General features: G+C 69.4%; 52 protein-coding genes, 1 tRNA gene and 1 pseudogene (2 of these 54 running past the window's edge). 35 read left to right on the plus strand and 19 right to left on the minus strand.

Annotation, left to right across the window (positions count from 1 at the left end; translation table 11 throughout):
* From cysS to A4W93_RS14375, 7 genes are all read left to right on the plus strand, one after another.
* A protein-coding gene (cysS, locus tag A4W93_RS14345) for a cysteine--tRNA ligase (protein ID WP_085751245.1) crosses the window boundary here: on the plus strand, positions 1 to 19 show its 3' portion. Its footprint begins 1,358 nt before the window's first position; only the last 19 of its 1,377 coding nucleotides appear in the window; the start codon falls outside the window, past its left edge; its stop codon occupies positions 17 to 19.
* Between the two features lies 1 nt (position 20).
* Positions 21 to 662 (plus strand): DNA-3-methyladenine glycosylase family protein, encoded by a 642-nt coding sequence (locus tag A4W93_RS14350; protein WP_085751246.1) that lies wholly within the window; start codon positions 21 to 23, stop codon positions 660 to 662.
* A gap of 85 nt (positions 663 to 747) precedes the next feature.
* Entirely contained in the window at positions 748 to 1,719 is a 972-nt protein-coding gene (locus tag A4W93_RS14355) for an acetyl-CoA carboxylase carboxyltransferase subunit alpha (protein WP_085751247.1), read from the plus strand.
* Between the two features lie 8 nt (positions 1,720 to 1,727).
* Positions 1,728 to 3,026, plus strand: a complete 1,299-nt coding sequence (gene tilS / locus A4W93_RS14360; RefSeq protein WP_085751248.1) for a tRNA lysidine(34) synthetase TilS — start codon at positions 1,728 to 1,730, stop codon at positions 3,024 to 3,026.
* A gap of 67 nt (positions 3,027 to 3,093) precedes the next feature.
* The gene (locus A4W93_RS14365; protein WP_085751249.1) at positions 3,094 to 4,362 is read left to right on the plus strand and encodes an aspartate kinase; all 1,269 of its coding nucleotides are present in this window, start codon (positions 3,094 to 3,096) and stop codon (positions 4,360 to 4,362) included.
* A gap of 36 nt (positions 4,363 to 4,398) precedes the next feature.
* Positions 4,399 to 4,491: transfer RNA gene (locus A4W93_RS14370), tRNA-Ser, on the plus strand.
* A gap of 65 nt (positions 4,492 to 4,556) precedes the next feature.
* On the plus strand, positions 4,557 to 4,934 hold the full coding sequence (locus tag A4W93_RS14375; protein ID WP_085751250.1) for a hypothetical protein: 378 nt from the start codon (positions 4,557 to 4,559) through the stop codon (positions 4,932 to 4,934).
* 15 nt (positions 4,935 to 4,949) lie between these two features.
* On the opposite strand, the gene A4W93_RS14380 is transcribed toward A4W93_RS14375, so the two are convergent.
* Positions 4,950 to 5,159, minus strand: a complete 210-nt coding sequence (locus tag A4W93_RS14380; RefSeq protein ID WP_085751251.1) for a hypothetical protein — start codon at positions 5,157 to 5,159, stop codon at positions 4,950 to 4,952.
* 167 nt (positions 5,160 to 5,326) lie between these two features.
* Positions 5,327 to 5,707, minus strand: a complete 381-nt coding sequence (locus A4W93_RS14385) for an HU family DNA-binding protein (protein ID WP_169726541.1) — start codon at positions 5,705 to 5,707, stop codon at positions 5,327 to 5,329.
* 186 nt (positions 5,708 to 5,893) lie between these two features.
* On the opposite strand from A4W93_RS14385, the gene A4W93_RS14390 reads away from it, so the two are divergent.
* Positions 5,894 to 9,556, plus strand: coding sequence for a DUF748 domain-containing protein (locus tag A4W93_RS14390; protein ID WP_085751253.1), 3,663 nt, complete (start codon positions 5,894 to 5,896; stop codon positions 9,554 to 9,556).
* 40 nt (positions 9,557 to 9,596) lie between these two features.
* Here the strand turns inward: A4W93_RS14390 and A4W93_RS14395 are convergent, their stop codons facing one another.
* Positions 9,597 to 10,511, minus strand: coding sequence for a ParA family protein (locus A4W93_RS14395; RefSeq protein WP_085751254.1), 915 nt, complete (start codon positions 10,509 to 10,511; stop codon positions 9,597 to 9,599).
* A gap of 118 nt (positions 10,512 to 10,629) precedes the next feature.
* On the opposite strand from A4W93_RS14395, the gene A4W93_RS14400 reads away from it, so the two are divergent.
* Positions 10,630 to 11,271 carry an LON peptidase substrate-binding domain-containing protein gene (locus A4W93_RS14400; RefSeq protein WP_085751255.1) on the plus strand — a complete coding sequence of 214 codons (642 nt, stop codon included), beginning with the start codon at positions 10,630 to 10,632 and terminating at the stop codon, positions 11,269 to 11,271.
* Positions 11,272 to 11,278: 7 nt separating this feature from the next.
* Here A4W93_RS14400 and A4W93_RS14405 read toward each other — a convergent pair whose 3' ends face one another.
* Positions 11,279 to 12,652 carry an SAM-dependent methyltransferase gene (locus A4W93_RS14405; RefSeq protein ID WP_085751256.1) on the minus strand — a complete coding sequence of 458 codons (1,374 nt, stop codon included), beginning with the start codon at positions 12,650 to 12,652 and terminating at the stop codon, positions 11,279 to 11,281.
* Positions 12,653 to 12,770: 118 nt separating this feature from the next.
* Positions 12,771 to 13,796, minus strand: a complete 1,026-nt coding sequence (locus tag A4W93_RS14410) for a LacI family DNA-binding transcriptional regulator (protein WP_085751257.1) — start codon at positions 13,794 to 13,796, stop codon at positions 12,771 to 12,773.
* A gap of 316 nt (positions 13,797 to 14,112) precedes the next feature.
* Between A4W93_RS14410 and A4W93_RS14415 the strand changes: the two genes are divergently transcribed.
* The 6 genes from A4W93_RS14415 to A4W93_RS14440 all read left to right on the plus strand — a co-directional run bounded on the left by A4W93_RS14415 (position 14,113) and on the right by A4W93_RS14440 (position 21,074).
* On the plus strand, positions 14,113 to 15,360 hold the full coding sequence (locus A4W93_RS14415) for an extracellular solute-binding protein (protein WP_237357539.1): 1,248 nt from the start codon (positions 14,113 to 14,115) through the stop codon (positions 15,358 to 15,360).
* A 60-nt stretch (positions 15,361 to 15,420) separates the two neighbouring features.
* On the plus strand, positions 15,421 to 16,407 hold the full coding sequence (locus A4W93_RS14420) for a carbohydrate ABC transporter permease (RefSeq protein WP_237357540.1): 987 nt from the start codon (positions 15,421 to 15,423) through the stop codon (positions 16,405 to 16,407).
* A 4-nt stretch (positions 16,408 to 16,411) separates the two neighbouring features.
* Positions 16,412 to 17,257, plus strand: a complete 846-nt coding sequence (locus A4W93_RS14425) for a carbohydrate ABC transporter permease (RefSeq protein ID WP_085751260.1) — start codon at positions 16,412 to 16,414, stop codon at positions 17,255 to 17,257.
* A gap of 43 nt (positions 17,258 to 17,300) precedes the next feature.
* Entirely contained in the window at positions 17,301 to 18,605 is a 1,305-nt protein-coding gene (locus A4W93_RS14430; RefSeq protein WP_085751261.1) for a GH1 family beta-glucosidase, read from the plus strand.
* Between the two features lie 4 nt (positions 18,606 to 18,609).
* Positions 18,610 to 19,701, plus strand: a complete 1,092-nt coding sequence (locus A4W93_RS14435; RefSeq protein WP_085751262.1) for an ABC transporter ATP-binding protein — start codon at positions 18,610 to 18,612, stop codon at positions 19,699 to 19,701.
* Between the two features lie 170 nt (positions 19,702 to 19,871).
* A complete protein-coding gene (locus tag A4W93_RS14440; protein WP_085751263.1) occupies positions 19,872 to 21,074 on the plus strand; it encodes a carbohydrate porin in 1,203 nt (400 codons plus the stop codon).
* Between the two features lie 207 nt (positions 21,075 to 21,281).
* Here the strand turns inward: A4W93_RS14440 and A4W93_RS14445 are convergent, their stop codons facing one another.
* Positions 21,282 to 23,564, minus strand: a complete 2,283-nt coding sequence (locus A4W93_RS14445; protein WP_099959904.1) for a heavy metal translocating P-type ATPase — start codon at positions 23,562 to 23,564, stop codon at positions 21,282 to 21,284.
* Positions 23,565 to 23,626: 62 nt separating this feature from the next.
* Here A4W93_RS14445 and cadR point away from each other — a divergent pair, with 62 nt between their 5' ends.
* Positions 23,627 to 24,073, plus strand: coding sequence for a Cd(II)/Pb(II)-responsive transcriptional regulator (gene cadR / locus A4W93_RS14450; protein ID WP_085751264.1), 447 nt, complete (start codon positions 23,627 to 23,629; stop codon positions 24,071 to 24,073).
* A 30-nt stretch (positions 24,074 to 24,103) separates the two neighbouring features.
* Here cadR and A4W93_RS14455 read toward each other — a convergent pair whose 3' ends face one another.
* Entirely contained in the window at positions 24,104 to 24,385 is a 282-nt protein-coding gene (locus tag A4W93_RS14455) for a hypothetical protein (RefSeq protein ID WP_085751265.1), read from the minus strand.
* 558 nt (positions 24,386 to 24,943) lie between these two features.
* On the opposite strand from A4W93_RS14455, the gene A4W93_RS14460 reads away from it, so the two are divergent.
* The gene (locus A4W93_RS14460) at positions 24,944 to 25,297 is read left to right on the plus strand and encodes a hypothetical protein (protein WP_157131658.1); all 354 of its coding nucleotides are present in this window, start codon (positions 24,944 to 24,946) and stop codon (positions 25,295 to 25,297) included.
* 212 nt (positions 25,298 to 25,509) lie between these two features.
* Here the strand turns inward: A4W93_RS14460 and A4W93_RS14465 are convergent, their stop codons facing one another.
* The 3 genes and pseudogenes from A4W93_RS14465 to A4W93_RS14475 all read right to left on the minus strand — a co-directional run.
* The gene (locus tag A4W93_RS14465; protein ID WP_085751267.1) at positions 25,510 to 26,037 is read right to left on the minus strand and encodes a GNAT family N-acetyltransferase; all 528 of its coding nucleotides are present in this window, start codon (positions 26,035 to 26,037) and stop codon (positions 25,510 to 25,512) included.
* A gap of 62 nt (positions 26,038 to 26,099) precedes the next feature.
* On the minus strand, positions 26,100 to 27,281 hold the full coding sequence (locus A4W93_RS14470; RefSeq protein ID WP_157782160.1) for a type IV pilus twitching motility protein PilT: 1,182 nt from the start codon (positions 27,279 to 27,281) through the stop codon (positions 26,100 to 26,102).
* A 161-nt stretch (positions 27,282 to 27,442) separates the two neighbouring features.
* Positions 27,443 to 27,874: pseudogene (locus A4W93_RS14475) on the minus strand (lytic transglycosylase domain-containing protein); the annotation flags it as partial.
* 189 nt (positions 27,875 to 28,063) lie between these two features.
* Between A4W93_RS14475 and A4W93_RS14480 the strand changes: the two are divergent.
* From A4W93_RS14480 to fahA, 10 genes are read left to right on the plus strand one after another with little or no spacing between them, the layout of a single operon-like run.
* Entirely contained in the window at positions 28,064 to 29,296 is a 1,233-nt protein-coding gene (locus A4W93_RS14480; protein WP_085751270.1) for a flavin-dependent oxidoreductase, read from the plus strand.
* A gap of 42 nt (positions 29,297 to 29,338) precedes the next feature.
* Entirely contained in the window at positions 29,339 to 30,445 is a 1,107-nt protein-coding gene (gene hppD, locus A4W93_RS14485; RefSeq protein WP_085751271.1) for a 4-hydroxyphenylpyruvate dioxygenase, read from the plus strand.
* 47 nt (positions 30,446 to 30,492) lie between these two features.
* Positions 30,493 to 31,632, plus strand: a complete 1,140-nt coding sequence (locus tag A4W93_RS14490) for an ABC transporter substrate-binding protein (protein ID WP_085751272.1) — start codon at positions 30,493 to 30,495, stop codon at positions 31,630 to 31,632.
* Entirely contained in the window at positions 31,614 to 32,105 is a 492-nt protein-coding gene (locus A4W93_RS14495) for a DUF3237 domain-containing protein (protein WP_237357542.1), read from the plus strand. Before A4W93_RS14490 ends, A4W93_RS14495 begins: the two co-directional genes overlap by 19 nt.
* Positions 32,105 to 33,139, plus strand: a complete 1,035-nt coding sequence (locus A4W93_RS14500) for a branched-chain amino acid ABC transporter permease (protein ID WP_085751273.1) — start codon at positions 32,105 to 32,107, stop codon at positions 33,137 to 33,139. The genes A4W93_RS14495 and A4W93_RS14500 overlap by 1 nt, the downstream gene beginning before the upstream one ends.
* Positions 33,136 to 34,923: a branched-chain amino acid ABC transporter ATP-binding protein/permease gene (locus A4W93_RS14505; protein ID WP_085751274.1), complete on the plus strand. Its 1,788-nt coding sequence runs from the start codon at positions 33,136 to 33,138 to the stop codon at positions 34,921 to 34,923. Before A4W93_RS14500 ends, A4W93_RS14505 begins: the two co-directional genes overlap by 4 nt.
* Positions 34,920 to 35,675, plus strand: a complete 756-nt coding sequence (locus A4W93_RS14510) for an ABC transporter ATP-binding protein (RefSeq protein ID WP_085751275.1) — start codon at positions 34,920 to 34,922, stop codon at positions 35,673 to 35,675. Before A4W93_RS14505 ends, A4W93_RS14510 begins: the two co-directional genes overlap by 4 nt.
* Positions 35,672 to 36,160 (plus strand): MarR family winged helix-turn-helix transcriptional regulator, encoded by a 489-nt coding sequence (locus A4W93_RS14515; RefSeq protein ID WP_085751276.1) that lies wholly within the window; start codon positions 35,672 to 35,674, stop codon positions 36,158 to 36,160. The genes A4W93_RS14510 and A4W93_RS14515 overlap by 4 nt, the downstream gene beginning before the upstream one ends.
* Positions 36,161 to 36,185: 25 nt before the next feature.
* Positions 36,186 to 37,481, plus strand: coding sequence for a homogentisate 1,2-dioxygenase (gene hmgA / locus A4W93_RS14520; RefSeq protein ID WP_085751277.1), 1,296 nt, complete (start codon positions 36,186 to 36,188; stop codon positions 37,479 to 37,481).
* Positions 37,478 to 38,776 (plus strand): fumarylacetoacetase, encoded by a 1,299-nt coding sequence (fahA, locus tag A4W93_RS14525; protein ID WP_085751278.1) that lies wholly within the window; start codon positions 37,478 to 37,480, stop codon positions 38,774 to 38,776. Before hmgA ends, fahA begins: the two co-directional genes overlap by 4 nt.
* 36 nt (positions 38,777 to 38,812) lie before the next feature.
* Here the strand turns inward: fahA and A4W93_RS14530 are convergent, their stop codons facing one another.
* Entirely contained in the window at positions 38,813 to 41,014 is a 2,202-nt protein-coding gene (locus A4W93_RS14530; protein ID WP_085751279.1) for a TonB-dependent receptor, read from the minus strand.
* 89 nt (positions 41,015 to 41,103) lie between these two features.
* Positions 41,104 to 43,455 (minus strand): penicillin-binding protein 1A, encoded by a 2,352-nt coding sequence (locus A4W93_RS14535; RefSeq protein ID WP_085751280.1) that lies wholly within the window; start codon positions 43,453 to 43,455, stop codon positions 41,104 to 41,106.
* A gap of 136 nt (positions 43,456 to 43,591) precedes the next feature.
* Between A4W93_RS14535 and A4W93_RS14540 the strand changes: the two genes are divergently transcribed.
* The gene (locus A4W93_RS14540; RefSeq protein WP_085751281.1) at positions 43,592 to 43,945 is read left to right on the plus strand and encodes a hypothetical protein; all 354 of its coding nucleotides are present in this window, start codon (positions 43,592 to 43,594) and stop codon (positions 43,943 to 43,945) included.
* Positions 43,946 to 44,048: 103 nt separating this feature from the next.
* On the plus strand, positions 44,049 to 44,741 hold the full coding sequence (locus A4W93_RS14545) for a hypothetical protein (protein ID WP_099959905.1): 693 nt from the start codon (positions 44,049 to 44,051) through the stop codon (positions 44,739 to 44,741).
* Positions 44,742 to 44,753: 12 nt separating this feature from the next.
* On the opposite strand, the gene A4W93_RS14550 is transcribed toward A4W93_RS14545, so the two are convergent.
* The 4 genes from A4W93_RS14550 to A4W93_RS29670 all read right to left on the minus strand — a co-directional run bounded on the left by A4W93_RS14550 (position 44,754) and on the right by A4W93_RS29670 (position 47,408).
* Positions 44,754 to 45,746 (minus strand): SDR family oxidoreductase, encoded by a 993-nt coding sequence (locus tag A4W93_RS14550; RefSeq protein WP_085751283.1) that lies wholly within the window; start codon positions 45,744 to 45,746, stop codon positions 44,754 to 44,756.
* Positions 45,747 to 45,776: 30 nt separating this feature from the next.
* Complete coding sequence (locus tag A4W93_RS29665) at positions 45,777 to 46,001, minus strand: hypothetical protein (protein WP_099959906.1); 225 nt, start codon at positions 45,999 to 46,001, stop codon at positions 45,777 to 45,779.
* A gap of 14 nt (positions 46,002 to 46,015) precedes the next feature.
* Positions 46,016 to 46,462 (minus strand): response regulator, encoded by a 447-nt coding sequence (locus A4W93_RS14560; RefSeq protein ID WP_085751285.1) that lies wholly within the window; start codon positions 46,460 to 46,462, stop codon positions 46,016 to 46,018.
* 700 nt (positions 46,463 to 47,162) lie between these two features.
* Entirely contained in the window at positions 47,163 to 47,408 is a 246-nt protein-coding gene (locus tag A4W93_RS29670) for a glycosyltransferase family protein (protein WP_157131659.1), read from the minus strand.
* Positions 47,409 to 47,455: 47 nt separating this feature from the next.
* Between A4W93_RS29670 and A4W93_RS14570 the strand changes: the two genes are divergently transcribed.
* The gene (locus A4W93_RS14570; RefSeq protein WP_085751287.1) at positions 47,456 to 48,868 is read left to right on the plus strand and encodes a sigma-54-dependent transcriptional regulator; all 1,413 of its coding nucleotides are present in this window, start codon (positions 47,456 to 47,458) and stop codon (positions 48,866 to 48,868) included.
* 17 nt (positions 48,869 to 48,885) lie between these two features.
* On the opposite strand, the gene A4W93_RS14575 is transcribed toward A4W93_RS14570, so the two are convergent.
* Together A4W93_RS14575 and rpoN are read right to left on the minus strand one after the other, a co-directional pair.
* Entirely contained in the window at positions 48,886 to 50,733 is a 1,848-nt protein-coding gene (locus A4W93_RS14575) for a PAS domain-containing hybrid sensor histidine kinase/response regulator (protein ID WP_157131660.1), read from the minus strand.
* 99 nt (positions 50,734 to 50,832) lie between these two features.
* Positions 50,833 to 52,242, minus strand: coding sequence for an RNA polymerase factor sigma-54 (gene rpoN / locus A4W93_RS14580; protein ID WP_456319751.1), 1,410 nt, complete (start codon positions 52,240 to 52,242; stop codon positions 50,833 to 50,835).
* A 269-nt stretch (positions 52,243 to 52,511) separates the two neighbouring features.
* On the opposite strand from rpoN, the gene A4W93_RS14585 reads away from it, so the two are divergent.
* The 5 genes from A4W93_RS14585 to A4W93_RS14600 all read left to right on the plus strand — a co-directional run bounded on the left by A4W93_RS14585 (position 52,512) and on the right by A4W93_RS14600 (position 54,999).
* Positions 52,512 to 52,973, plus strand: a complete 462-nt coding sequence (locus tag A4W93_RS14585; RefSeq protein WP_085751289.1) for a PA2169 family four-helix-bundle protein — start codon at positions 52,512 to 52,514, stop codon at positions 52,971 to 52,973.
* 17 nt (positions 52,974 to 52,990) lie between these two features.
* On the plus strand, positions 52,991 to 53,362 hold the full coding sequence (locus A4W93_RS14590) for a response regulator (RefSeq protein ID WP_085751290.1): 372 nt from the start codon (positions 52,991 to 52,993) through the stop codon (positions 53,360 to 53,362).
* A 64-nt stretch (positions 53,363 to 53,426) separates the two neighbouring features.
* Positions 53,427 to 53,630, plus strand: coding sequence for a hypothetical protein (locus A4W93_RS14595; protein ID WP_085751291.1), 204 nt, complete (start codon positions 53,427 to 53,429; stop codon positions 53,628 to 53,630).
* A 107-nt stretch (positions 53,631 to 53,737) separates the two neighbouring features.
* Positions 53,738 to 53,941: a hypothetical protein gene (locus A4W93_RS29675; RefSeq protein ID WP_157131661.1), complete on the plus strand. Its 204-nt coding sequence runs from the start codon at positions 53,738 to 53,740 to the stop codon at positions 53,939 to 53,941.
* Entirely contained in the window at positions 53,872 to 54,999 is a 1,128-nt protein-coding gene (locus tag A4W93_RS14600; RefSeq protein ID WP_237357543.1) for a DNA topoisomerase IB, read from the plus strand. The genes A4W93_RS29675 and A4W93_RS14600 overlap by 70 nt, the downstream gene beginning before the upstream one ends.
* Positions 55,000 to 55,002: 3 nt before the next feature.
* Here the strand turns inward: A4W93_RS14600 and A4W93_RS14605 are convergent, their stop codons facing one another.
* On the minus strand, positions 55,003 to 55,981 hold the 3' portion of the coding sequence (locus A4W93_RS14605; protein WP_085751292.1) for a hybrid sensor histidine kinase/response regulator. The gene runs 134 nt beyond the window's last position; only the last 979 of its 1,113 coding nucleotides appear in the window; the start codon falls outside the window, past its right edge — the gene reads right to left on this strand; it ends in the stop codon at positions 55,003 to 55,005.

Below are 55,981 nucleotides of genomic sequence, written 5' to 3' on the forward strand. Positions count from 1 at the left end.
CACCTGGATGAAGGCCTGACGTGGTGCGAATCGTCACTCCTGATTTCTGGGACGAGGCCTGCCGCCACCTGTCCAAGCGCGACCGTGTCATGCGCAAGCTGATTCCGATGTTCGGCGACGCCCGGCTGCAGAGCCGCGGGGACGCCTTCACCACGCTCGCGCGCTCCATCGTGGGTCAGCAGATCTCGATGAAGGCCGCGCAGACCGTGTGGGAGCGCCTGGTCGAAGCGGTGGACGGCGAGGCCGAACGGGTCAAGCCGGCGGCCGTGCTGGCCGTCGAGGCACAGCAGCTGCGCGAAGCCGGCATGTCTGCCCGCAAAGTCGACTACGTGCTCGACCTGGCACGCCACTTCGAGAGCGGCATGGTGCACGTGAAGCAGTGGCAGCAGATGGACGACGAGGCCATCATCGAGGAACTCGTCGCCATCCGCGGGATCGGACGGTGGACCGCCGAGATGTTCCTCATCTTCCACCTGCTGCGCCCGAACGTGCTGCCCCTGGACGACCTGGGGCTGATGAAAGGCATCAGCCAGAACTACTTCAGCGGCGAACCCGTCTCCCGGGCCGAGGCCCGCGAGGTGGGTGACGCCTGGGCGCCATTCCGCTCGGTGGCCACATGGTACATTTGGCGGAGCCTTGAACCTCTGCCTGTGTCGACCTGAGTGAACCGAAGCGCCCCTGTGCGCGATCACGTTGCCGCCCCCGCACCACGCGCCGCGGCCCACCAGTTTTGCAGGACCCCACCCGATGAGCAAACGTCACTTCCTTGAATTCGAGCAGCCGATCGCCGAACTCGAAACGAAGATCGAAGAGCTGCGCTACGTGCAAAGCGAATCCGCGGTCGACATCTCCGACGAGATCTCGCGGCTGAGCCAGAAGAGCCAGCAGCTCACGAAGGACATCTACTCGAGCCTCACGCCGTGGCAGGTCGCGCAGATCGCGCGCCACGCCCAGCGTCCGTACACGCTCGACTACATCAACGAGATCTTCACCGAGTTCCAGGAACTCAAGGGTGACCGCGCCTTCGCGGACGACCAGTCCATCGTCGGCGGCCTCGCACGCTTCAACGGCCAGGCCTGCATGGTCATCGGCCACCAGAAGGGCCGCGACACGAAGGAGCGCGCCGCGCGCAACTTCGGCATGTCGCGCCCCGAGGGCTACCGCAAGGCCCTGCGCCTGATGAAGCTCGCCGAGAAGTTCGGCCTGCCCGTGTTCACGCTCGTCGACACCCCCGGGGCGTACCCCGGCATCGGCGCCGAAGAGCGCGGCCAGTCGGAGGCCATCGGCCGCAACATCTTCGAGATGGCGCAGCTGGAAGTGCCGGTCATCGTCACCATCATCGGTGAAGGCGGCTCGGGCGGCGCGCTGGCCATCAGCGTGGGCGACCAGGTGCTGATGCTGCAGTACTCGGTGTACTCGGTGATCTCGCCGGAAGGCTGCGCGTCCATCCTCTGGAAGACGTCCGAGCGCGCGCCCGACGCGGCCGAGGCCATGGGCATCACCGCCCACCGCCTGAAGGCCCTGGGCCTCGTCGACAAGATCGTCAACGAGCCGGTCGGTGGCGCCCACCGCGATCCGAAGCAGATGGCCGCGTACCTCAAGCGCGCCCTGAACGACGCGCTGCGCCAGGTCAGCGACCTCAAGCCGAAGGAACTGCTGGAGCGCCGCTACGAGCGCCTGCAGGCCTACGGCCGATTCAGCGACACCAAAGAGCGCTGATCCTCGCCGTGAGGGGCATCGTCGCGGTCGCCTGCAGCGGGGGCCGTGACTCCCTCGCACTGTTGCACGCCACGGCCACCGCGGCGCGCGGCCAGGGGCTCGACGTCGTCGCGCTCCACATCCACCACGGGCTGCTGCCCGAAGCCGATGCCTGGTTCGACCACGTCGAATCCATGTGCAGGCGATGGGCCGCCGAAGGCCTTCCCGTTCGTTTCATCGGCCACCGCCTCACCGCGCGGCCTCGCCGCGGCGAGAGTGTCGAGGCCTGGGCGCGCGATGCGCGCTACGCCGCACTCGCCACGATGGCGCGGGAGGCCGGTGCCGGCCTCGTGCTGCTGGGCCATCACCGGAGGGACCAGGCCGAGACCTTCCTGCTGCAGGCCCTGCGGGGCGGCGGTGTCGCAGGCCTCTCCGCGATGCCGTCGCGCATCGAACGAGACGGCCTCGTGTGGCAGCGTCCCTGGCTCGACGTGCCGCGTGCCCACATCGAGCAGTACGTCCGGCAGTGCGGACTCGACTCCGTCGACGATCCCAGCAACACCGACCCGCGTTTCGCGCGCAACCGCCTGCGCGAGGCCGTGTGGCCTGTGCTGGTGGAGGCCTTCCCCGATGCGGAGGTGGCACTCGCGGCGTCCGCGCGCTGGGCGCAGCAGGCCGCGCAGGTGCTCGATGAAGTCGCCGCGGCCGACCTCGCCACGTGCGCCGTGGGCGAACGGCTCGACATCGCGGCTTGGTCCCGGCTCGGCGAAGCGCGTCGCATCAACGCGCTGCGGGCGTGGTTGCGGGAACGTCGGGGAGAACCCGCCACAGCGGCACTCGTCGAGCGGTTGCGCACCGAGTTGATCGGCACGGGGCCCGCGTGCTGGGCATGGGCCGGTGGAGAACTTCGCCGCTACCGCGGGCGCCTGTCCTTCGGGCAGGCCGTCGCCGCAGTGGCACCGTCGCGCGAGCCCACGCTCGCGATCCGCCGGGCCGGACGCTACCGGCTGCCGGGGTGGGGTGGGGCGGTCCATGCGACCCGCGTCGACGAAGGCGGCGTGCCGCTCGCGTGGCTCGCGCACCTCGACCTGCGCGAGCGCCAGGGTGGCGAGCAGTTCCAGGCGGGCTTCTCGCGGCCTGCGCGCAGCCTCAAGAAGCAGTACCAGGCCGCGGGCGTTCCCGAGTGGGACCGCGGTGGTCCGCTGCTGTTCAGCGGGGGGCAACTGGTGTTCGTGCCGGGCCTCGGCATCGACGCCAGGGTGGTCGGATTGCCCGGTCAAGCGCAAATGATGCTGGCCTGGGAGGCCGCGAACGTGACCGAAGGGTGACAGGCCGCGCTAAAATCCCCGGTTGCGCTCCGAGGCGCATCCCCTCATTTCTGCGACATCCCTTTTCATGGCACTCATCGTTCACAAATACGGCGGCACCTCCATGGGCTCCACGGAGCGCATTCGAAACGTCGCCAAGCGGGTCGCCAAATGGGCCCGTGCCGGGCACCAGATGGTCGTCGTTCCCTCGGCCATGAGCGGTGAGACCAACCGCCTGCTGGGCCTGGCGAAGGAACTGTCCCCGACCCAGACCACCGACGCGCTGCTGCGCGAACTCGACATGATCGCCTCCACGGGCGAACAGGTCTCGGTGGGCCTGCTCGCCATCGCGCTGCAGGCCGAAGGTGTCGAGGCCGTGAGCTATGCCGGCTGGCAGGTGCCCGTGCGCACCGACAGCTCGTACACGAAAGCCCGCATCCAGAGCATCGACGACGCACGCGTGCGCGCCGACCTGGCCGCCGGCCGCGTCGTGATCGTCTGCGGCTTCCAGGGCGTGGACGACAAGGGCAACATCACCACGCTCGGCCGTGGCGGCTCCGACACCTCGGCCGTGGCCGTGGCGGCCGCGATGAAGGCCGACGAGTGCCTGATCTTCACCGACGTCGACGGCGTCTACACCACCGACCCGCGCATCGTGCCCGAGGCACGCCGCATGGCCACCGTCAGCTTCGAGGAAATGCTCGAGATGGCGAGCCTGGGCTCGAAGGTGCTGCAGATCCGTTCCGTCGAATTCGCCGGCAAGTACCGCGTGCCCACGCGCGTGCTCTCCAGCTTCACCCCGTGGGACATCGACATCGCCGAAGAGGCGCGCTCCGGCACCCTGATCACTTTTGAGGAAGACGAAAAAATGGAACAAGCAGTTGTGGCTGGCATCGCCTTCAACCGCGATGAAGCGAAGATCTCCGTGATGGGAGTGCCCGACAAGCCTGGCATCGCGTTCCAGATCCTCGGCCCCGTCGCCGAAGCCAACATCGACATCGACGTCATCATCCAGAACGTCTCGCACGACGGCAAGACCGACTTCTCGTTCACGGTCCACCGCAACGACTACCAGCGCACGCTCGACCTGCTGAACGCGAAGGTCGTGCCCGCCACCGCCGCCACGCAGGTCGTGGGCGACCCGAAGATCTGCAAGGTCAGCATCGTCGGCATCGGCATGCGCTCGCACGTGGGCGTGGCCTCGAAGATGTTCCGTTGCCTGGCCGACGAAGGCATCAACATCCAGATGATCACCACCAGCGAAATCAAGACGAGCGTGGTCATCGACGAGAAGTACATGGAGCTCGCCGTGCGCGCTCTGCACAAGGCCTTCGATTTGGATCAGCCCGCTGGCTGAAAACCCGAATTCTCGGGTTAGAATGCGCGCTGTGCTGGAGTCGTGACCGAGTGGCCGAAGGTGCTCCCCTGCTAAGGGAGTATGTGGGCAAAACCTGCATCGAGGGTTCGAATCCCTCCGACTCCGCCAACCAACGCAATGCAAGGAAGCCCCGCTCGCCGGGGCTTTTTTGTGCCCGCACGAAAGGTGAAGACATGCGCAGGATCATCGCGACCGCCTGGATCGCCCTCGCCGCAACAGGCTGCGGCAACACGCCCACCGCGATCCCCGAAGAGTTCGTGCTGTGGAAGACAGTGCGCGTGCCCGCCGCGTCGGCGACCGCGTTCGCCAACTGCCTCGAGCAGGAGTTCTACAAGTCCCACTCGGTCACCGCGACCACCGTGCGGCAGCAGCGGCAGCCGGGTGGCAGTCGCGTGGAAACGTGGGGCAGCTCACGCGGGCTCCAGGTGCGTGCGGACGTGTTCGACGATGGGCGCGCCGAGCTCCGCGAACTGAAGGACTCCCAGCTCGTCGACACGAGCGGGGAACGGCGGGCTTTCCTGCGTTGCTTCGACCTGCACTCGCCGTACTAGGGGCCGGGCACGGTTTCAGCGCGCCTCCGGTGGCTCCAGTTCGCCGAACGCCTTCGTCGCCGCATCCTCGGGCGACAGCGCGCGCCAGTTGGGGCGTGCCGCGAGGTCGGTGACGAACTCCTTCAGGTCCTCGTCACCCAGGCCCTCGTCGAGGGCCATCATCTTCTTCACGGTGCCGTCGATCCATTGCTGATCGGTCAACCGGGTCGTGTCCTTCGTGGGCATGCGCGTCTCCTTCGGGCAGACCGCCTGCCCGCTGCATCTTCGCCAGCAGGCGGCGTTCCCGCAATGATGTGCACGTGTCCCGCGCGGGCATAAAAAAACCCCGGTCACCCGGGGTTCTCTTCGGTCGCAGCACCCGCGGGACGCGGGCGTGCGGCGCGTGAAGGCGATCAGGCCTTCTTGGCCTTCTTCGCGGGAGCGGCCTTCTTCGGGGCCGGAGCCTTGGCAGCCTTGCGAGCGGCAGCCTTCGGGTCCACGGCGGCCTTGAAGCCGGCGCCCGGGGTGAACTTCGGCAGCTTGGCGGCAGCGATCTTGATCTTCGCGCCGGTGCTGGGGTTCACGCCGTTGCGGGCGGCACGGGCGTGCTGCTTGAACGAGCCGAAGCCCGGCAGCGTGACGGCGTTGCCCTTCTTGACGTTGGTGACGACCGCGTCGAGCAGCGTTTCCAGGATGCGACCGGCTTCGGCCTTGGTCAGTTCGTGCTTGGAGGCCAGGTGCTCGATCAGTTCGGTTTTGTTCATTCTTTCGTTTCTATCGGTTGCGCCCGCCATTCGCGGGCTGCCGCATTGTGACGGAAACTTCGGGCCAATCGGCACGAGACGCCCGTTTGGGTGCATGGACACTGTGTGGGAATCCCGGAAGGGTGGTCGCGACGCAACGACGGAATTGTGCAAACATGCCGTCTTCGAGATTCGGCCGAGGGCCGTGGGGAGCGTGCTCTGGTGTGGATCAAGCGGTTGGTGTGGGCCCTCGCGGCCCTCGTGGTGCTCACCGGTGCGGTCTGGCTGGGCGCGCCCCCATTGATGAAGTCGCAGGGCGAGGCGCGGCTCACTGAGATGCTCGGCCGCACCGTCACGCTCGGGCGCGTGAGCATCCATCCGTGGCGCCTTCAACTCGTGGTCGAGGACATCGCCATCGCGGGGGCGGCCGGTGATGCGGCGCCGCTGCTGACCATCGACCGCCTGCTCGCGAACGTCTCGGCCAGTTCGGCGTTCCGCCGCGCGCCGGTGCTCGAAGCGATCGAACTCACGCGTCCGCGTGTCCGCGTGGCGCACACCGCGGCGGGCCGCTACGACATCGACGACCTCATCACCCGCTTCACGCCGAAGCCTTCGAGCGAGCCGGCCGGCGAGCCCGCGCGTTTCGCGCTCTACAACGTGCAGGTCACCGATGGCGAGGCGCGGTTCGACGACCGCCCGGCGGGCCGCGTGCACGAGCTCAAGCAGCTGCAGCTGTCGCTGCCGTTCCTGTCGAACCTGCCGGCCCAGGTGGAGGTGAAGGTCGAGCCGCGCCTCGCGTTCCTGCTGAACGGAGCGTCGTTCGACACCGGCGCGCAGGCCACGCCGTTCGCGCAGACCCGCAGCGGCACGTTCAAGCTGGGCCTCGACCGCTTCGACCTCGCGCCGTACCTCGTGTACGTGCCGAAGGCGCTGCCGGTGAAGGTGGTGCGCGGCGTGCTGGGCGGCGACCTCGAGGCGGCGTTCTCGATCGCCCCGGACGGCCAGCCCAGCGTGACCCTCCGCGGTTCGGTCGAGGCCGACGACGTCGCGGTGGCCACCGCGGCCGATGCCGAACTGCTCGGCTGGAAGTCGCTGAAGGTCGGGCTCGCCGACGTGCAGCCGCTGGCGCGCAAGCTCCACTTCGCCTCGGTCGATCTCGACGGCCTGTCGGTGCAGGCCCGGCGCCTCGCCGACGGGCGCATCGACGGCATGCCGGCGCCGTCCCCATCGGAAGCGGCTTCCGCGCCTGCCCCAGCGGCGTCCGCCGCCTCCGCCGTGCTCGGCAAGGCCGAACCGCTGCCCTGGGAGGTGAAGGTGGACGCCTTCCACCTCACGCACGGCCAGGTCGCGTGGCGCGATGCCACGGTGGTGCCGGCCGCGGCACTCGACCTCGTCGACGTCACGGCGAAGGCGGGCCCGGTGAGCCACCCGGCCACGGCGCCGACGCCGCTGTCGGCTTCGCTGCGCATCCGCTCGGCCGGCGACAAGCCGCAGGACTGGGGCGCGGTGTCGGTCGAAGGCGAGGGCGGGACTGCCAGCGCCGCCGCGAACGTCACGGCCGATGCGATCGCGCTCGAGGCGCTGCAGCCGTACCTGAACGCGGTCGCCACGCCGCGCGTGGCGGGACGGCTCTCGGCCCAGGCCCGGCTCGAGTGGGCCGGGGGGGCGGACTCGCCGCGTCTTCAGGTCCGCGTCGCCTCCGCCTCGCTCGACGGCCTGAAGGTGACGGAGGCCGGCACGCGCCTCGTGCGCGCGCCGAACGTCGAGGCCATCGCGCTCAAGCAGGCCACCGTCGCCGACGTGGCGGTGGACGTGCCGGGACGCATGGTCACCGTCGGAGAGGTCCGCCTGCAGCAGCCCTCCCTGACCATCCAGCGCAGCGACACGGGCATCTGGAGCGCCCAGCGCTGGATCGCGGGCCCCGGGGTGGCCGAGGAGGCGGCCGCGCCCGCGGCCTCGGGGGCTGTCGCCAGTCCTCCATGGAAGGTGGCGCTCAAGACCTTTGCACTGGAGGGCGGGCGCGTGCGCGTGTCCGACGCGCAACTGGCCACCGGCGGCAAACCGCTGCTGACGGAGGTGAGTGCGATCGACCTCGGCGTGCAGGACCTCGCGCTCGAGGGCGACAAGCCGGTTCCGCCCGCCACGGTGAAGCTGTCGGCGAAGACCGGCACGGGCCAGGTGCGCTTCAACGGCAAGGTGGGCCTCGCGCCGCGCCTGGCCGAGGGCACGCTCGCGCTGACGCGGTTGCCGATCCATGCCTTCGCGCCGTATGCGGGGGTCACGCCCAACGTGGCCGTGGCGCGGGCCGAGGCCGGCTTCAAGGGGACGGTGGCGGTGCGACTGCCGGGCGAGGGCGTGGACGCCCGCGTCAAGGGCGACCTGCTGCTGGCCGATGTGCTGCTGCAGACGCGGGGCGAGGGCGCCGATGCCCCGGGCGACGACCTGCTGCAGTGGCAGGGCCTCGCGCTGGACGGCCTGGCGTTCGAGATGAAGCCGAAGGGCAAGCCCCGGCTCGAGATCGACGCGGCCACGCTCAATGCGCTGCAGGCGCGCCTCGTCGTCACCGAACAGGGACGGCTGAACCTGCAGGATGCCGCCGGCACACGCGTGGGGCCGCAAGGCCCAGCCGATGCGGCGTCGGCGCCTGCGGCTTCGGCGAGCGCCCCCGCTCCGGCCGTCCCGGCGAGCGCCGCGGCACGTTCCGGCGGCAACGACCTGCCCCTCGACGTCACCATCACGTCCACGCGCCTGACCAACGGCCGCATCGCCTTCAGCGACAACTTCGTGCGACCGAAGTACAGCGCCGAACTCACGCAGCTCGACGGTCGCCTGGGCGCCATCAGCACGTCGGGGCTGAAGACCGCTGAACTCGAACTCAAGGGCCGCGCGGCGGGCACGGCCGACCTCGAGATCTCCGGGCGCGTACAGCCGCTCGCGCACCCCATCTCGCTCGACATCAAGGCCCGCGCCAGCGACCTGGAGCTCGCGCCGCTGTCGCCGTACGCCGCCAAGTACGTGGGCTACGCCATCGAACGCGGGAAGCTGACGATGCAGGTGGCGTACCGCATCGACCCCGACGGCCGGCTCGAGGCCTCGAACCAGGTCATCATCAACCAGCTCACGTTCGGCGAGAAGGTGGATTCACCCCAGGCCACCACGCTGCCAGTGCAGCTCGCGGTGTCGCTGCTGACCGACCGCCACGGCGTGATCGACATCAACCTGCCCATCTCCGGGTCCCTCGACGATCCGGAGTTCAGCGTGGCCGGGATGATCTGGAAGGTGCTCGGCAACCTGATCGCCAAGGCGATCACCGCGCCGTTTTCGCTGCTGTCGGGCAGTGGCAAGACCGACATCAGCGTGCTGCCTGCGGTGCCGGGCAGCCCGAAGCTGACGGAGGCCGGTGTCGCGTCCATCGACCAGGTCGCCACCGCGCTGACCGACCGGCCCTCGCTGCGGCTCACGATCACCGGTACGTCCGACGCTGCGACCGAACGCGAGGCCTACCAGCGGCAGGTGCTCGACGCGCGGCTCGTGGCCGAGCGCCGCAAGGAGGCCCTGGCCACCGGCGGCACCGCCGAGGCCGCGGCCAGCCTGTCCGCGGCGGACCGTTCGCGCCTGCTCAAGCTGCTCTACAAGCAGACCGACCTGCCCGACAAGCCACGCAATGCGCTGGGCTTCGCGAAGGACCTGCCCGACGCGGAGATGGCGGCCCGGCTGGCGGCTCGCGTTCCCGTCGACGACGACGTCATGCGCGAACTCGCGCTGCAGCGGGCGGTGTCGGTGCGGGACGCCATCGCGGCGAAGGGCGTGGCCGTGCAGCGCCTGTTCTTGTCGGCACCGAAGGGCAAGGACGGGGACGGCTGGGTGCCGTCGGTGAAGCTGACGCTGGCGCTCGAGTGAGCGCGGCCCGGGCCACGCCCTGGCGCGTGTCAGGCGCTTGTCAGGGGGAGCCGGCGGTGTCCAGCCGCCCGCCCAGGCCCAGCAAGCGGCCCAGCCGGCCCTTGAAACCCTGCCGTGACGACGACAGCTCGCCGAGGTTCTGCGGCAGCGTCAGCGCGGCACGGGCGGCCTGGGCCAGGGCCTGCGGGCTGGTGTCGCGCAGGGGGGTGAAGGCCGGCGTGGACAGGCGAGGCGGCGAGGGCACCACCACCGTGGGACGCTCGGCCGGGGCGGCCGGTTCCGGCTCGGGCTCGGGCACCGTGGCCGCGGGCTTGCGGAACACCGGCTCCAGCCAGTCGAGGATGGGGGCCCACTGGGCCAGGTCGGCTTCCACCTTGGACGGCGGCATGTCGAAAAGGGTGAGCCCCTGTTCGACCGATTTCACGTAGGCCTGGGTTTCGCGCAGCGCGCCCAGGTAGGTCATGTCGTGTTCGGCGGCCCAGGCCGACATCAGCTCGGCAGCGCGGGTGCGGGCATCGAGGCGCATGCCGATGGCGGCCACCTTGCAGCGGCCGCTGGCGACGCGCGGTAGGGCCATCAGTTCGGCATGGCATTCGGCCGCGCTCTCGCGGTCGAACACGGAACTGCAGACCGGCATCAGGATGGCGTCGGCGTAGCCCACCACGCGGGCGAGGTCGAAGCCTCGCAGGCCACCGGGGGTGTCGAGGATCACGTGGGTGATGCCGGCGGGCGCCCGCATCACGTTGCGGGGGTCGAGCGCCCAGCCGAGGATGGGGGCGCTGCGGGGCAGCTCGCGTTCGGCGCGCAGGCGCAGCCAAGTCTGCGTGGACTGCTGGCGGTCGACGTCGCCGAGCATCGCGAGGATGCCGTGGTGGGCGCAATAGGCGGCCAGGTGGGTGGCCAGCGTGCTCTTGCCGCTGCCTCCCTTGCGATTGACGACGGCGATGACAGGCATGACGCGGCACTGCGGCTGACGTGGGGTGTCGCCATTACATCACTGCAAAGTGTCTCCCGGTGCAACGATCAGTAAGGTGAACCCCGGGCTTTCGTTGCGACCGGGCGACAATGGGCCGATGGATCCCGACGCCCGACTCCCGCTGTTCCCGCTGCGCACCGTGCTGTTCCCCGGGGGGCACCTGCCGTTGCAGATCTTCGAGGTGCGTTACCTCGACATGGTGCAGCGGGCCTGGCGCGAGGGGTCGCCCTTCGGGGTCGTGTGCCTCACCGAGGGCGAGGAGGTGCGGCGGGCGCCGGACGGGGCCACCTCGCACGAGGCTTTCCACACCGTGGGCACGATGGCCCGCATCGAACGGCTCGACCGACCGCGCCCGGGGCTGCTGAGCATCCACTGCCGCGGCCACCAGCGCTTCCGGCTGGAACGTTTCGAGTGCCTGCCGCACGGCCTCTGGGTGGGCGATGCCGAAACCCTGCCGGACGACCCGCTGGTGCCCATCCCGTCCGACCTCGAACACACGGCGCTCACGCTGGAACGGGTGGTGGCCGACCTCAAGGCGCAGGAGGTGCCCGAGGCCGACATGCCGGTGCAGGGCCCGTGGCGGTTCGACGACTGCGGCTGGGTGGCCAACCGCTGGTGCGACCTGCTGCCGCTGTCGAACGGACTGCGCCAGCAACTGCTGGTGGTCGACAGCCCGCTCGTGCGCCTGGAACTGGTGGCGGACGCGCTCGAGCGGTTCCGCGTGCCACCGGACGGGTGAGGGCGGGTCAGCCCGGGGGGTACATGTGCCGGCGGGTCATCGGCACGGGCGTGCCGCCCGCGATGCGCCGCGCGGCGAGCAGCTGGTACACGCCGATGTCGCCCGACTCGAACTCCAGCGCGCACGCCGCCATGTAGAGCCGCCACACCCGGTAGGTGGCCTCGCTGACGTGGGCCAGGGCCTGGGCGTGGTGCGTCTCCAGGCGCGCCACCCAGTGCCGCAGCGTCAGCGCGTAGTGCGGCCGCCAGGCCTCCACGTCGAGGATCTCGAAGTCGGCCCGTTCCATGTGCCGCTGGATGTTGCCCACCGTGTCCAGCTGACCGTCGGGGAAGACGTAGCGGTTGATGAACTCGGTGGACAGCGTCTTGTCCCAGCCCTCGGTGTAGTGGGTGATGCCGTGGTTGAGCAGCAGGCCGCCGGGCTTGAGCTGGCGGAACAGCGTCTCGAAGTACACCGGCAGGTTCTTCAGGCCCACGTGCTCGAACATGCCGATGCTCGAGACCTTGTCGTAGGCACATTCGCCGGGCAGGTCGCGGTAGTCGCGCAGCTCGACGGTGACGCGGTCCGAGAGCCTCGCGGCCTCGATGCGCGCCCGGGCCTCCTGCAGCTGCCGCTCGCTGAGCGTGATGCCGTGCGCCGAGACCCCGTGGTGGCGGGCCGCGTGCATCACGAGGGCGCCCCAGCCACAGCCCACGTCGAGCAGGCGTTCGCCCGGGGCGAGTTGCAGCTTGCGGCAGATGTGCTCGAGCTTGGCCTCCTGCGCCTGCTCCAGGGTCATGCCGGCCCGCTCGAAGTAGGCGCACGAGTACACCATGCGCTCGTCGAGCCACAGCCGGTAGAAGTCGTTCGAGACGTCGTAGTGGAAGCCGATGGCCTCCCGGTTCTCTTCCTTGGAGTGCGCCTGGACCTGGGGAGCGAGCAGCGAGGCCTTCGCCTGGTCGAAGGCGGCGGCCGAGCGCATGCGCAACGTGGTGAGCAGCACGCGCCAGCGGTCCTGCCAGGGCAGGCGCAGCACCTGGACGTGGTCCTTCAGGCTCAGGGCCTGGAAGAAGTCGCCCTCGATGTCGAGTTCGCCGCGGAAGTAGGCGTCGGCGAGGCGCAGCGGGTCGCCGCCGCCGAGCAGGCTGCGCACGACGTTGGGCGTTCGGCAGAAGAGGGTGAACGGCGGGCCCTCGGGCGGGACCTGGCCGGTGCCGAGCGCCAGGGTGCGGCCGTCCCACAGCCGGACGGACACGTGGCCCGAAAATGCGCGGAAGAGCCGTTCCAGCGCCGCGATGAGCGGCGCGGTGTCGTGCTCGGAAAGTCCCGCGGCGGGCAGGCCTTCGACCGAGGACAACTCCTCGGAGGTCGTGGCAAACGCGGAGGCTGGCGATTCCTTCATGGCGTTCGAACTCCAACTGCATGGGTCCGCGGGCTCCTGAAGGCTCCCGTCTTCGACTCCCTGTGCTTCGGAATTTGACACGACCCGCGCCGGCTTGGAACCGGTGCCGGGTTTTTCCCTACAGCCGTCGGGTGGTTTCCCGTACCGTGAGCGAGAGCGGTGGGAGCTCCACCTCGGGCGTGGGCGTGCCCAGCATGTTCAGCAGCGCCTGGGCGGCGAACAGGCCCACCTCGTAGATGGGCTGTCGCACGGTGGTGAGGGGCGGGGTGAGGTAGGCGGCCACCGGCAGGTCGTCGAATCCGACCAGCGAGACGTCGTCGGGCACGCGGATGCCGCGCCGGTACATCGCCACGCGGGCGCCGAAGGCCGACTGGTCGTTGGCCGCGAACACCGCGGTGAAGGCCTGGCCGCCGTCGAGCAGGCGGTTCATCGCCATCAGGCCACCGCTTTCCAGGAAGTCGCCCTGCACGACGAGGTCCGGGTCCGCGACGATGCCGGCTTCCTGGTGGGCTCGGAGGTAGCCCTGGTGGCGGGCGATCGCGTCGACGTGGTCGAGCGGGCCGGCGATGTGGGCGATGCGCCGGTGCCCGAGCCCCAGCAGGTGGCGCGTGGCGATGTAGCCGCCCGCGGCGTGGTCGATGGTGTGGGAGCGGATGCTCGGTCCCTCGAGGTGGCGCCCGGTCACCACGATGGGCTGGTGTTTCGCGAACGCGATGATGTCCTCGTCGGGCAGGTGGCCGGTCAGGATCACGAGGCCGTCGATGCGGCGCGCCTGCAGCAGGCGGATGCGCTCGGCCTCCTCGTGGGCGTTCCAGTGGCCGCTCACGATGATCGGCGCGTAGCCGCTGTCGGCGAGGCCCTGCTCGATGCCGCGCATGGCCCGCGTGTAGAACGGGCTCTCGATGTCCTGCGCCAGGATGCCGACGGTCATCGTCGTGCCGGTCTTCAGGCTGCGGGCAAAGAGGTTCGGCTTGAAGTCGAGCTTCTTGATGGCGCGTTCGACGGCCGCACGCTTGGCGGCGTCGACGCGGGCGGTGCCGTTGAGGATGCGGGAGACGGTGCTCGGCGACACCCCGGCTTCCTTGGCCACGTCGAGGAGGGTGACCGTGGCGGGCGGCGCGTCGGAATGGATGGGACGGTTCACGGGTTCTCGGAAGGTCGGTGTGTCGCTTCAACAAATAGCACGTGTCGTGCTGCGTTCCCGGATGATAACGTTTTCAGAGTGTCAAGTCCTTTGAGAAGAGGAAAACGCTGATGTTGTTTTGACGTGTTCTAGGGAGTTTCCCTGGGATGGGGTAGTTCCTGAGTCGAATCTGTTGACGTCGGGCCGCAGTCGCAGTGAAATCTCGCCGTTGAAAACGTTTTCACGACAAGTCGTCAGCGCAGGCGACCCGAACGCTGTCACCGCAGCACATCAACCCAACGCCGCAAGGCACGGAAACGACGCCATGAAAAGTCTCGTGAAACCCCTGTTGATCACCGCCGCCGTCGTCGCGGCATTCGGCGCCCAGGCCCAGGACGCCAAGCCCACGATCACCCTCAACGTGTCGTCGTTCCCGGACCTCGACCGGGGCGTCAAGGCCGCGATCCCGCTCTACAAGAAGCTGCACCCCGAGGTCGAGATCAAGCTGACCAGCCTCGCCTACGCCGACCACCACACTGCGATGACCACGGCCCTCGCCACCGGCGCGAACCTGCCGGACGTGATGGCCGTGGACAACGGCTTCATCGGCAAGTTCGCCGAATCGGGTGGCCTGGAAGACCTCAGCAAGCCCCCCTTCAACGCGCTGGCCCAGCGCGACAAGCTCGCCAAGTTCTCGGTGAACCAGGCCACGAGCGGCACGGGTGCACTGGCCGCGCTGCCGGTCGACATCGGCCCGGGCGCGCTGTTCTACCGCAAGGACCTGCTCGACAAGGCCGGCGTGACCGAAGCCGAGATGACCAAGAGCTGGGACTCGTACATCGCCTCCGGCAAGAAGGTGAAGGCCGCCACGGGCGCCTACATGCTCGGCAATGCACTCGACATCAAGGACATCTACATCCGCTCCGGCCTGAAGGACGGCGACGGCGTGTACTTCGACCGCAAGGGCAACTCGCTCGTCACGTCGCCGCGTTTCGTGAAGGCCTTCGAACTCGCCAAGGCCGCGCGCACCGCCGGCATCGACGGCAAGATCAACGCCTGGTCGAACGAATGGAGCGAAGGCTTCAAGCGCGACAAGATCGCCACGCAGATGATGGGCGGCTGGCTCGCCGGCCACCTGAACAACTGGCTGGCTCCGGAGCAGAAGGGCAAGTGGCGTTCCGCCCAGCTGCCCAACGGCGCCTACGGCTTCTGGGGCGGCTCGTTCTACGCGATCCCGAAGCAGACCAAGAACAAGCAGGCCGCGTGGGACTTCATCCAGTTCATGACCTTCAACAAGGAAATGCAGCTGACCGCGCTGAAGAGCCAGGACTCGTTCCCGGTGCTGCTCGAAGCCCAGACCGACCCGTTCATCTCGCAGCCCATGGCCTACCTCGGCGACCAGAAGGCGCGTGAGAACTGGAAGGCCGCGGCCGACCGCATCCCCGCCATCACCATCGACAAGTTCGACCCGGTGGCCGAGAGCGTCGTGAACGCCGAGCTGGACAAGGTGCTCGAGCAGAACAAGGACATCAAGACCGCGCTCGCCGACGCCCAGGCCCAGCTGAAGCGCCGCGTGCGCCGCTGATCCGGACGCCCGAGTCGTCCTCCTTCCAGTCCTCGATCGATCGTTCACATCATGCAGGCCATGGCCGAATCGAAGCCGTCGACCCCGCTCACCGGCGCCAAGTCGACCCCCGTCCCCCGCAAGCGCAAACCACTGCACTTCCGGGACGTCGCACCGTACGTGTTCATCAGCCCGTTCTTCGTGCTGTTCTTCGTGTTCGGCCTGTTCCCCCTGTTGTTCTCGGTGTACCTCTCGCTGCACCGCTGGGACCCCGCCGCGGGTCTCTCCGCGATGAACTTCGTGGGGCTCGAGAACTACATCTTCGTGATCACGAACGACGACTGGTTCCACACGTCGCTCTACAACACGGTGTGGCTGGCCCTGGTCTCGGGCCTGCCGCAGCACCTGGTGGCGCTGCCGCTCGCCTTCTTCCTGCACACCGCCTTCGGGCGGTGGCGGAACTCGGTGGTCGGGGCGTACTTCCTGCCGTTCATCACGTCCACGGTCGCCATCTCCCTCGTGTTCTCGTCGCTGTTCTCGCGTGACTTCGGCGTGGTCAACGCCACGCTGACCGCGCTGCACGACATCCCCGGCCTCGGCTGGCTGTTCCCCGCGGACAAGATCGACTGGGGCCAGCCCCAGTACACCAAGTGGATGATCTCGTTCGTGGTGTGGTGGCGCTTCGTGGGATGGAACACCGTGCTGTATCTCTCGGCCATGCAGACCATCCCGAAGGACCTCTTCGAGGCCGCCACGATGGACGGCGCGCGCCCCTGGCAACAGTTCCGCCACGTGTGCCTGCCGCTGCTGCGCCCCATGGTGTTCTTCGCCGTGACGCTCACGATCATCGGCAACCTGCAACTGTTCGAGGAACCCTTCATCCTCACCGGCGGCACCGGCGGCATCGACCAGGCCGGCAAGACCGCGGCCATGCACATGTACGCCACCGCCTTCGTCGACGGCGACTTCGGCACCGCCTCGGCCATCGCCTGGCTGCTGTTCATGCTGATCGCGGCGGTGACGTGGGCCAACAACCGCTTCCTCGGCCAGAACGACAAGAAGGCCTGAGTCCATGAGCACCACCTTCAAGCATTCCTCCCTCGCCGCGAACGGCGTGGCCTACGGCATCGTGCTCGGCGGCGCGTTGATCATGCTCGCGCCGTTCTACTTCATGTTCGTGTTCGCGACCCATTCGGACCGCGAGATCCTGTCGCTGCCGCCGCCGCTCTGGTTCGGCGACAACTTCATGGCCAACGTGCGCCTGCTCGTCGAGAAGCTGCCGTTCTTCTGGCACAACCTCGGCTGGAGCCTGTACGTCGCGGTGGCCGTCACGGCCGCGAACCTGTTCCTCTGCTCGCTGGCGGGCTACGCCTTCGCGATGTTCGAGTTCCGGTTCAAGGACAAGCTGTTCCTCTTCGTCATGGCGACGATGCTGCTGCCGGCCTTCGTCGGGATGATTCCCACCGTGATCACGATGAGCTGGCTCGGCTGGCTCAACCAGCCGAAGGCGCTGATCGTGCCGGCGGCCTGCACGGCGCTGGGCGTCTTCATGATGCGGCAGTACATCACGTCGGCCATCCCGCGCGACCTGATCGACGCGGCGCGCATCGATGGCTGCGGCGAATTCGGCATCTTCTTCCGCATCGTGCTGCCGCTGATCACGCCCGCGCTCGGCACGCTGGGGCTCGTCACCTTCATCGGTTCGTGGAACAACTTCATGGGCCCGCTGATCGTGATGCGCGACATGGAGATGTTCACCGTGCCGCTCGCGCTGCGGGCACTGCAGGGCACCGGGCAGACGCCATGGGGCGCCATCTGCGCCGGCTCGTCGATCGCCGTGCTGCCGCTGCTCGTGATGTTCGTGATGGCCTCTCGCCGGCTCATCGAAGGCCTCACCGCGGGTGCCGTCAAGGCCTGACCCGTCCCCACATTTCTCTTCCCAAATTTTCAGGAGCCACCGCGTGAGCGATTTGAAATTCCCCCCCGACTTCTCGTGGGGTGTTGCCACCAGCGCCTACCAGATCGAAGGCGCCGCCAACGAAGACGGGCGCGGCCCGTCCATCTGGGACACGTTCTCCCACACCCCGGGCAAGACCATCAACGGCGACACGGGCGACGTCGCCTGCGACCACTACCACCGCTACGAGCAGGACGTCGACGTCATCGCCGGCCTCGGCGTCGATGCCTACCGCTTCTCGATCGCCTGGCCGCGCGTACAGCCGGACGGCAAGGGCGCATGGAACGAGAAGGGCCTCGCGTTCTACGACAAGCTCGTCGACCGACTGCTCACCAAGGGCATCAAGCCCCACGCGACGCTGTACCACTGGGACCTGCCGCAGGCGCTGCAGGAGCAGGGCGGCTGGGGTTCGCGCGACACCACCGACCGCTTCGCCGAATACGCGGACGTGATGGGCCGCCGCCTCGGCGACCGCGTGGCCACCATCTGCACGCACAACGAGCCGTGGTGCACTGCGTACCTCGGCAACCACACGGGCCAGTTCGCTCCGGGGTTCCAGGACCCGAAGCTCGCGATCCAGGTCGCGCACCACCTGCTGCTGTCGCACGGCAAGGCGCTTCAGGCCATGCGCGCGAGCGGCGTGAAGGCACCGCTCGGCATCGTGCTGAACCAGTCGTCGGTGACGCCCGCCACCAACAGCCAGGCCGACCTCGAATGCGCGCAGCGGCACTACGCATCGTTCGTGCGCTGGTACATGGACCCCATCTTCCTGAAGTCGTACCCCAAGGCCCCCGGGATCAGCATTTATCCGGAAGTCCATGAAAACGATTTCAACGTGATCGCCCAGCCGCTGGACTTCCTGGGCATCAACTACTACACGCGCATCTGGGCCAGCGCCGCGGTGCCGCCGGTGCCCGCGCCGAACGTGCTCGGTGTCAACGACATGGGATGGGAGAACCACCCGCAGGGCCTGACCGAGCTGCTCACGCAGATCAACCGGGACTACGACCTGCCGCCGATCTTCATCACCGAGAACGGCTACGCCGGCGCCGACAGCCTCGACCAGGGCCAGGTGCACGACGTCGAACGCATCACCTACGTGCGCACGCACCTGGAGGCGCTGCAGAAGGCGATGGAAGCGGGCGTCGACGTCCGCGGCTATTTCTACTGGAGCCTCTTCGACAACTACGAGTGGAACTCGGGCTACGCGAAGCGCTTCGGCCTCGTCCACGTGGACTACGACAACCAGCAGCGCACCCTGAAGGACAGCGCCGTCTGGTACCGCGATCTCATCCGGAAAGGACGCTGAAGCCATGGCATCGCTCACCCTGCGCGGCATCACCAAGCGCTACGAAGGTTCCATCGATGTCATCCGCGGCATCGACCTCGACATCGCCGATGGCGAGTTCGCGGTGTTCGTCGGCCCGTCCGGCTGCGGCAAGTCGACCATGCTGCGCATGATCGCCGGCCTCGAGGACCTGACCGACGGCGAGATCCACATCGGCGACCGCCTGATCAACGACGTCCCGCCCGCCCAGCGTGGTGTGGCGATGGTGTTCCAGAGCTACGCGCTGTACCCGCACATGACCGTCGGCGAGAACATGGGCTTCGCGCTCAAGCTCGCCGGCCAGAGCAAGGCGGAGATCTCCGCTGCCGTGGGCCGGGCCGCGGAGATCCTGCAGATCACGCACCTGCTCGACCGCAAGCCGAAGGCCCTGTCGGGCGGGCAGCGGCAGCGGGTCGCCATCGGCCGCGCCATCGTGCGCAAGCCGGGCGTGTTCCTGTTCGACGAGCCGCTGTCGAACCTCGACGCGTCGCTGCGCATGCAGATGCGCATCGAGTTGTCGAAGCTGCACAAGGAACTGGGCAGCACGATGATCTACGTGACCCACGACCAGGTCGAGGCCATGACCCTCGGCGACCGCATCGCCGTGTTCAACGCGGGCCGCATCGAACAGGTGGGCACGCCGCTCGACCTGTACGCGCGCCCGGCGAACAAGTTCGTGGCCGGCTTCCTGGGCTCGCCGCGCATGAACTTCATCCAGGTGACCGGCCACGAGCGTGCCGCTGGCGGCACGCGCCTGCGCGTCGACCCGGCGGGCGCCATCGACGTGCCGGGCGGGTTCGCGATGGCCCCGAGCGGCCCGCTGATGCTGGGCATCCGCCCCGAACACCTGGGCGTGACCCGGGTGGAGGAGGGACTCGCCGCGCGCATCGACCTGCTCGAACACCTGGGCGACTCGATGCTCGTGCACGCGACGCTGCGGGGCACCGACAACACGGTGTCGATCCGCGTGCCCGCGAGCCACACGGGCCTGCGTGCCGGCATCGACATCGGCCTCGCGCCCCAGTCGTCGCAAGTGCTGCTCTTCAGCGAGGCCGGCGAAGCCCTGGCCCTGCACTGATCGAAAGGACGTCCCGGAACGTTGATTCAACCCATTCGTCCGGTGCGCGTTTCCGGGGCGCGCAGCGGACACCTTTCTCGCACGGCGGAAGTTTCCCATTCGCCGCCGGGCAGGACGTCATCGCCACGCAGGCGAACAAAACCTCACTACACACACGACGAGGAGTTACCGTGAAAAAGAAGCGTCTGATCATTGCCCTGGGGCTGGCCGGCATCGGCACCGCCGCGATGGCCGCCCCGCCGGTCGAGTTCTCCGGCTACATGCGCGCCGGCGTGGGCGTGAACGCCCGTGGCGGCACGCAAGTCTGCTTCGGCCTGCCCGGGGCCGACACGAAATGGCGTCTGGGCAACGAATGCGACTACGTGATCGAGCCGAGCTTCAACTCGAAGATCGCCGAGTACGAAGGTTCGGACTGGCACGTGCACTTCATGCCCAGCGCGTACCGCGCCTGGGGCGACAACGAGTTCAACGTGCCCGCCGGCAAGCGCGGTGACGAACTCGTGACCCGCTTCGGCCAGGTCTACACCTACGGCAACAACATCTCGGTGCTGGGCAACGGCAAGCTGTGGGCCGGCCGCCGGTTCTACAACCGCCTGCAACTGGGCATCAACGACCAGTTCGTCGAGAACAACGACGGTGACGGCGCGGGCCTGGAAGACATCAACCTGGGCTTCGGCAAGCTGAGCCTGGCGCTGATGATGAACCCGAGCAACGCCTCGAACGACAACCGCCTGACGATCCCGCTGCGTCTGACGAACATCAAGACGAACCCGAACGGGGAACTCGCGGTGTACGTGACCGGCCAGGACAACGTCCAGACCGAGAACCAGCTGACGGGCGTGGACCCGGCCGAAGTCGCCAAGCGCGGCACGATCGGCGTGTACCACTCGCAGAACGGCGTGCTGGGCGGCAACCTGTGGCTGGGCGCGAAGTTCGAGAAGCAGGCCGACCAGAAGATCTGGCGCATCATCGGCCAGGAGCAGACGCAGTACGGCAAGACCGCGATCGACTTCATCACCGAGTACCGCAACAAGAGCGCGGACAACAACCTGGGTGACAAGTGGTTCTCGATCGGTGCGCGCACGGACACGTACATCTCGGGTCCGTTCCGCTTCCTGGCCGAGCTGGGCCACGACCAGATCAAGCCGGACGTGGGCGACACCCGCCGCCTGACGAAGCTGACGCTGGCCGGTGCGGTGTCGGCAGGCAACACGGCGGGCTCGCGCCCGACGATCCGCCTGTTCGTCACGCAAGGCTGGTGGAACGAAGCGGCCCGCCTGGCGATGGTGGCCGACAAGTCGCGCACCGCCGAGGTGTACGGCGACAAGAAGTCGGGCACGTCGATCGGCATCCAGGGCGAAGCCTGGTGGTGATCTGATGAGCGGGGCCGCAGGGCCTCGCTCATACACTGTTGAGGTGAATCGCCGGACGTGAAGCTGTTGCGGTTGGGGGAAACCAACGTGACTCTCCTCGTCTTCCGGCGCCGGCAGATCCCGGCGTCGAGATCGTCCGGCGATGTTGATGGCGAGGCCTGCGGGCCTCGCCATCCTTTTGAGTCATGTCGGCCTCGACGTGATGCCTCAGGTGTCCGAACGGCTCCGGACCAGCCGGAGTCCGTTCGCCACCACGATGAGCGTGGCGCCCATGTCGGCGAACACCGCCATCCACATCGTGGCGCTGCCGAAGAGGGCCAGCACCATGAAGACCCCCTTGATGCCCACGGCGAGCACGATGTTCTGCCACAGCACGCCATGCGTGCGCCGCGAGAGGCGGATCGTTTCCGGAAGGCGGCGCAGGTCGTCGTTCATCACCACCACGTCGGCCGCCTCCATGGCGGTGTCCGTGCCGGCCGCGCCCATCGCGAAGCCGATGTCGGACCGGGCGAGGGCGGGCGCGTCGTTGATGCCGTCGCCGGCCATTGCCGTGAGGCCGTGACGGCGCTGGAGTTCCTCGATCGCCACGAGCTTGTCCTGCGGGAGCAGGTCGCCCCGCACTTCGGCGATGCCGGCCTCGGCCGCGATCGTGCGGGCGGTGGCGGTGTTGTCGCCCGACAGCATCACGGGCACGACGCCCAGGGCCAGCAGGTCGGCAACGGCGTCGCGTGAACCCGGCTTGAGCGTGTCGGCCACGGCGAACAGGGCGATGACCCCCCGGTCGTCGGCAAGCAGGCTGACGGTGCGCCCGAGGGCCTCCTGCGCAGCGAGGCGCGCTTCGAGCTCGGGGGAGCCCAGGGCACGCTCCTTCACGAGGCGGTGGTTCGCGAGCGTGTAGCGCGTGGCGCCCACGACACCTTCCACACCGCGACCGGGCAGGGCGGTGAAGCCGTCCACGGCGAGGCGTTCGCCCGGCAAGCCGCCGGCGATGGCGAGCGAGACCGGGTGATCAGAACGGCCGGCCAGGCTCGCGGCGATGGCCGGGGCATCGAGGCCCTCCTCGGGACGCAGCACCTCCTGGTGCACGAGGGTCGGCTTGCCCGACGTGATCGTGCCCGTCTTGTCGAGCGCGACCACCTTCAGCGACCGGGCCGACTCGAGGTAGGCGCCACCCTTGATCAGGATGCCGCGGCGCGCGCCGGAGGCCAGAGCACTGACGATCGTGACCGGGGTCGAGATGACGAGGGCGCAGGGGCAGGCGACCACGAGCAGCACGAGGGCCTTGTAGACCGCGTCCAGCCAGCCGATGCCCATCAGCGTGGGGGCCAGCACCGCCACCGCGACGGCAATCGCGAACACGGTCGGTGTGTAGACGGCGGCGAACCGGTCGACGAAACGCTGTGTGGGCGCCCGCGTGGACTGGGCCTCCTCGACCGCGTGGATGATGCGCGCGAGGGTGGTGTTGGAGGCGGCGGCGGTGACCCGGAACGCCAGTTCGCCGGCCTGGTTGATGGTGCCCGCGAAGACGACGTCACCCGCGGCCTTGTCGACCGGCAGGCTTTCGCCCGTGACGGGAGACTGGTCGATGGTGCTCGAGCCGGTGGTGACCACGCCGTCGAGCGGCACCCGTTCGCCCGGGCTGATGCGCACGACGGCTTCCAGCGGCACGGCGGTCGACGCCATGCGGGTCCAGGTGCCGTCGGGCTGCTGCACCTCGGCCTCCTCGGGAGCCAGCGCGAGAAGGCCCTCGATGGCGTTGCGTGCACGGTCCGCGGCGCGGGCCTCGATCAACTCGGCGATGGCGTAGAGCGCCATCACCATCGCGGCCTCGGGCCATTGGCCGATCACGAACGCACCGGTCACGGCCACCGTCATCAACGCGTTGATGTTCAGGCGGCCGCGCCGCAGCGCCGCGAACCCCTTCGTGTACGTCTCGACGCCGGCCAGCCAGATCGCCACGGCTGCGACCGCGAGGCCGGCCCACTTCAGCGCGGGCGCGTCACCGAAGAAGAGGTGCAGCGACTCGGCACCGAGCGCGAACAGCAGGGCCAGGGCGAGGCGCTTCACGCCGGTGGAGGCGCCATGATCGTGGTCGCCGTGGGAATGGTCGTGACCGTGGTCATGGTCGTGCGCATGGTCGCCCTCGGTGTGCGCGTGCGGCGCCGGTGCGCTGCCGAGCGGCTGAGGTGCGAAGCCCGCGGCCCGGATGGCTGCCAGCGCTGCAGGAATCACCTCGGGCGCGGCCCGGATGGCCAGCGTGCGGGCCCCGAGCTGGAACCGCAGCCCTTGGATGCCGGCGACCGGTTCCAGGGCGCGGCGGATCTCGCCTTCCTCCACGGGGCAGTCCATCGTGGGGATGCGGAAGGTGGTGCTGTCGGGGACGACGGGTGCCTGGGGCACCTCCGCCGCGGGGGCCGGGGCCGAACACCCTCCGCCGCAGCAGGCGGACGGGGGCGGCGGGGTGATGTTCAGGCGGGTGCGGGAATCCATGACGCGATTACAAACCCTGTAGCGGGTGTAGAGTCAAGCCGCATCTTTTCGAGAGGGTTTCCATGAAGATCGGCGAACTGGCGCGCCTGACGGGCACCGCGGTCGAGACCATCCGCTTCTACGAGCGGGAGGGCTTGTTGCCCGAGGCCGCCCGCACGAGCGGGAACTACCGCGTCTACGGCGACGATCAGGCCGAGCGCCTGGCGTTCATCCGCCGGTGCCGTTCGCTCGACATGACCCTCGGCGAGATCCGGGCGCTGCTGGCGTTCAAGTCGGCGCCGCAGGAGAACTGCCAGGGTGTGAACGAACTGATCGACGAGCACATCGGGCACGTGGCGCGGCGCATCGACGAACTGAAGTCGCTCGAGGCACAGCTGCGCCAGCTGCGTCACCAGTGCAACGCGGAGGACGCCGCGGCTGGCTGCGGCATCCTGAAGGAGCTGTCGGAGGGGCTGGGCGGGGCGGCGGACGCGCCGGCCGTGTCGCGGCACGTGCACGGCACCCACTGATACCCCGCCCGGGGGCTCAGGCGCGGCCGGTCATTCGAAGTCGGAGCGGCGCCGGCCGAACGGCTTGGTCGCCCGCGGCACCGCGTTCGAACTGCGGCCCTCGCGCTGGGCCCGCATGGCGGCATCGATCTGGTCGTCGAAATCGTGGTCGAAGTGGGCGTTGCGCAGGGCGTCGTGCAACGCGGCGTCGTTGCGGTTGGAGCGGATCCAGCGGTAGCGGTCCGCATCGGTCGGCGGCTGGGCCTCCCCGAAGGCGGAGATGGGGCCACGGGTGGCGGTGTCGTGATCATCGTCATGGCCGGGACGATTCATGGGCTTCCCCTGCGTGCGGTGCGGGTCGGGCCTCCCTTGGCCGCCCTGGCTCCAAGTATCCGGCAGATTCCGGCGCTTCGGACATCTCTGCACACGAATCCCGCTTCAAGACGATGAAATCCGGGTGGCGAAAGGGCTGCTCGGCCGAGGGCGTTCGCGCGGTGCCGCGCTTATCCTGACCAGGCTTTCCGTCGACGTGATGTCGACTCGCCTGCTCCCCGTCACGGAGCCTTCGTCCCACCTGCCCGAAGCAGGTGGTCTGCCCCGCCGGGATACCGTTCCCGCGCGGGAGGGGTGGCGTCGGGGTGTCCAGCCCAGGAGCCCGCCCATGTCCCCTTGATGTCCTGACCCCCGCCCGGTTCTCCGAACCGGCGTTCGATCGCCCCATGCCGCCGCGGAGCCTTCGGGCCCCCACGTGACATGGCCGGCCGCCATCCGCGCCTCCGGCTCGGTGGCGCGGTGCCGGCACCTTCTTTTTCCCTTCGGGGGGTGGACACACCTCCCGTGCGGGGAAGCCGTGTCCGCCTTTTTTGTTCACCGCACAGAACGGAAGAGACGATGCACACGAAACCTTCGCGCCACATGCTCCCGTCGCGCCCTCCGCGGATCGCCCGCGGCGTGTCCCGGTCCGCCATGGCCCGGCAGTTCCACCGCTACCTCGCGTCGGCCAGCGCGCGCCGCGACGCACCGCAAGACCCTCGCCAGGGCATGGGGTGCGGCCGCCACCTCGCCCGGCTGATCGCCCGCGACATCCGCGTCGTGCAGACGTTCGAAGACCACGCGTGGGTCATTGGGCGGCTGTGGGACTCGGGGGAAGTGGAGACCCTGTTCCGCGTCGCCGCGTCCGGGCTGTTGCACGGGCTGGCGCGGGAACTCTATCGCCTGGCCATCGAACTCTGGCTGGGCCAGTGACGGGCCGGCGATGAGCCGTGAAGCAGGCGCCCGGTTCTGCCGGGTTGCCCGCTCCGCGGAACGCTGACAGAAGCGTTCGGCGTCGAACGGCGAGGCGAGGGGGGTGACCCTCTCGCCTCGTCTTTCGGTCCGCGATCCGAGAGCGCCGAGGGGCGAAGGGCGAAGGGCGAAGGGCGAAGGGCGAAGGGTGGTCCGCTGAGGGCGCGCCGGGTTCAGAGGAACAGCGCCAGGCTGAGGTCGTCGACCCAGGCGCCGTCGCGCAGCCGAACGCGATGTTCCAGCCGGCCTTCCTCGGTGAACCCCATGGCGTGGTAGAGAGCGATGGCCGGGGTGTTGCTCGCGCGCACGAGCAGCTCGATCTTGTGGGCCGAGGAGGCCGTGCGGGCCCACTGCAGCAGGTCGGCCAGCAGGGCCCGGCCGTGGCCGCGCTGCCGGTAGCCCGGGTGCACACACAGGTCCAGCCGCAGCACGTGCGACAGCGCCCGCGGCGCCATGGGCCACAGCGAGCCGTGGGCCACGAGATCGCCGTGTGCCTCGGCCACCTGGTAGCGGGCGTGTCCCAGCGTGGCCTGCTGGATGCGTTCGCGGAACGCGTGCACGTCGAGTTCGTCGGCGTGTGACACGAGCAGCCCTTCCTCGGACGCCACGGTGAGCTGCTCGGCCCGGCACAGCCGTTCGGCCTCCTCGGGCCGGGCGGGGCGGATCGTGCGGGATGGGTTGCCGGAAGGCGATGCGGACATGGGCTTGTGGCGGAGGGCAGGTGGCGGGCCGCGGGAGGCGCAGGCGGCGATGCCAGCGCCCCTCAGCGCTGCGCCAGCTTGCGCTTGAGCCCCGGCATGTCCGAAGTTTCCCGCATGGCCTCGGCCGCGTCCACCTCGCCCTGCTTCACCAGATCGGCCAGCCGCGTGTTCATGCTGATGAACTCGCTGGCGCCCAGTTTCTCCTCCCGGATGGCGGCCTCGAGGCCGATCCAGTCGCCCGACTCGATGAACTGGGTGACCTTGCCCACGTTGAACAGCACGTCGGCCGCCAGCAGGTAGCGGTCGCCCTTGACCGACGGCACGAGGGCCTGGCGCACCACGCCGATCAGGCTGCCGGCCAGCACGGACCGCAGCACCACGGCGTTGTTGCCGGTGTAGCTGAGGATCTTGCGCAGGGTGCCGGTGGTGGTGCGGCCGTGCATGGTGGCGAGCATCAGCGAACCCGATTCGCCGCCCTGGATCACCACCTCGGCCGTCTCCGAGTCGCGGATCTCGGAGGTGAGCATCACGTCGGGGCTCATGCGCAGCGAGTCGCGCATGCCGTCGGCGAACGAGGTCACGTCGTAGCCCACCTCGCGCTGCGTCACCATGCACTTCTGCGGCACGAGCTTCAGTTCCACGGGGTCCTCGATGGTCACGATGTGGCCGGAGTGGGTGCGGTTGTGGTGGTCGAGGATGGACATGGCCGTGGCCGTCTTGCCCGCCCCGGTGGGACCGGTGATGGCCATGAAGCCGGACGTGGCCTCGGTGAGCGTGGACCGCAGCTGCACCGGCAGCGCGAGCTGGTTCAGCGGCGTGATGGCGGCCGGGGTGATGCGCATGGCCAGACCCAGCTGGCCGCCCGCGTGCAGGAACAGCGTGTACCGCAGCGAATGCGCGCCCAGGCCGTCGAGCCGGAAGTTCGCGGTGCGGCGCGACTCGAGGATGGGGCGCAGCTTCGTGTCCCAGTAGTGCTGCACGTTCTCGTGGCGCACCTCGCCCTCGACGTAGCCGGCGAGGTAGCACACGATGTGCTCGCGGGTGACCACGAAGTCGGGGATGGACGGGAACAGTTCGTGCAGCGGCCGGGTGCCCTTGGCCGACTTGGCCATCATCGGGCGCCCCTCGTGGATCATGATGTCGGTGATGGAGTGCGCGAACAGCAGCGCATGCCGCACCGACGAGGCGATGCCCTGGCGCACGTCGGTGGACAGTTGCACGTCGCTGGAGGTGAAGTGGTTCATGGCGGACTGGCGAGGGTGTCGCCGGAGGTGGATCTGGCAAGGAGGGCGCCGTCGTCGAAGACGGGGGCGTCGAGTGGGGCGGCCGCAGGCAACGAGGCAAGGGCCGGGGCGGCGGACCGCCGCGGCGCCAGCGTCGCGGCCGCGGGGTAGGGCAGCGGCCCGGCCGGCACCACCCGCCATCGCATCAGCACCGACACGATGGCATTGGCGTACCAGGCCGCACGGGCCGGCGTGTTCGAGTGGTACGCGCCCACGGCCCGCCACGTGTTGCCATGGCGGTCGACCTGTTGGCGGTAGTGCCACGCGGCCACCTCGGACGACACGCAGCCGTCTTTCAGCGCGCGGGCGTCGATGCCGTGGCGCACGAGCCGGGGCAGGTGGATGCTGTTGATCTGGAACGCCCCGATGTCGCGCGTGCCGTTGCGGTTGAGCGCCTCGGCCTCGGGCCGCAGCCGGCTTTCGTGCCAGCCGATGGCGCGCAGCACGTGGGGGTGCACGCCGTGGCGGTCGGCCGCGTCGTCGATGCAGTCGGCCCATGCGGGCGACACCACCGGCAGGGCAAGCAGCAAGACGAGACAGGACGGAAGTTTCAACGCGTGTTCCTCGGGCCGCACATCGGGCCCGCAGATTGTTGCGTCGATCCGGGTCCGCTCCGCAGCGTGAGCGGGCTGGAAACTAGGGGGTTCCGCAGGGTGTCGGGGCGTGCTGGTTTTCCACCATGGCGACACATTGTTATCCCACATAACATTTGCGCATCGTCAAACTTTCCGGATGGGTCGCGGATGAAAGTCGGGATCGTCGGCGCGGGGATCGGCGGCTTGTCGCTGGCCCTGATGCTTCACCAGCGGGGCATCGAATGCGAGGTGATGGAGGCAGCGGCCGAACTGCGGCCGCTCGGGGTCGGCATCAACCTGCTGCCCCACGCCATGCGCGAGATGGCCGACCTCGGTCTGCAGCCGGGCATCGCCGAACTGGGCGTCGAGACGTCCCGACTCGCCTACTACAACCGCCACGGACAACCCATCTGGCAGGAGCCTCGGGGCATCGCCGCCGGCTACGCCTGGCCGCAGTACTCGGTGCACCGCGGGGAGTTCCAGATGCTGCTGGCCGCCACCGCGAAGGAACGCCTGGGCACCGGTGCGCTTCACCTGGGCCTCAAGGCCGAGGGTTGGGAAGACGATGGCGACGGCAGCATCGTGCTGCTGCGCGCCCGTGACGGGGCGCTCGAACGCCGCCGCTTCGACGTGCTGGTGGCCGCTGACGGCATCCACTCCGCCATCCGCCGCCAGATGCACCCGCAGCGCGATCCGCTGCAGTTCTCCGGCCGCATGCTGTGGCGCGCGGTCAGCGAGGCGGAGCCCTACCTCGACGGCCGCTCCATGTTCATGGCGGGCCACCAGGACCAGAAGTTCGTCGCGTACCCCATCTCCGAACCGCTGCGCCGTCGCGGCCGCTCGCTGATCAACTGGATCGCCGAACTGCGCGTGTCGCCCGAGAGCATGCACAACGACTGGAACCGCGAGGTGCCGAAGTCGCTGTTCGACACGCAGTTCGCCGACTGGCGCTGGGGCTGGATCGACATTCCGGCGCTCATCGACACCGCCGAGGCCGTCTACGAATTCCCGATGGTCGACAAGGACCCGCTGCCGCGCTGGGTGTCCGGCCGCACCGTGCTGCTGGGCGATGCCGCCCACCCGATGTACCCCATCGGCTCCAACGGCAGCGCCCAGGCCATCCTCGACGCCCGCTGCCTCGCCGACCGGCTGCAGGCCGCCACCACGCCACCGCAGGGCCTGCTCGAATACGAGGCCGACCGCCTCCCGAAGACCGCCGCCATCGTGCTGCGCAACCGGCTCAACGGGCCGGAGCAGGTCATGCAGATCGCCCACGAGCGTGCGCCGCAGGGCTTCACCGACATCCACCAGGTGATTCCCGCCGAGGAACTCGCCGACATCGCGCTGCGCTACAAGCGCCTCGCGGGTTTCGATCCGCAATCGCTCGCCGCGCCCCGCTAGCATTCCCCTTCTCCCTCGTTCTTCCGACCAAGGAGCATCGACATGGCCTTCCAGACCTGGGACAACCCGATGGGCACCGCCGGCTTCGAGTTCATCGAGTTCGCCGCGCCGGACCCGGCCGCGATGGGCGCGACGTTCGAACGCATGGGCTTCAAGGCCATTGCACGGCACCGGCACAAGAAGGTCACGCTGTACCGGCAGGGCCAGATCAACTTCCTGATCAACGCCGAGCCCGACTCCTTCGCGCAGCGCTTCGCGCGCCTGCACGGACCCTCGGTGTGCGCCATCGCGTTCCGGGTGCAGGACGCCAACCAAGCATACCGCCGCGCGCTCGAACTGGGTGCGTGGGGCTTCGACGGCCAGAGCGGCCCGATGGAACTCAACATCCCCGCCATCAAGGGTGTGGGCGACTCGCTGATCTACCTCGTGGACCGCTGGCACGGCAAGGACGGCGCCGCGCCCGGGGCCATCGGCAACATCAGCATCTACGACGTCGACTTCCTGCCGCTGGCCGCCGGCGCCGATCCGGAGCCGGAGGGCCACGGCCTCAAGGTCATCGACCACCTCACCCACAACGTGCACCGCGGCCGCATGCAGGAGTGGGCGCAGTTCTACGAGCGCCTCTTCAACTTCCGCGAGATCCGCTACTTCGACATCGAGGGCCAGGTGACCGGCGTGAAGTCGAAGGCGATGACGTCGCCGTGCGGGCTGATCCGCATCCCGATCAACGAGGAGGGCAAGGAGCAGGCCGGGCAGATCCAGGAGTACCTGGACGCGTACCACGGCGAGGGCATCCAGCACATCGCGCTGTCGTCGACGGGGCTCGTGAAGACGGTGGACGCGATGCGCGCCAACGGCATCCAGCTGCTCGACACGCTCGACACCTACTACGAGGCGGTGGACACGCGCATCCCCGGCCACGGCCAGGACCTGCAGGCGCTGCGCCAGCGCAAGATCCTGCTCGACGGCACGAAGGAGGCGCTGCTGCTGCAGATCTTCACCGAGAACCAGTTCGGGCCCATCTTCTTCGAGTTCATCCAGCGCCTGGGCAACGAGGGCTTCGGCGAGGGCAACTTCAAGGCCCTGTTCGAGTCGATCGAGCTCGACCAGATGCGCCGTGGCACGCTCGCCACGAAGGCGACACCCTGATCCCGCGACAACACCGACAATTCCACGCTTCCAACCTGAGGAGACCCATGAAGAACACGACGATCCCCCGGACCCTCGCCGCCGCGTTCGCGTGCGCCGCCGCCGTGGCCCATGCCGACGTGACCATCGGCATCAGCATGTCGCAGACGGGGCCGTCGGCTTCGCTGGGCATTCCCCAGAAGAACAGCCTGCCGTTCTGGCCCGAGAAGATCGGCAACGAGAAGCTGCGGGTCGTCGTGCTCGACGACGCGTCGGACCCCACCACGGCCACGAAAAACGCCCGCAAGTTCGTCTCGGAGGAGAAGGTCGACATCATCCTCGGCTCCTCGTCGGTGGCCCCGTCCATCGCGATGTCCGAGGTGGCGGCCGAGGGCAAGACCGTGCAGATCGCGTTCTCGCCCATCGAGCTGCCGAAGGGCAAGGGCGAGTGGACCTACCGCATCGCCCAGCCGGTGGGCCTGATGGCCACGTCCATCGTGCAGCGCATGCGCGCCGACAAGATCAAGACCGTGGGCTTCATCGGCTTCGCCGACGCCTACGGCGAGACGTGGCTGAAGGAGTTCACGCTGCGCGCCGAATCCGCCGGCATCCAGATCGTCGGCGTCGAGCGCTACGCGCGCGCCGACACCAGCGTGATGGGCCAGGCCATCAAGCTCGTGGCCGCTCGCCCGCAGGCCGTGTTCATCGCCGGCGCCGGCACCGCCGCCGCGCTGCCGCAGACCACGCTGCGCGAGCGCGGCTTCACCGGCCCGATCTACCAGACGCACGGCGCGGCCACGAAGGACCTGATCCGCGTGGGGGGCAAGGCCGTCGAGGGCACGGTGCTCACCGCCGGCCCGGTGCTGGTGGCCGAGCAACTGGAAAAGGGCAACCCGGTCAAAGGGCCCGCCACCGACTACGTGACCCGCTACGAGAAGCAGTACGGCCCCGACAGCCGCACGCAGTTCGGCGCCCACGCGTACGACGCGCAGCTCGTGCTGCAGCGCATCGTGCCGGTGGCCCTCAAGAAGGCGAAGCCGGGCACGCCGGAGTTCCGCCAGGCCCTGAAGGACGCGCTGGAATCCGAACGCGACATCGTCATCTCGCACGGCGTGCTGAATTACTCGGCCACCGATCACTACGGCTTCGACCAGCGCGGCGTGGCCGTCGTGAAGGTCGAGAACGGCAAGTGGGTCCTGCAGAAGTGACCGCCGCGCTGCCGCTCCAGGAACCCCGCCTCGAGCGGGTGGCCGACTGCATCATCGAGGTCGGCCGCCCGATCGACATCGGCCTGACCCCGGTGGGGCGCCGCCGCCTGATCCCCATCACCGCGGGCCGGGTGAACGGGCCGCAGCTCTTCGCGAAGGTGCTGCCGGGCGGCGCCGACTTCCAGCTGATCACCACGCCCACGCAGGCCTTCATCGAGGCGCGCTACATCCTGGAGACCGACGACGGCGAGCAGATCTACCTCGAGAACCGCGGCATGCGCGTGGCGCCGGCCGAGATCGTCGAGAAGATCAACCGGGGGATCCCGGTCGACCCCGACCTCGTGTACTTCCGCACCACGCCCCGGTTCGAGACCGCCGCCCCCCGCTGGACCTGGCTGATGGAATCGCTGTTCGTCGGCACCGGGGCGCGGTTCCCCGACCGCGTCGAGTTGAGCTTCTTCCGCGTGCGCTGATGGACCTGACCATCCTGATGATGCTGGCGCAGGACGGCATCGCCACCGGCGCCATCTACGTGCTGCTGGCCCTCGGGCTGGTGCTCGTGTTCTCGATCACCCGGGTGATCTTCATCCCCATCGGCGAACTGATGACGTTCGCCGCGCTGAGCCTCGTCGCGCTTCAGAACGGCGGGCTGCCGCAGCCGGTGTGGCTGCTGCTCCTGCTGGGCGGCCTCTGCTTCGTGTTCGACCTCGTGGCCTGGCGAGGCCGGTCGCCGGTGAGCACGCTGCTGCCGGGGGCGCTGCGCCACGTGGTGGTGCCGCTCGTGCTGTTCGCCATCTTCAAGGGCGTGGAGGGTCATACGCTGCCGGTGGTGGTGCAGGTGGTGCTCGTGCTGCTGCTGATCGTGCCGTTCGGCGCCATGGTGTACCGGCTCGGCTACCAGCCGGTGGCCGAGGCCTCGGTGCTCGTGCTGCTGATCGTGTCCGTCGCGGTGCACTTCGTGCTGATCGGCGCGGGCCTGATGCTGTTCGGCGCCGAGGGCTGGCGCGCGCAGCCGCTGTGGGACGTGCGCTTCGAACTGGGCGCGCAGTCCGTGTCGGGCCAGATCCTGCTCGTGCTGCTGGCCACCGCCGCACTCATCACGGGGCTGTTCCTCTTCTTCCGCCGCAGCATCAGCGGCAAGGCGCTGCGGGCCGCAGCCGTGTGCCGGCGCGGCGCGCAGCTGGTGGGCATCAGCGCCGAGGGCGCGGGGCGCTCCGCGTTCACGCTGGCCGCGTTGATCGCCGCGCTGTGCGGCGTGCTGATCGCACCGCTCGCCACCGTCTACTTCGATTCGGGCTTCCTGTTCGGCCTGAAAGGCTTCGTGGGCGCCATCTTCGGCGGCCTGGTGAGCTATCCGGCCGCGGCCGCGGGTGCTTTGCTGGTCGGGCTGCTCGAGTCATACGCGTCCTTCGAGGCCAGCGCCTTCAAGGAGGTCATCGTGTTCGGCCTGATCGTGCCGGTGCTGCTGTGGCGGTCGCTCACCAGTGGCCATGGGGACGACGAATGAGCCGCAACGCCATCGTCTCCCTCGTGGCCGTGCTGGCGCTGGCCACGCTGCCGTGGTGGCCGGTGTCCGAGTACGCCATCACGCTGCTCGTCTACATCGGCCTGTCCAGTCTCGTCGCGATGGGCCTCGTGCTCTTGACCGGCGTGGGCGGGCTCACGTCGTTCGGCCAGGCGGCCTTCGTGGGCCTGGGGGCCTACACCGCGGGCTACTTCACCGTGGTGCTGAACCTGTCGCCGTGGCTCGCGCTGCCGGCGGCGCTGGCGCTCACCGGCGTGTCGGCGCTGCTGATCGGCGCCATCACGGTGCGCATGTCGGGGCACTTCCTGCCGCTCGCCACCATCGCGTGGGGCCTCGCGCTCTACTACCTGTTCGGCAACCTCGAGTTCCTCGGCAAATACGACGGGCTGAGCGGGCTGCCGGTGCTGTCCCTGCCGGGCTTCTCGTTCGGGGACCAGCGGTCGATGGCGGTGCTCGTGTGGATCGTCGTGGCGCTTGCCGCGCTGTCCATCCGCAACCTGCTCGACTCGCGTCCGGGGCGTGCCATCCGCGCGCTCAACGGCACGGCCACGATGGCCGAGGCGATGGGCGTGAACAGCGCGCGGGCGCGCATCGTGATCTTCGTCTACGCCGCGCTGCTGGCGGGGCTCTCCGGCTGGCTGTACGCCTTCGTGCAGCGCGCCGTCAGCCCGTCGCCGTTCGGGCTCAACCACGGCATCGAGTACCTGTTCATGGCCGTGATCGGCGGCATCGGCCACGTGTGGGGCGGCATCGCCGGCGCCGTGGTCGTCACGCTGCTGAAGGAGTTCGCCCAGCAGGCGCTGCCGGCCCAGTGGAACACCGGGGGCAGCCTCGAGCTGATCCTGTTCGGCGTGCTGCTCGTGGTGGTGCTGCAGCGGGCGCCCGAAGGCCTGTGGGCCGCGGTGGCGGCGCGGTTCAAGCCGGCGCCGAAACCCGTGCCGATGCCCGCCACGACCCAGCCGCACGGCCCCGCGGTCGCCCCGCCTAAGGCCGGGGAGGGGGTGCTCGACGTGAAGGGTGCGCGCAAGGAGTTCGGCGGGCTCGTGGCCGTCGATGACATCGACCTGCAGGTGGCGGCGGGTGAGATCGTCGGGCTGATCGGCCCCAACGGCGCGGGCAAGTCCACCACCTTCAACCTGATCACCGGCGTGCTGTCGCTGACCCGCGGGTCGGTGAGCCTGCGTGGGCAGGTGATCTCGGGGCTGCCGGCGCGGCGCATCGTCGCGCGCGGCATCGCGCGCACGTTCCAGCACGTGCAGCTCGTGTCGGGCATGAGCGTGCTGGACAATGTCGCCATCGGTGCCCACCTGCACGGGCACTTCCGTCCGGACGGGGGCGTGGTGGCGAGCCTGCTGCGCCTGAACCGTCGCGAGGAGGAGCGCCTGCGCGCCGAAGCCGCGCGCCAGCTGCGCCGCGTGGGCCTCGGCGACGAGCTGTTCCGCGAGGCCGGCACCTTGGCGCTCGGCCAGCAGCGCCTCGTCGAGATCGCCCGCGCGCTGTGCTGCGAACCGTCGCTGCTGCTGCTCGACGAACCGGCCGCGGGCCTTCGCCTGCAGGAGAAGCGCCGCCTCGCCGAACTGCTGCGCGAACTGCGCGCCGGCGGCATGGCCGTGCTGCTGGTGGAACACGACATGGAGTTCGTGATGAACCTCGCCGACCGGCTGGTGGTGATGGACTTCGGGACACGCATCGCCGCGGGCCGCCCTGCGGACGTGCAGCAGGATCCGAAGGTGATCGAGGCCTACCTGGGCGGAGTGGACGCATGAGCATCCTCCTGGAAACCACGGGCCTGCAGGTCCGCTACGGCATCGTCGAGGCCTTGCCCGACATCCACCTCGCGGTGGAAGCCGGCCGCATCGCCACGCTGATCGGCCCCAACGGCGCCGGCAAGTCGACGCTGCTCAACGCGCTGATGGGTGCCTTGCTCAAGCCCGGCACCAGCCGTGGCGCGGTGAGGTTCGCAGGCGAGGACATCGGCGCCCTGACCGCACCGCAGCGCTGCGAACGCGGCCTGTGCCTGGTGCCGGAGACGCGCGAGCTGTTCGGCAGCATGCCGGTCGAGGACAACCTCGTGCTGGGCGCGTACCTGCATCGCAAGCGGCGCGACCGGCGCTCGGCGGACGACCTGGAAAAGGTCTACGCGCTGTTCCCGCGCCTGAAGGAACGCCGGCAGCAGGAGGCGCGCACGCTGTCGGGCGGAGAACGCCAGATGCTGGCCCTCGGCCGCGCGCTGATGGCGCGGCCGAAGCTGCTGATGCTCGACGAACCCAGCCTGGGGCTCGCGCCACGCATCGTCGGCGAGATGTTCCAGGTGATCGCGAAGCTGCCGGACGACGGCATCTCGGTGCTGCTGGTCGAACAGAACGCCCGCGCCGCGCTGCGCGTGGCCCACCACGGCCACGTGCTCGAGAACGGCCGCATCACGCTCGAAGGGCCGGCGGCCGACCTGCGCGACAACCCGCGCGTGATCGACACGTACCTCGGACTGTCTTCGACCCATCGTGAGGAAACGGCATGACATCGAGTGTCGACACCGAACTGCCCACCGACCATTTCGAGCCGCACGTTCCCGGCATCGACTATGGCGTGCTCGACTCGCTGCTCGGCTATGGCGTGCGCCGCGCCCAGTTGCTGATCTACGAGGACTTCGTCGCCACCCTCGCGCCGTGGAGCATCACGCCGCAGCGCTTCTCGGCGCTCACGGTGATCTCGCGCAACGCGCAGCTCAAGCTGACCCAGCTCGCCCGCATCCTCGGCATCGCCCGCTCGGGCGCGGTGCTGCTCGTGGACGCGCTGGCCGCCATGGGGTACGTGGAGCGGGTGCCGTCGCCCGAGGACCGCCGGGCCTACGGCCTCGTGCTGACCCCGAAGGGCATCGAGGACCTGAAGGTCATCACCGAGGCCGTGTGCGAACACGACCGCCGCATCGGTGCGCGGCTCGCGCCGGAGGAATCACGAGAAATGATGCGCCTGCTGCGCCTGGTGGCCGGCCCGCGCGCCTGAACCTGTCCTTCCGAAAGGAGACGCCATGTCGTACCAGAGCGGCTTCGGCAACACCTTCGCCACCGAGGCGATCCCGGGCACGCTGCCCGTCGGGCGCAACTCGCCGCAGCACGTGGCCCACGGGCTGTACGCGGAGCAGTTGTCGGGCACCGCGTTCACCGCGCCGCGGGCGGACAACCGGCGCTCGTGGCTGTACCGCATCCGGCCGGCCGCGGTGCACGGGCGGTTCGAGGCGATGGCGGCATCGCGCTTCACGAGCGACTTCCAGCAGGTGCCCACGCCCCCGAACCCGCTGCGGTGGGATCCACGGCCGCTGCCCGACGCGCCCACGGACTTCGTCGACGGCCTGGTGACGATGGCCGGCAACGGCCACCCGGACCACCAGAGCGGCTGCGGCATCCACGTCTACGCGGCCAACCGGTCGATGACCGAACGGTTCTTCTACGACGCCGACGGCGAGTTGCTGATCGTGCCCGAACACGGCCGCCTGCGGCTGGCGACCGAACTCGGGGTGATCGACCTCGAGCCACAGGAGATCGCGGTGATTCCGCGCGGCGTGCGCTTTCGCGTGGAGCTGCCCGACGGCGTGGCGCGCGGCTACGTGCTCGAGAACTTCGGCGCAGCGCTGCGGCTGCCCGACCTCGGGCCCATCGGCTCGAACGGCCTCGCGCAGCCGCGCGATTTCCTGACACCCGTGGCCGCGTTCGAGGACCGCGAGGGCGCGTTCGAACTCGTCGCCAAGCTCGGCGGCCACCTGTGGCGCGCCCCCATCGGCCATTCGCCGCTCGACGTGGTGGGCTGGCACGGCAACCTCGCGCCGTACAAGTACGACCTGCGCCGCTTCAACGCGATCGGCTCGATCAGCTTCGATCACCCGGACCCGTCGATCTTCCTGGTGCTGCAATCGGTGAGCGACACGCCGGGGGTGGACACGGTGGACTTCGTGATCTTCCCGCCCCGCATCCTCGCGATGCGGGACACCTTCCGCCCGCCCTGGTTCCACCGCAACATCGCCAGCGAGTTCATGGGCCTGGTGCACGGCGCGTACGACGCGAAGGCCGGTGGCTTCGTTCCGGGCGGCGCCAGCCTGCACAACTGCATGACCGGGCATGGGCCGGACGCGGACACCTTCGAGAAGGCGATCCGCGCCGACACCACGGTCCCGCACGTCATCGAGGACACGATGGCATTCATGTTCGAGACCCGCTGCCTGCTCAGGCCCACCGCCTTCGCGCTCGCGTCGCCCCAACTGCAGGCCGACTACGCGGACTGCTGGCAGGGATTGCGCAAACGTTTCGTCGACCCGGGAGCCACACCATGAACGAGACCCACGATCCCGCCCGGCACAGCTGGGTGCCATCGGCCAACACGCCGGGGCACGATTTCCCGATCCAGAACCTTCCGTTCGCGGTGTTCCGGCGCGCCGGCAGCGCGGAGGCCTGGCGAGGCGGCGTGGCCATCGGCGACGAGATCGTCGACCTGGCCGCCGCGGCGGGCCTGCTCGACGGGCTCGCGGCCGAGGCAGCGAGGGCGGCCTCGGGGGACTCGCTGAACGCCTTGATGGCGAAGGGGCAGTTCTCCGCGTCCGCGCTGCGGCTCGCGCTGTCGCGGGCCCTCGCGGGCGACTCGCCCACGGCGTTGTCGCGCTGCCTTGTGCCGCAGCGCGACGCCGAGTACCACGTGCCGGCCCGCATCGGCGACTACACCGACTTCTACACGTCCGTCCACCACGCCACGCGCGTCGGGGCGCTGTTCCGGCCCGACGCGCCGCTGCTGCCGAACTACAAGTGGGTGCCCATCGGGTACCACGGGCGCTCGTCGTCGATCGGGGTGTCCGGCCAGCAGGTGCGTCGTCCCCATGGGCAGACGATGGCGCCGGGGGCGACCGCGCCGGTCCTCGCGCCGAGCGCACGCCTCGACTACGAGCTGGAACTGGGTGTGTTCATCGGCGCGGGCAACCCGCTGGGCGAGCCCGTGGCGCTCGACGCCGCCGAGTCCCATGTGTTCGGGCTGTGCCTGCTCAACGACTGGTCCGCGCGCGACGTGCAGGGCTGGGAGTACCAGCCGCTCGGGCCCTTCCTCGCGAAGAACTTCGCGACCACCATTTCGCCGTGGATCGTCACGCTCGAGGCGCTCGAACCGTTCCGCCTGCCATGGACCCGCGCCGAGGGCGATCCGCAGCCGCTGCCGTACCTCGACAGCGCCGGGCACCGGCAGCGCGCGGCCATCGACATCCAGGTCACCGCAGCCTTGCAGACGGCGGCCATGCGAGGGAAGGGCGATGCCGCCGCGGCGGTGTCGCGCAGCAGCTTCCGGCACGCGTACTGGAGCGTGGCGCAGATGGTGGCGCACCACACGGTCAACGGCTGCAACCTGCAGCCGGGCGACCTGCTGGGCACCGGCACGCAGTCGGGACCGGACGAGTCGGAGTCGGGTTCGCTGATCGAACTCACCCGCGGTGGCAAGCAGCCGGTGGTGTTGCCCGGCGGCGAGTCGCGCACGTTCCTGCAGGATGGCGACACCGTCACCTTCACCGCCTGGTGCGAGCGCGACGGTGCGCGGCGCATCGGGTTCGGGCGGGTGGAAGGCACGGTGTTGCCGGCCCATCCTGCCTGAACCCCGGCCCGGCCTCCCGGCCGGGCCGTTCGTCGATCAGAAGTCGACGCTGGCGCTCAGGGAGATCGTGCGCGGGTTGCCGGCGGCGAGGTAGCCGTTGTCCGGGTAGCCGCCTGACGAGGCCCAGTAGTCCTTGTCGAACACGTTGTCGACGCGCAGGCGAAGCGTGACCGGATTTTCCTGCACCGCCACGATGTAGCGCACGCCGGCGTCGAAGCGGGTCCAGGCCGGCACCTTCAGCGTGTTCGCGGAATCGGCGAACACGCTGCCCGTGTAGACCAGGCGACCGTCGAGCGACAGGTTGCGCACGTACGGCAGGTCCCACTGGGCGCCCACGTTGGCCATGAACTCCGGCACGCCGATCGTGCGCTTGCCATCGAACGTGCCGGCGTTGGTGTCCTTCTGTTTCGCGTCGAGCCACGTGACGCCGCCCAGCACCGAAACACTGCGCAACGGCTTGCCGAATGCGGTGACTTCGACCCCCTCGTTGACTTCCTTGCCGTCGTTCTTGAAGTAGAGCTGCGGGTCCACGCCGGCCGCGCGCGGGCGGCTCGACGAGAAGATCGCGAGCGTGCCGCCGATGTTCCCGGCATCGAACTTCGCGCCGATCTCCTTCTGGCGGGACACATAGGGGTCGAGCGTCTGGCCGCCGTTGGTCACCGGGCCGCCGGTGCTCGTGAGCGGGGCGGTCTTGCCCTGGGCGAGGGCCTCGACGTAGTTGGCGTACAGCGACACCTGCTTGTCGAGCTTGTAGATCGCCGCCACGGCCGGGGAGTTGCGGCTGCTCTTCGTGGTCGTGCCCGTCTGCGAGCCGTACGGGATGTCCGTGGTTTCGAACGACTGGTGACGGATGCCGAGCGTGACCTGCAGCGTGTCGTCGAGCATCGACAGGGTGTCCCCGAGCGCGACGCTGTCGAGGCGGGTCACGCCGTTCAGCCAGGGATTGGCCAGGTCGTTGCCGCGGAATGCCGTCCCGCTGACCGGCGGCAGCGGCGTCTGGACCGGGTCGTAGAGGTTCGTCGGGATGCGGTTGAAGAAGTCCATCACGTACGCGTTCTTCTTCTCGAGCTGGAACTGCGAGACCGCGGTGACCACTTCATGCTTGACCGGACCGGTGACGAACTTGCCCCGGGCGCCGATCTCACCGGTGGTGACCTTGTCCTCGCGGGTGTTGTCGAAGCGGTAGAAGTTGCCTTCGCCCGTGCTGCCATTCGTGACGGTCAGGTTGCCCAGCACGTTGGCTTCCTTGGTGCGGCGCATGCCCGCGGCCGCCCAGGCCGTCACGTGTTCGTTGACGTCCCATTCGCCACGCACGGTGCCGAAGACATCGCGCTCGTTCGAGTACGACCAGGGCTGGGCCCAGTTGGTCTTGTTGTCCGGTGCGGACGGCATCACCGTCACGCCGTCGAACGCGACGTTCGTGCGGGTGCGGTCGAGGCGGTTGTCCTGCCAGCCGAGGTCGGCGGAGAGGCGCACGTTGTCGCCGCGCCAGTCGACACCCACGGCGGCGAGACCGAGCTTGCCCTTTTCGTCGTCGACCGCCGTGCCACCCGTGCGACCGGCGAGGTTGACGCGCACGCCGGTGCTCTGGTCGGGACCGAAGCGGCGCGCCACGTCGGTCGACAGCGTGTACTGCCCGCCGCTGGCAACGCCGGCCGTGACGCGGGTCAGTGGTTCGTTCGGCGCGCGCTTGGGCAGCAGGTTGATCGAGCCGCCGGGGCCGCCTTCGTTCGGGTTGGCGCCGGTCAGGAACGTGGAGGCGCCACGCAGCACCTCGACGCGTTCGAAGAGTTCGGTGGCGATGTACTGGCGCGGGAGCAGGCTGTAGAGGCCGTTGTAGGCGATGTCGTCGGAGCCGAGCAGGTAGCCGCGGATGAAGTACGACTCCTGGAAGTTGCCGAAGCCGCGGGCGACCCGCACCGACGGATCGTTCTGCAGCACGTCGCCGACGCTCTTGGCCTGCTTGTCCTGGATGAGTTCGTTGGTGTACGCCGTGATGCTGAACGGCGTTTCCATGTTGTCCTTCGTGCCGAGAATGCCGGCGCGGCCGCCGCGGGCCACCTGGCCGCCTGCGTAGGCGGGCGACAGGCCTTCGGCCGAGGCGTCGGCGCTGGCGGTGACCTTCACGGCCTGCAGCGTGGTGTCGGTCGAGGAGGAGGTGGTGGCCGTCTGGGCATGGGCCGCGATCGAGGCGCAGGCCATCGCTGCGGCGAGGGCCACGGGCGTCAGGTTTTTCATGGGGGAGGGTGCTTCGGGAAAATGGAACCGGTTCTGGAGAAATCCAGAATGACAACGATTCTCATTTTAACGGCACCGATTCCGATCGATCAGCGGTCCGTGTAAAGAACTTGCGCACTGTCCAACCGGAGCAACACATCCAGCTCGCTCGAGGTCTTGGGTGAGTTGGACGACAGGGCGGGCTCGTCCGCCGAGTTGACCGGGGGCACGGGCGGGCGCTCGGGGCCCTCCTGCCAGTCGCCTCCCGGTTCGCCGCCGTTGTCCTCGTCCCAGCCGTCCGGGTCGGTGGGCGTGGCGGGCAGCACCGGCTGGCGCGACGGCGGGAAGGTGGCGGCGGGGTCGATCGCGCGGCGCTTGAGCGTGTCCCGGAAAAAGTCGCCCACCAGCAGCACGGCGTTGTGGCCGCCCTGGCCCCAGTAGCTGCTGCGCATGGTGACCCGGGCGTCGTTGAAGCCGACCCAGGCGCCCGCGACCAGCTGCGGGTGCATCAGCACGAACCAGCCGTCGGTGTTGTTCTGCGTGGTGCCGGTCTTGCCGGCGACGTCGGCCGTGATGCCGAAGCGGGAGCGCACCATCGTGCCGGTGCCGCGCACGACCACGCCGCGCATCATGTCGATCAGCTCGACGGCCGAGTCCGCCGACATGGCCTGCCGCGAGGCCCCGCCGAACGAGGCCAGCACACGCCCGTTCCGGTCGGTGATGCGGCGCACGAACACCGGGTCGTGGTGCAGGCCGCTGCGGGCGATGGACGCGTAGGCGTTGACCATCTCGAGCAGCGTGACCGGGCTCGTGCCGAGCGCGAGCGACGGCACCGCGTCGAGCGGGCTGCGGTCCACGCCGAGCGCCTTCGCGAGCGCCACCGTGGGTGCCACGCCCACCTCCTGCATCACCTGCGCGGTGATGGTGTTCTTCGAGAAGGTGAGACCGTCGCGCAGCGTCATCGGCTGGCCGCTCGTGCCCGACATGTCGGTGGGTTTCCACACCCGGCCGTCGCCGAGCGGGATCTCCACGGGGCCGTCGACGTACGTGCGGTTGGGGCCGATGCCGGCCTCCAGCGCCGCGCCGTACACGAAGGGCTTGAACGTCGAACCGGGCTGCCGCTCGGCCTGGGCCACGTGGTCGTACTGGTCGGTCTCGAAGTCGCGGCTGCCCACCCACGCCTTGACCTCGCCGCTGGCCGGGTCCATCGCGAGCAGGCCCGCCTCGAGCCGCGTGCGCTGGCGCTTCAGGCGCGACAGGGCCTCGCCGTCGGCCATCACGGCCTTCAGAGCGGCCTCGGGTGAGGCACCGGTGCGGACCGCCTCGCGGTACTCAGGCGCCTCGCGGGCGAACGCGGTGAGCAGGTCGGGCCGCGATTTCCACAGGTGCGCGAAGGGCGCGGCCGGACGGTCCGAGGTGGACGACTTCAACGACGCGGGCCGCAGCCCCGCCTGGCCCCACTCGCCATCGGCCACCTGCTGCAGCTTCGCCGCCTGCGTGGCCACGGCCTCGTTGGCGGCGGCCTGCAGGCGCGCGTCGATCGTGGTCTCGATCACCAGGCCATCGGCGTACAGGTCGACGTCGCGGGCCTCGGCCCAGTCGAGCAGCCACTTGCGCACGAACGCCACGAAGTGCGGCGCGATGCTGTCGTTCTCGGGTTGGTGGCGCAGTTGCACCGCGAGCGGCCGGCCGGCCAGTTCCTTGCGGCGGTCCTCCGTCAGGTAGCCGTGTCGGGCCATCTGGCCCAGCACCACGTTGCGGCGTTTCTCCGCCCGTTCGGGATGGCGCACGGGGTTGTAGTACTGCGTGCCCTTGAGCATGCCCACGAGCGTGGCGGCCTGCAGCGCGTCGAGCTCGCGGGCCGTGGTGTCGAAGTAGGTCCGCGCCGCCATCTCGACGCCCACGACGTTGTAGAAGAACGGCACGGTGTTGAGGTACAGCTCGAGGATCTCGTCCTTCGTGTAGACCTGCTCGATGCGCAGCGCCGTCACCACTTCCTTGAGCTTGCGGTGCAGCGAGCGCGAGCGGCCGATCTCCTCGGGGAACAGGTTGCGCGCGAGCTGCTGCGTGATCGTCGAGCCGCCCTGCAGGTCACCGCGTGCGGTGTGGAGGAGGGCGCTGGCGGTGCGCCGCACGTCGATGCCGGGGTGGTCGAAGAAGCGGTGGTCCTCGGTGGCGATCAGCGCGTGGACCACCTCGGGCGAGATTTCCGCGAGGGACACGCGGGCCTGCTTCTCGCGGCGGAACACGCCGAGTGGCTGGCCGTCCGCGGTGAGCAGCGTGCTGGGCCGGGCGCTCTGCACCTCCTTCAGCGCCGACACACCCGGCGCCGAGCCCACCACGACGGAGATCCAGGCCGCGAGCACCACTCCCATCGCGCCGAACGCGAGCAGCCCGCCCACGAGCCAGCGTTTCGCTCGGGGCTGCGGGGATCGGGGAACGTCGTCGGGGTCGGCTTGCATGCGGCAAATGGTAGGCCGTGGCCGGGCGTTGTCCGGGGCTCGCCGACAAAAAGGGAAATGCGCCTACAGCGTCGCGGGACTGCCTCCGACCGCGCTGGGTGGCCCGCCGGCGGGCATCCACCGAACAATGCCGCTCATGCGCCGACACCGTCCCTTCCTGCTCGTCTCCGCCACCGCGATCGCGACGCTCTTCGTCGTGTTGCTGGCGCTCAACCTCGGCGGCGGCGAGAAGACGCTGGAGACCCGCGTCGAGTCCACCTGCGGCACGCACGACCCGCAGTTCCGGCGCACGATGTCCTCGCTGCTGTCCGCGCCAGTGCTCGACGGCGACCGCGTGAGCGACCTGCAGCACGGCGCCGAGATCTTCCCGCCGATGCTGGAAGCCATCCGCAGCGCGCGCAAGTCGATCACCTTCGAGGCGTGGTCGCAACGCCCCTGGCGAGAAAAGGCCTGGGAACATTTGGCATCCTGGCTGGGCCCCCAACTCTGATGCCCAAAAAGGCGGCAATAAAGCGGCAGATTGCACAGCAATTCAGGGGTTCGTGCAATCGCTCCCGCCGCAGAATCAAGTCTCCAACGTGAAGGAGACTGAATTGGCTTTCGACTCACCCAACAGCTCCCGTCACGTGCTGCCGGCCGACCAGCTGCCCACCTCGGGCTTCATGGGCCGCCGGAAGTACCTGAAGCGGGACCTGTTGTCGGACGTGGTGAACCGGATGAACTCCGGCAACCTGTCGCACCTCCAGGTGCCCACCACGCTGGTCTACCGCCTCGCCTGCCTGTGCAAGCGCTGGGCGCCGGACCTGCAGGTGTTCATCGCCCAGGTGCTGGAGTCGAGCGGCCACCTCGATCACTTCCTGACCCAGCCCGCCGCCACCGATCACCACACGGGCCGCCACGGCCTGTTCGAGGCCGCCATCCTCGCCGCCGAACTGGCGATGGACGCCGACCACGATCCCCGCACGCTCAAGCCGCTGCCGTTCTACGTGGACGAGTTGCAGCAGGTGTGTTCCGCCGCCGCGTTCCTGTTCGACATCGGCAAGGTGATGGACGGCCGCCTCGGCGCCGACCTGCCGCGCGACGAGGCCGAGACACTCGTCCCGTACCTCGACCTTCCGCGCGCATGGCGTTCGAGCTGGGAACCCCTGGTGAACCGCCACCCGATCCTGGCCGCCTGGTTCGACCAACTGGGCCGCGAGACACCCGACCCGATCCACTCGGTGCGTTCCGCCCGCGCGCTGGTGCGCAACGCGGTGACCGCCGCCTGGCGCCAGCCGCAGGCCTGACCGCCGCCGGCGTCACTCGGCGCCGACACTCCCCGTCACCGGTAGCACGATGCCGGTGATGTACCCCGAGCACACGGGGGACGCGAGGAACACGTAGGCCGGAGACAGCTCTTCCGGCTGCGCCGCGCGTTTCATGTCCGTCTTCTTGCCGAACTCCGCCACATCCTCGGCCCGCTTGTCCGCCGGGTTGAGTGGCGTCCACACGGGCCCGGGCGCCACCGCGTTCACGCGGATGCCGCGCGGCAGCAGGTTCTGCGCGAGGGCTTTCGTGAACGCGTGGATCGCGCCTTTGGTGGCCGAGTAGTCGAGCAGTTGCGGGCTGCCCTCGAGCCCCGTCACCGAGCCCGTGTTGATGATGGCCGCGCCCTGGCCCAGGTGCGGCAGGGCCGCCCGCGCCATGTGGAAGTAGCCGTGCACGTTGGTGCGCAGGGTCTCGTCGAGGCGTTCCTCGGTGATGTCCTCGATCGACGCCGCGTGTTCCTGGAAGGCCGCGTTGTTCACCAGCACGTCGAGCTTGCCGAAGGCCGAGACGGTGCTTTCGACGGCCCGCTGGCAGAAGGCCGCGTCCTTCACGTCGCCGGGCAGCAGCAGGCAGCGACCGCCTTCCGCCTCGACGAGCCGCTTGGTGTACTCGGCGTCCTCGTGTTCGTCGAGGTAGACGATCCCCACGTCGGCGCCTTCACGCGCGAACAGCACGGCCACCGCGCGCCCGATGCCCGAGTCGCCGCCGGTGATCAGCGTGGCCTTGCCCTGGAGCTTCTGGCTGCCCATGTAGTCGGGGGCGAGGAAGCGGGGCTTGAGCACCAGTTCGGCTTCGACGCCGGGCTTGTCGAGGTGCTGCGCGGGGAGGTCGGCGGGCTGCTCGCGGGCGCCTGCCTGGATGGCCGCCGACGCCTTCGGCTTCGCCGCCGACTGCCGGTCGGCCTCGTCCTGGCTGCGCTGGATCTCGCGGTGCCGGCCGGCGGTGGCCTGGGCCTGCTTGCGGTCACGGGTCGTGGACGTCATGCGGTGTCTCCTTCCGCTGGGGTTCCCCCATCAGTTCGGGGCGGGCGGCAGCACGGCGCCGTGCTGCGGTCGGCTGGATTCGAGGCCGCCGTCGTCGGGCGCATTCGCGGGCTCGCCGTGTTTCGGGGGCGGAACGGGCCGCGAGGCCGCAGGCCGCCCGTCCTCGGCGAAGTCACGCTCGGCCTGGTCGGGCACGCCGTCGGCGTCGCGGTCGGCTTCGGTGTCGGGGGTGGTGGTTCCGATGCTGGATTTCATGGGCAGGGGGTCCTTCAGCGTGCGTGGGCGAAGAGCGTGGCGTCCTGGTGGGCGCGCGGGGGATCGTCGATGAGCCTGTCGATGGCGTCCAGGGTGCGGTGCACGTCGAGCGGCTTGGCCCAGAACTCGCAGAACGTGGACCCGGCCAGGCGCCGGCCCCCGTCGTCGGTGGCCGACACCGCGACGGCGGGTGTGTCCGCGAGGCCCTCGACCGCGCGCAGTTGCGTGAGCAGTTCGGCCCCGTCGCAGTCGGGCAGGTGGAAGTCGAGCAGCAGCAGGTCGGGCCGTTCGAGGCGCGCGGCCTGCAGGCCTTCCTCGCCCGTGGTGGCGACGACGAGCCGCAGGCGCGGCCGGTGGTTGAGCATCGCCTGCATGATCATCACGTTCACCGGATGGTCCTCGACATAGAGGACCACCGGCTGGTGCTCGGGGGACGTTCGGAGGGGGGCGGGGGCGGACATGGGGACAACCTTTCGGGATCGGTCGGCCAGTTCGAGGCAAGTCACATGCCACGGACGGTTTACCGACAAATCCTAGTCCTTCGAGCGACTTTCGTCCCTCGATCCGGCAAAAGGTTCTGAAGCGCGCACGCGAACTGCCGTCAGGTTGGGATTTCGCGGCGGGACATGCTGTAGGTGCCGTCCGACAAGCAATGGCGTCCCTCGCCGGTAGTGAGGGGCGCCGCCCGTCCGTACAGTCGCCGCAAGCCGGTCGAGCGATGCATCGGCCGTTGTTGTGTCAGGCGTGGGCCTTCACGGGCACGCGCGTCCCTCGAACTGCCGTCCCGTCCTCCGCCATGCGCTGTCCGCCCCCACCCCCATCGATTCCGCCCCGCACGCCACACGAAGCCGTAGGCAATCGGCGTGCGCAGGCCGATTTCCGTGAAATCCTGACGATTCCGCAACGAGTCGTTGCGGGAAAACCCGAAGAATCACATGATGGACCCGTGTTCATTCGAAACGAGGCTCCCCGCAAAGCGGCCCCCGTGCTGGCTTTGATGATCCGTATGGCTCATTCCGGACTGAGCCGGACGGTCCCTGGCGATTGGCACGAATTGAAACATCTGGCGGACAGCACCGAGAGGACGATGACTAACATCGCGCCTCGCCTTCGCCGGGGCCCGTCCCGTCGAAAGGAGATCGGAGGCACGAACCCATGAGTTCATTCAACAGCCTTCAGCGCGGCATCCGGCAGCGGGCGTTCCGCCAGCGCCAGGAAGCGCAGCGCACCTTGTGCAAGAAGCTCCGGCTCCTGCGCGTCGAAGACAACCACAGCCTCGGCAACCGCCCCTCCGCGGTGGTGCTCGAGGCCACATTGCAGAGCCGGAGGAATTCGTCCAGATGAACGCAGCAGATGGACATGGACCGAGGGATGGGATGGGTGATCGACCTGTTCCAGTGTTGGCAAGCGACGTGCCTGCCGGCGTTCCCCACCCATCGACAGGAGTACTTTGAATGCCCCACGCACTGGTAGTGGACGACGAGCCGGACTCGGCTGAAACGACGGCCATGCTCATCGCGAGCGAGGGCTTCACCGTGGCCACCGCCGGGTCGCTGCGCGATGCCCGCCGGCAGATCGCGCTGCAGGAACCCGACATCGTTCTGCTCGACCTGAAGCTGCCCGACGGCAGCGGCATGGAACTGCTGCAGGACCTGAAGGCGCTGCCCAACACCGAGGTCGTGCTGGTCACCGGGCATGCGAGCCTCGAGACGTCCATCCAGGCGCTGCGCCTCGGCGCGGCCGACTACCTCGTGAAACCCATGAGCCTCACGCAGCTCAAGGGCATCCTGTCGCGCGTGATGAAACCCGCCACGCTGAAGGCGGAGGCGCGCCACCTGCTCGAAACGCTGGAGCGCGACGGGCACTTCGGTGCGCTGTGGGGCCGCTCCGCCCCGATGCGCAACGTGTACCGCCAGATCGAGCGCGTGTCGGAGACCAGCGTCACGGTGTTCATCACCGGCGAAAGCGGCACCGGCAAGGAGGTGGTCGCGCGCACGGTGCACGACCTGAGCCGACGCCGCAACAAGCCGTTCCTCGCGGTCAACTGCGGCGCCATCTCGCCGCACCTGATCGAAAGCGAGATCTTCGGCCACGAGAAGGGCAGCTTCACCGGCGCCGACCGCCAGCACCAGGGCTTCTTCGAGCGGGCGAGCGGCGGCACGCTGTTCCTCGACGAGATCACGGAGATGCCGCTCGACCTGCAGGTCAAGCTGCTGCGCGTGCTGGAGAGCGGCACCTTCATGCGCGTGGGCTCCACGCAGGTGCTCGAGACCGACGTGCGCATGATCGCGGCCACCAACCGCAGCCCCATGCAGGCCGTGAGCAGCGGCAAGCTGCGCGAGGACCTGCTGTACCGCCTCAACGTGTTCCCGATCCACCTGCCGGCCCTTCGAGAGCGCAGCGAGGACGTGCCGCTCATCGCCGCGCACTTCCTCGACCAGATCTCCGAGCGCGAAGGCAACGCCAAGCGCTTCTCGCCCGACGCCATGGTGCAGCTCAGCCACCACGGCTGGCCGGGCAACGTGCGCGAGCTGCGCAACGTGGTGTACCGCGCCTACGTGATGGCCACCGACACCACCATCCACGACCCGTGCCTTCCGGGCGCGGAGAGCGACCCGAAACCGGTGGTGCAGGCCGCCACCGGCGGGGTGCCGATGATCACCGTGCGCATCGGCACGCCGCTCGCCGAGATCGACCGCCAGGTCACGCTCGCGACGCTGGACCACCTCGGTCGCCACAAGGAGCGCACCGCGGCGACGCTGGGCATCAGCCTCAAGACGCTCTACAACCGCCTGAAGGAATACTCGAACAGCGGCGAAGCCGACCTCGTGGTCAGCGAACCGGTGCCGCTGGACGAGAAGGGCTGACGTTGGGCAGGGTCAGGTCACGCGGGCGTGTGCAGCAGCGGATCGACCACACGGTTCAGGCTGTCGGGCCGCATGGGTTTCACGATCACCGCATCGAACCCCAGCGCCCGCGCGTTGGCCTCGGCCTCGCGCTGCGCGTAGCCCGTGAGGGCCACGAACACCGCCTGGCTGCCCAGCCGTTCGCGCAGCGGCGTGAACGACCCGGGGGCCGTGCCCTCGATGTCGCCCAGCACCACCTCGGGCCGGAAGCCATCGATCAGCCGCAGCGACTCGTCCACGGTCGCGGCGGTGGCGACCTGGTGGCCCCACAGCTCGATCTGCAGCCGCATCAGGTAGCGGGCGTCGGGGTTCTCCTCGACCAGCAGCACGCGGAACGACGGATGCTGCGGCGCCCGTGACGGCGCGGGGGCGGGTTCGCTGTCGGCCGGAGCGAGGGGCAGGGACAGCACGAACTCCGCACCCTGTCCGGCGCCTTCGCTGAAGGCCTTCACGTCGCCACCATGCAGCTGGGCCACGCGCCGCGCGAGCGGCAGGCCGAGGCCCAGACCGCCGGGGTTGCCGCCGCTCTGCAGGTCGTGCCGCGCGAACAGGTCGAACACGTACGGCAGGAATTCCGCCGTGATGCCCTGGCCCTCGTCGCGCACGGCGATGTGCAGCATGCCGCCGGACACCTTGGCCGTCACCGAGATCACGCTCGGTTCGGCCGTGAAGGCGGCCGCGTTCGAGAGGATGTTGCTCAGCGCTTGCGCGAGCCGGATGGAGTCGCCCAGCACCCACTGCGCCGCGGCCGGCGCGTCGATGCGCAGCGTGTGGCCGGCGGCATCGAGCTTCGGCTGGCTGGTCTCGGCGGCGGCGCGCAACAGGTCGCGCACGGCCACGCGACCCTTCACGAGCGTGATCTGCCCCTGCATCACGCGGGTGACGTCGACCAGGTCGTCGACGAGCCGCCGCAGCCGGCCCACCTGGCGCTCGATGATCTCGCGCAGGCGGGTGAGGGTGGGGTGGCCGTCTTCCAGGGTGCGCAACACGCTCGCCGCGTTCGCGATGGGCGCGAGCGGGCTTCGCAACTGGTGGGACAGCATCGCGAGGAACTCGTTCTGCCGTCGGTCCGCCAGCCGAAGCGACTGCGCGTGTTCGGCGAGCCGCTCTTCGAGCTCCTTGCGTTCGTGGATGTCGACGCAGCTGCCGATGTAGCCGTCGAAGCGCCCGTCTGCCGCGTGGCGCGGCACGCCGCTGCACAGCACCCAGCGGTACGCGCCGTCGTGGCGGCGCAGGCGATAGTCCATCGTGAAGGGCTGCCGCTCCTCGAAGCTCGTCTTGTAGATCGCGACGCAGCGTTCGGTGTCTTCCGGGTGAACGTCGGCCACCCAGCCGTCGCCGCGCAGCTCCGACAGCGGGCGGCCGGTGAAGTCGAGCCAGGGCTTGTTGAAGGCCTGGCAGAGGCTGTCGGGGCCCGAGGACCAGATCATCACCGGGGCGATGTCGAGGTCGGCCGGCAGGGACGCGGTCCCCTGCGCGACCGCGAGGAGGCACAGGCGCCCCAGGGTGCCGGCGTTGGCCGGCAGCAGTTCGACGTCGGCCGTGGCAGGGGTGCCGTCGGCCCGCGTGACCACGAGCGGGCCGCGCCACGTGTCACCCGCAGCGAGGGCATGCTGCCAGCCGGCCGTGTCGCCGCTCGAGGCCGGCGCGATGATCTCGGCGAGGTGGCCGCCGCGGGTGAGGGCCCCCGCGGCCGCATTGGCGGCCAGCACCCGGCCCGACGTGTCGAGCAGCAGCACGGCGTGCGGATGGTGCTCGAACAGCGCCCGGGCCATCGGGTCGGTGAGCGCGGCGGGTGCGGCGCCCTGTCTGGACAAATCGTTCACTGGCGGACTCCCCGGTCATGTGTGCCGGCCCGGCATCGGCGGGCGCGTGATTCGGTTTCGGCAAGCGGCATGCCTGCGTGAGCGGCACCTCGTGTGGTCTCACGCATGCCGGCGGCGCCTTTCCACAGGAGCCACCTTGAGCAGCTGCCGGTATTTTGTGACGGTTCGGCGCGCCACGCTGAGGCCCTGCCGGAGAAGCCGCCTCGCGATCTCGGGGTCCGACAGCGGGTGGGACGGGCTCTCGCTGTCGATCATCTCCTTGATGACCCCGCGGATCGCCGTGGGCGAGCAGGTGCTGCCGCTCGCGGTGACCATCGCGCGGGAGAAGAAGTACTTCAGTTCGAACACCCCCACCGGCGTGGCCATGTACTTGTTGTTGGTGACGCGCGAGACGGTGGACTCGTGCAGGCCCACCTCGTCCGCGATCTCCTTGAGCCCGAGCGGCTTCATCGCGAGCGGCCCGTGTTCCAGGAACGAGTGCTGGCGCCGCAGGATCGCCTCGGCCACCTTCAGGATGGTGGAGAAGCGCTGCCGCACGTTTCGCACGGTCCAGCGGGCTTCCTGCAGGCTGGCCGCGAGTTCGCCGTGGCGTGCGTCGCGGTGCTGCTGGAACAGCCGCGCGTAGGCCTGGTTCAGCTTCACCCGCGGCACGATGTTCTGGTTGAGCGTGGCGAGCCACGAGCCCCGAACGCGGCGAACGACCACGTCCGGTGTCAGGTACTGCACGTCGTTCGCGCCGTGGCGCCAGCCGGGGCGCGGGTCGAGGTGGCGGATGCGTTCGCAGGCGGCTTCCACCGCGTCCACCGGGCTGTCGAGCAGGCGCGCGAGGCCCGCGACGTCGTGCTGGGCGAGGCGCGGGAGGTGCTCGGTGACGATGCGGGCGGCCAGGGCCCGCAGTGCCGGATCCTCGATGTCGGGCAACTGCAGCACGAGGCATTCGCGCACGTCGCGCGCGCCCACCCCGTTCGGGTCGAGCGACTGCACGCGCCGCAGCGCGGTGAGCATCTCGGCGGGCTCCGGGTCCACGCCGCTCAGCACCGCGAGTTCGGCGAGCGGCGTGCGCAGGTAGCCATCGTCGTCGAGCGATTCGATCACGGTCGCGGCCAGCAGCAGGTCGCGCGGAGGCAACGGGAGCACGTGGACCTGGCCGTGCAGGTGCTCGCGCAGGCCCACGTCGGCAGCCACGAAATCGAGGGCCGTCACGTCACCGCCCGCACCGCCGGCGCGGCGATCGCCGGGGGACATCGCCGACCAGCCGTCGTTCGGCGGCGGCTCGTCGCTGGCGGCCTCGGCAGCGGGTGCGGCGGCCGGGTCGGGCACCACGGGCGCGTCGGTTTCGTCGACCTCGAGGAACGGGTTCTTGTCGAGTGCGGCGTGCACTTCCTGCGCGAAGTCCAGCGAGGACAACTGCAGCAGGCGGACCGCCTGCTGCAGCCTCGGGGTCAAGGTCTGGTGCTGTCGATGTTCAACTCTGAGCGCCGGTGCGGTCATGGCGAGAAAGGCCTCCATGAGGTTCGCGGGGCGAGGGAATCGCCCGCGTTCGAGTGCAACGATCTGCAACCCCCGTGCCACGGCGGAAGCCCCATCCCATGGGCCCAAACCGAGGGTTTACGCTGAGTTTTGGACGCAGCAAATCGCAGCATCTCGTAACCATTACCGCAAGGATTTCAGGGGCATTCGGTGGCCGCGCGGCAAGACACGGACCCGCCCGGGCACGCCGTCTGCCATTGCTTTCTGGAACCGGGATCCGCGATCCCGTCCATCCAAGGAGCAGCCCCATGAGCGTATCCAATGACGACATCGTCGAAACCCTGAACGACCTCATCGCCACCAGCAAGGACGGCGAACTCGGCTTCACCGCATGCGCCGAACGGGCCACATCGAGCGAGTTGCGACGGCTGTTCCTGCAACGCGCGGCCGGCTGCAAGCAAGCCGCGGACGAACTGCGCCCCGCGGTGATCCAGTACGGAGGCGAACCCGAGACCGACGGCACCACGTCCGGCGCGCTGCATCGGGGCTGGGTCGCGGTGCGCGGCTCGCTGGCCGGCTACACCGACCAGGCGCTGCTCGACGAATGCGAACGCGGCGAGGATGCCGCGCTCGCACGCTACCGCGCCGCGCTGCGCGACGACGTGCTGCCGGAGCCGCTGCGAGCGCTCGTGGCCCGCCAGCAGCTGGGCGTGCAGGCCAACCACGACCAGGTGAAGCGGCTGCGCGACAGCGTCCGCGCCAACGGCTGAGCGGAAAGGAGCGAACCATGCTCGGCAAACGAATCCTGGTCGTCGACGACAACGTGGACGCGGCGGAGGCCGTGGCCATGCTGCTCGAATCCGAGGGGCACGAGGTCCATACAGCCCACACCGGCCGCGCCGCCGTCGCCGAGACGCTGCGCTGGTCGCCCGAGGCGGTGCTGCTCGACATCGGGCTGCCCGACCTCGACGGTTTCGAGGTGGCCAGGGAGATCGTCGCGCTCGCCCTCGTGCCGCCACCGCAGCTCATCGCGCTGAGCGGCCACGGCAGCGCCAGCGACGTGGAAGAGGCCCGCGTCGCCGGCTTCGACCAGCACCTGCTGAAGCCCGCCGAGCCGGACGTGCTGTTCGCCCTGTTCGAGGCCCACGCGCCCGGCTGAGCTGGGCACGCGGGTTGCCATGAACTCCATGTGCGACTTGCACAGCATCTGAAGGAGTAGATCCATGACCCAACAGAACCGCCCGAGCCAGGATTCGCAGAAGTCGGGGCAGCAGCAGCCGTCCCAGAAGCAGTCGCCGCAACAGCAGCAGGACCAGCAGAACACGCAACGCCAGCGTGACCAGAACGTCCAGCAGCAAGGCGGCAACCGCTCGCCGCAGCGCAGCGACCAGCAAGGCAGCGACAGCAGCGGCGATCGCCAGCGCTGACCTCCGCGACCCACCGCCGGGCCGATGACCCGGTGACGTCCCACCCCGCCGGTGAATCGCGAAACCGCGAGGCGCCGGCGGTTTCCACGAGCGAAAGCGAAGCCGCCATGACCGTCCAGACGATCCGCGTTCCCCTGCCGCTGCCCCGGCGATCTCCCGACGACACCGAGGTGCCCGTGGCCCAGGGAACGAGCGCGGCCGACGGCCCCTGCAGCCACGCGGGACGCTGCGACCGCGATGCGTGCGGCCAGGCCCAACGCGTCAAGCTGAACTGCCCTTCGCTCGACACCCCGCCCACGAGCCCGCTCTGAGATCCCGGCCCGCGACCCCGCCCGACCCGGCCGCATCCGCCGGGCTCGTCTACGTCACGGACGAGGGGCCCGGCATCGCCCGCCGCCGCAGCGGCAAGGGCTTCTCGTACCGCACGCCCACCGGCCAGTGCCTGCGCGATCGCGCCGAACTCGACCGCATCCGGCGCCTCGCGATCCCGCCCGCATACACGCGCGTGTGGATCTGCCCCCGGCCCGACGGCCACCTGCAGGCCACGGGCCGCGACGCCCGGGGCCGCAAGCAATACCGCTACCACCCCGACTGGCGCATCGCGCGCGACACCGACAAGTTCACCCGCATGGCCGCGTTCGGCGAGGCGCTGCCGCGCATCCGCGCGCGGGTGAAACGCGACCTGGAGGCGAAGGGGGTCGCGGGGGTCCCGCGCGACACGGTACTCGCCACGCTCGTGCGCCTGCTCGACACCACGCTCGTGCGCGTCGGCAACGACGTCTACGCCCGCGAGAACGGCTCGTACGGCCTCACGACGCTGAAGACGCGCCACGCGCAGGTGAACGGCTCGGTGCTCAAGCTCCGCTTCAAGGGCAAGAGCGGCATCGTGCACGAGGTGGCGCTGGAGGATCCCCGCGTGGCGCGGGTCGTGCGCCGCTGCCAGTCCATGCCCGGGCAGGAGCTGTTCCAGTACACCGGGGACGACGGCACGCCGTGCGATGTGAGTTCGCAGGACGTCAACGACTACCTTCGCGCGTGTTCCGGCGAAGGCTTCACCGCGAAGGACTTCCGCACGTGGCACGCGAGCGCGCTGGCCCTGGGCCTCTTCGCCGGCCGGGCCGCGGAGCCCGTGACGAAGCAGGAGGTGGTGGAGGTGCTCACGGAGGTGGCCCGGCGGCTCGGCAACACCGTCGCCGTCTGCCGCAAGTCCTACGTGCACCCGGACGTGGTGGCCGCCGCCGCATCCGGTGAACTCGCCGCGCTGATGGCCGCGGCACCGGCCCGCGTGCATCGTCGGGGTCTGACGGTGCCCGAGCGCCAGCTGCTGTGTTTCCTGGCCGGCGCCTGCGCGCCGCGGCGTCGGGGCTGAAGGTCAGCGCGTGCTGCGCTCGCTGCGCGGGATCAGGAACTCGAACACCGTGCCTTCGCCGGCGTTGGAGCGCGCGACCACCGAGCCGCCGTGGGCGCTGATGCCCTGGTCGACGATGGCCAGGCCCGCACCGAGCGTGCCACGCGCCGGCTCCTTGCCGGCCGACGGCAGGATCGGCTCGAAGAGGTCGGCCTGAACGTCGTCGCTCAGCACGGTCGGGAAGCTCACCGTGGCGTTCAGGCGGTCCTTGTGGCTGCCGTCGAGCAGCACCTTGACCACCACACCTTCGCCCGCATGCTCGAGCGCCGTGCCCACGAGGTTCGTGAACACCTGGCTGAGCCGGTCGGTGTCGAAGGTGCCGGTGAGGTCGCCCTCGCACTGCACGTCGACCTTCACGCTCGGGCGCACCTCGACGATCTCGGCCACCACGGACGCGCAGAGGCTGCCGAGGTCGGCCATCTTCGGCGAGATGCTGGCGATGCCGGGGCGGATGCGCGAGAAGTTCAGCAGGTGGTCGATGGTGCGGGCCATGCGCGAGCTGCTCGACTTGATGCGCAGGCCGGCCTTCTGGATGGGTTCGTCGTGGCCGCGCCGGTGCACGATCTCGGCGCTGAGCGCGATGGCCATCAACGGCGTGCGCAGGTCGTGGGTCAGCACGGCCGTCATCATCTCGTTGAGCTTGCGCAGGCGCTGCACCTCGACGATCTGGTGCTGCAGGCGCTGGCGTTGCACGTAGAGGTCCACGAACACCGCGACCTTGCTGGCGAGCACGTGCGGCTCCAGCGGCTTGTAGAGGAAGTCCACCGCGCCCGCCTCGTAGCCGCGGAAGGTGCGCTGCTGGTCCTGCGACGCGGCGGTCAGGAAGATGATCGGGATGTGGCGGGTGCGCTCGGCGCCCCGCATCAGCTCGGCGAGCGCGAAGCCGTCGATCTCGGGCATCTGCACGTCGAGCAGCGCGACGGCCACGTCGTGGTTCAGCAGC

The sequence above is a fragment of the Piscinibacter gummiphilus genome (assembly GCF_002116905.1).
GTDB classification, from domain to species: domain Bacteria; phylum Pseudomonadota; class Gammaproteobacteria; order Burkholderiales; family Burkholderiaceae_C; genus Rhizobacter; species Rhizobacter gummiphilus.

What these genes read in the sequence shown, in the direction of transcription:
- A4W93_RS14355 (WP_085751247.1), top strand. Translation starts at nt 748, where the DNA reads ATGAGCAAACGTCACTTCCTTGAATTCGAGCAGCCGATCGCCGAACTC.
- A4W93_RS14365 (WP_085751249.1), top strand. Translation starts at nt 3,094, where the DNA reads ATGGCACTCATCGTTCACAAATACGGCGGCACCTCCATGGGCTCCACG.
- A4W93_RS14375 (WP_085751250.1), top strand. Translation starts at nt 4,557, where the DNA reads ATGCGCAGGATCATCGCGACCGCCTGGATCGCCCTCGCCGCAACAGGC.
- A4W93_RS14380 (WP_085751251.1), bottom strand. Translation starts at nt 5,159, where the DNA reads ATGCCCACGAAGGACACGACCCGGTTGACCGATCAGCAATGGATCGAC.
- A4W93_RS14385 (WP_169726541.1), bottom strand. Translation starts at nt 5,707, where the DNA reads ATGGCGGGCGCAACCGATAGAAACGAAAGAATGAACAAAACCGAACTG.
- A4W93_RS14395 (WP_085751254.1), bottom strand. Translation starts at nt 10,511, where the DNA reads ATGCCTGTCATCGCCGTCGTCAATCGCAAGGGAGGCAGCGGCAAGAGC.
- A4W93_RS14400 (WP_085751255.1), top strand. Translation starts at nt 10,630, where the DNA reads ATGGATCCCGACGCCCGACTCCCGCTGTTCCCGCTGCGCACCGTGCTG.
- A4W93_RS14405 (WP_085751256.1), bottom strand. Translation starts at nt 12,652, where the DNA reads ATGAAGGAATCGCCAGCCTCCGCGTTTGCCACGACCTCCGAGGAGTTG.
- A4W93_RS14420 (WP_237357540.1), top strand. Translation starts at nt 15,421, where the DNA reads ATGGCCGAATCGAAGCCGTCGACCCCGCTCACCGGCGCCAAGTCGACC.
- A4W93_RS14425 (WP_085751260.1), top strand. Translation starts at nt 16,412, where the DNA reads ATGAGCACCACCTTCAAGCATTCCTCCCTCGCCGCGAACGGCGTGGCC.
- A4W93_RS14435 (WP_085751262.1), top strand. Translation starts at nt 18,610, where the DNA reads ATGGCATCGCTCACCCTGCGCGGCATCACCAAGCGCTACGAAGGTTCC.
- A4W93_RS14445 (WP_099959904.1), bottom strand. Translation starts at nt 23,564, where the DNA reads ATGGATTCCCGCACCCGCCTGAACATCACCCCGCCGCCCCCGTCCGCC.
- cadR (WP_085751264.1), top strand. Translation starts at nt 23,627, where the DNA reads ATGAAGATCGGCGAACTGGCGCGCCTGACGGGCACCGCGGTCGAGACC.
- A4W93_RS14455 (WP_085751265.1), bottom strand. Translation starts at nt 24,385, where the DNA reads ATGAATCGTCCCGGCCATGACGATGATCACGACACCGCCACCCGTGGC.
- A4W93_RS14460 (WP_157131658.1), top strand. Translation starts at nt 24,944, where the DNA reads ATGCACACGAAACCTTCGCGCCACATGCTCCCGTCGCGCCCTCCGCGG.
- A4W93_RS14465 (WP_085751267.1), bottom strand. Translation starts at nt 26,037, where the DNA reads ATGTCCGCATCGCCTTCCGGCAACCCATCCCGCACGATCCGCCCCGCC.
- A4W93_RS14470 (WP_157782160.1), bottom strand. Translation starts at nt 27,281, where the DNA reads ATGAACCACTTCACCTCCAGCGACGTGCAACTGTCCACCGACGTGCGC.
- A4W93_RS14480 (WP_085751270.1), top strand. Translation starts at nt 28,064, where the DNA reads ATGAAAGTCGGGATCGTCGGCGCGGGGATCGGCGGCTTGTCGCTGGCC.
- hppD (WP_085751271.1), top strand. Translation starts at nt 29,339, where the DNA reads ATGGCCTTCCAGACCTGGGACAACCCGATGGGCACCGCCGGCTTCGAG.
- A4W93_RS14490 (WP_085751272.1), top strand. Translation starts at nt 30,493, where the DNA reads ATGAAGAACACGACGATCCCCCGGACCCTCGCCGCCGCGTTCGCGTGC.
- A4W93_RS14500 (WP_085751273.1), top strand. Translation starts at nt 32,105, where the DNA reads ATGGACCTGACCATCCTGATGATGCTGGCGCAGGACGGCATCGCCACC.
- A4W93_RS14505 (WP_085751274.1), top strand. Translation starts at nt 33,136, where the DNA reads ATGAGCCGCAACGCCATCGTCTCCCTCGTGGCCGTGCTGGCGCTGGCC.
- A4W93_RS14510 (WP_085751275.1), top strand. Translation starts at nt 34,920, where the DNA reads ATGAGCATCCTCCTGGAAACCACGGGCCTGCAGGTCCGCTACGGCATC.
- A4W93_RS14515 (WP_085751276.1), top strand. Translation starts at nt 35,672, where the DNA reads ATGACATCGAGTGTCGACACCGAACTGCCCACCGACCATTTCGAGCCG.
- hmgA (WP_085751277.1), top strand. Translation starts at nt 36,186, where the DNA reads ATGTCGTACCAGAGCGGCTTCGGCAACACCTTCGCCACCGAGGCGATC.
- fahA (WP_085751278.1), top strand. Translation starts at nt 37,478, where the DNA reads ATGAACGAGACCCACGATCCCGCCCGGCACAGCTGGGTGCCATCGGCC.
- A4W93_RS14530 (WP_085751279.1), bottom strand. Translation starts at nt 41,014, where the DNA reads ATGAAAAACCTGACGCCCGTGGCCCTCGCCGCAGCGATGGCCTGCGCC.
- A4W93_RS14535 (WP_085751280.1), bottom strand. Translation starts at nt 43,455, where the DNA reads ATGCAAGCCGACCCCGACGACGTTCCCCGATCCCCGCAGCCCCGAGCG.
- A4W93_RS14540 (WP_085751281.1), top strand. Translation starts at nt 43,592, where the DNA reads ATGCGCCGACACCGTCCCTTCCTGCTCGTCTCCGCCACCGCGATCGCG.
- A4W93_RS14550 (WP_085751283.1), bottom strand. Translation starts at nt 45,746, where the DNA reads ATGACGTCCACGACCCGTGACCGCAAGCAGGCCCAGGCCACCGCCGGC.
- A4W93_RS29665 (WP_099959906.1), bottom strand. Translation starts at nt 46,001, where the DNA reads ATGAAATCCAGCATCGGAACCACCACCCCCGACACCGAAGCCGACCGC.
- A4W93_RS14560 (WP_085751285.1), bottom strand. Translation starts at nt 46,462, where the DNA reads ATGTCCGCCCCCGCCCCCCTCCGAACGTCCCCCGAGCACCAGCCGGTG.
- A4W93_RS14570 (WP_085751287.1), top strand. Translation starts at nt 47,456, where the DNA reads ATGCCCCACGCACTGGTAGTGGACGACGAGCCGGACTCGGCTGAAACG.
- rpoN (WP_456319751.1), bottom strand. Translation starts at nt 52,242, where the DNA reads ATGGAGGCCTTTCTCGCCATGACCGCACCGGCGCTCAGAGTTGAACAT.
- A4W93_RS14585 (WP_085751289.1), top strand. Translation starts at nt 52,512, where the DNA reads ATGAGCGTATCCAATGACGACATCGTCGAAACCCTGAACGACCTCATC.
- A4W93_RS14590 (WP_085751290.1), top strand. Translation starts at nt 52,991, where the DNA reads ATGCTCGGCAAACGAATCCTGGTCGTCGACGACAACGTGGACGCGGCG.
- A4W93_RS14595 (WP_085751291.1), top strand. Translation starts at nt 53,427, where the DNA reads ATGACCCAACAGAACCGCCCGAGCCAGGATTCGCAGAAGTCGGGGCAG.
- A4W93_RS29675 (WP_157131661.1), top strand. Translation starts at nt 53,738, where the DNA reads ATGACCGTCCAGACGATCCGCGTTCCCCTGCCGCTGCCCCGGCGATCT.